This is a genomic window from Massilia sp. YIM B02443, assembly GCF_030411955.1.
In the GTDB taxonomy this organism is placed as follows: Bacteria; Pseudomonadota; Gammaproteobacteria; order Burkholderiales; family Burkholderiaceae_D; genus Telluria.
Genome location: NZ_JASNRA010000028.1, coordinates 12304 through 65045 on the forward strand (window position 1 = coordinate 12304; position 52742 = coordinate 65045).

Annotated in this window: 42 protein-coding genes, 1 tRNA gene and 1 pseudogene; 20 read left to right on the forward strand and 24 right to left on the reverse strand. The window is 67.7% G+C overall.

Annotated features, from left to right (window positions below):
* Nucleotides 1–34: 34 nt before the first annotated feature.
* On the reverse strand, nucleotides 35–514 hold the full coding sequence (locus QPK27_RS21695; protein WP_290420262.1) for a hemerythrin domain-containing protein: 480 nt from the start codon (nucleotides 512–514) through the stop codon (nucleotides 35–37).
* A 193-nt stretch (nucleotides 515–707) separates the two neighbouring features.
* On the opposite strand from QPK27_RS21695, the gene QPK27_RS21700 reads away from it, so the two are divergent.
* Nucleotides 708–1433, forward strand: a complete 726-nt coding sequence (locus tag QPK27_RS21700) for a sensor histidine kinase (protein WP_290420263.1) — start codon at nucleotides 708–710, stop codon at nucleotides 1431–1433.
* Nucleotides 1434–1481: 48 nt separating this feature from the next.
* Here QPK27_RS21700 and QPK27_RS21705 read toward each other — a convergent pair whose 3' ends face one another.
* The 3 genes from QPK27_RS21705 to QPK27_RS21715 all read right to left on the reverse strand — a co-directional run bounded on the left by QPK27_RS21705 (nucleotide 1482) and on the right by QPK27_RS21715 (nucleotide 4977).
* Nucleotides 1482–2783 (reverse strand): NAD(P)/FAD-dependent oxidoreductase, encoded by a 1302-nt coding sequence (locus QPK27_RS21705; protein ID WP_290420264.1) that lies wholly within the window; start codon nucleotides 2781–2783, stop codon nucleotides 1482–1484.
* A 96-nt stretch (nucleotides 2784–2879) separates the two neighbouring features.
* Nucleotides 2880–3674 carry a LytTR family DNA-binding domain-containing protein gene (locus QPK27_RS21710; RefSeq protein ID WP_290420265.1) on the reverse strand — a complete coding sequence of 265 codons (795 nt, stop codon included), beginning with the start codon at nucleotides 3672–3674 and terminating at the stop codon, nucleotides 2880–2882.
* The gene (locus QPK27_RS21715) at nucleotides 3667–4977 is read right to left on the reverse strand and encodes a histidine kinase (protein ID WP_290420266.1); all 1311 of its coding nucleotides are present in this window, start codon (nucleotides 4975–4977) and stop codon (nucleotides 3667–3669) included. The genes QPK27_RS21710 and QPK27_RS21715 overlap by 8 nt, the downstream gene beginning before the upstream one ends.
* Before the next feature lie 207 nt (nucleotides 4978–5184).
* Here QPK27_RS21715 and QPK27_RS21720 point away from each other — a divergent pair, with 207 nt between their 5' ends.
* On the forward strand, nucleotides 5185–5349 hold the full coding sequence (locus QPK27_RS21720) for a hypothetical protein (protein WP_290420267.1): 165 nt from the start codon (nucleotides 5185–5187) through the stop codon (nucleotides 5347–5349).
* A 94-nt stretch (nucleotides 5350–5443) separates the two neighbouring features.
* Nucleotides 5444–6724: a DEAD/DEAH box helicase gene (locus QPK27_RS21725; protein WP_290420268.1), complete on the forward strand. Its 1281-nt coding sequence runs from the start codon at nucleotides 5444–5446 to the stop codon at nucleotides 6722–6724.
* 209 nt (nucleotides 6725–6933) lie between these two features.
* On the opposite strand, the gene QPK27_RS21730 is transcribed toward QPK27_RS21725, so the two are convergent.
* From QPK27_RS21730 to QPK27_RS21740, 3 genes are all read right to left on the reverse strand, one after another.
* Nucleotides 6934–7230, reverse strand: a complete 297-nt coding sequence (locus QPK27_RS21730; RefSeq protein WP_290420269.1) for a hypothetical protein — start codon at nucleotides 7228–7230, stop codon at nucleotides 6934–6936.
* Nucleotides 7231–7359: 129 nt separating this feature from the next.
* A complete protein-coding gene (locus QPK27_RS21735) occupies nucleotides 7360–10038 on the reverse strand; it encodes a bifunctional acetate--CoA ligase family protein/GNAT family N-acetyltransferase (protein ID WP_290420270.1) in 2679 nt (892 codons plus the stop codon).
* Between the two features lie 163 nt (nucleotides 10039–10201).
* Nucleotides 10202–10594 carry a hypothetical protein gene (locus tag QPK27_RS21740; RefSeq protein ID WP_290420271.1) on the reverse strand — a complete coding sequence of 131 codons (393 nt, stop codon included), beginning with the start codon at nucleotides 10592–10594 and terminating at the stop codon, nucleotides 10202–10204.
* Between the two features lie 116 nt (nucleotides 10595–10710).
* Here QPK27_RS21740 and QPK27_RS21745 point away from each other — a divergent pair, with 116 nt between their 5' ends.
* The 4 genes from QPK27_RS21745 to QPK27_RS21760 all read left to right on the forward strand — a co-directional run bounded on the left by QPK27_RS21745 (nucleotide 10711) and on the right by QPK27_RS21760 (nucleotide 14326).
* A complete protein-coding gene (locus QPK27_RS21745) occupies nucleotides 10711–11118 on the forward strand; it encodes a hypothetical protein (RefSeq protein WP_290420272.1) in 408 nt (135 codons plus the stop codon).
* Between the two features lie 63 nt (nucleotides 11119–11181).
* Nucleotides 11182–11523 (forward strand): hypothetical protein, encoded by a 342-nt coding sequence (locus QPK27_RS21750; protein ID WP_290420273.1) that lies wholly within the window; start codon nucleotides 11182–11184, stop codon nucleotides 11521–11523.
* Nucleotides 11523–12947 carry a TolC family protein gene (locus QPK27_RS21755; protein WP_290420274.1) on the forward strand — a complete coding sequence of 475 codons (1425 nt, stop codon included), beginning with the start codon at nucleotides 11523–11525 and terminating at the stop codon, nucleotides 12945–12947. The genes QPK27_RS21750 and QPK27_RS21755 overlap by 1 nt, the downstream gene beginning before the upstream one ends.
* The gene (locus QPK27_RS21760; RefSeq protein WP_290420275.1) at nucleotides 12944–14326 is read left to right on the forward strand and encodes a multicopper oxidase family protein; all 1383 of its coding nucleotides are present in this window, start codon (nucleotides 12944–12946) and stop codon (nucleotides 14324–14326) included. The genes QPK27_RS21755 and QPK27_RS21760 overlap by 4 nt, the downstream gene beginning before the upstream one ends.
* On the opposite strand, the gene QPK27_RS21765 is transcribed toward QPK27_RS21760, so the two are convergent.
* Nucleotides 14323–17118: an ATP-binding protein gene (locus tag QPK27_RS21765; protein WP_290420276.1), complete on the reverse strand. Its 2796-nt coding sequence runs from the start codon at nucleotides 17116–17118 to the stop codon at nucleotides 14323–14325. The genes QPK27_RS21760 and QPK27_RS21765 overlap by 4 nt on opposite strands.
* Before the next feature lie 155 nt (nucleotides 17119–17273).
* The gene (locus QPK27_RS21770) at nucleotides 17274–19745 is read right to left on the reverse strand and encodes a heavy metal translocating P-type ATPase (RefSeq protein ID WP_290420277.1); all 2472 of its coding nucleotides are present in this window, start codon (nucleotides 19743–19745) and stop codon (nucleotides 17274–17276) included.
* Nucleotides 19746–19914: 169 nt separating this feature from the next.
* Here QPK27_RS21770 and QPK27_RS21775 point away from each other — a divergent pair, with 169 nt between their 5' ends.
* Nucleotides 19915–21432, forward strand: a complete 1518-nt coding sequence (locus tag QPK27_RS21775; RefSeq protein ID WP_290420278.1) for an aryl-sulfate sulfotransferase — start codon at nucleotides 19915–19917, stop codon at nucleotides 21430–21432.
* Between the two features lie 45 nt (nucleotides 21433–21477).
* Here the strand turns inward: QPK27_RS21775 and QPK27_RS21780 are convergent, their stop codons facing one another.
* Complete coding sequence (locus QPK27_RS21780; protein WP_290420279.1) at nucleotides 21478–23427, reverse strand: PAS domain S-box protein; 1950 nt, start codon at nucleotides 23425–23427, stop codon at nucleotides 21478–21480.
* Nucleotides 23428–23687: 260 nt separating this feature from the next.
* Here QPK27_RS21780 and QPK27_RS21785 point away from each other — a divergent pair, with 260 nt between their 5' ends.
* The 5 genes from QPK27_RS21785 to QPK27_RS21805 all read left to right on the forward strand — a co-directional run bounded on the left by QPK27_RS21785 (nucleotide 23688) and on the right by QPK27_RS21805 (nucleotide 27522).
* Nucleotides 23688–24209 (forward strand): nuclear transport factor 2 family protein, encoded by a 522-nt coding sequence (locus QPK27_RS21785; protein ID WP_290420280.1) that lies wholly within the window; start codon nucleotides 23688–23690, stop codon nucleotides 24207–24209.
* 198 nt (nucleotides 24210–24407) lie between these two features.
* On the forward strand, nucleotides 24408–24704 hold the full coding sequence (locus QPK27_RS21790) for an iron uptake protein (RefSeq protein ID WP_290420281.1): 297 nt from the start codon (nucleotides 24408–24410) through the stop codon (nucleotides 24702–24704).
* A 9-nt stretch (nucleotides 24705–24713) separates the two neighbouring features.
* Nucleotides 24714–26399 (forward strand): PepSY domain-containing protein, encoded by a 1686-nt coding sequence (locus QPK27_RS21795; protein ID WP_290420282.1) that lies wholly within the window; start codon nucleotides 24714–24716, stop codon nucleotides 26397–26399.
* Nucleotides 26392–26718, forward strand: coding sequence for a DUF3325 family protein (locus tag QPK27_RS21800; RefSeq protein ID WP_290420283.1), 327 nt, complete (start codon nucleotides 26392–26394; stop codon nucleotides 26716–26718). The genes QPK27_RS21795 and QPK27_RS21800 overlap by 8 nt, the downstream gene beginning before the upstream one ends.
* 165 nt (nucleotides 26719–26883) lie before the next feature.
* On the forward strand, nucleotides 26884–27522 hold the full coding sequence (locus QPK27_RS21805; protein WP_290420284.1) for a superoxide dismutase: 639 nt from the start codon (nucleotides 26884–26886) through the stop codon (nucleotides 27520–27522).
* Nucleotides 27523–27603: 81 nt separating this feature from the next.
* Here the strand turns inward: QPK27_RS21805 and QPK27_RS21810 are convergent, their stop codons facing one another.
* The 10 genes from QPK27_RS21810 to cysS form a co-directional block, all read right to left on the reverse strand.
* Complete coding sequence (locus tag QPK27_RS21810; protein ID WP_290420285.1) at nucleotides 27604–28644, reverse strand: LacI family DNA-binding transcriptional regulator; 1041 nt, start codon at nucleotides 28642–28644, stop codon at nucleotides 27604–27606.
* 30 nt (nucleotides 28645–28674) lie between these two features.
* Nucleotides 28675–30153 carry a glycoside hydrolase family 30 protein gene (locus tag QPK27_RS21815; protein ID WP_290420286.1) on the reverse strand — a complete coding sequence of 493 codons (1479 nt, stop codon included), beginning with the start codon at nucleotides 30151–30153 and terminating at the stop codon, nucleotides 28675–28677.
* A gap of 11 nt (nucleotides 30154–30164) precedes the next feature.
* Nucleotides 30165–32900, reverse strand: a complete 2736-nt coding sequence (locus QPK27_RS21820) for a TonB-dependent receptor (RefSeq protein WP_290420287.1) — start codon at nucleotides 32898–32900, stop codon at nucleotides 30165–30167.
* A 284-nt stretch (nucleotides 32901–33184) separates the two neighbouring features.
* Nucleotides 33185–34621 carry a glycoside hydrolase family 30 beta sandwich domain-containing protein gene (locus QPK27_RS21825; protein WP_290420288.1) on the reverse strand — a complete coding sequence of 479 codons (1437 nt, stop codon included), beginning with the start codon at nucleotides 34619–34621 and terminating at the stop codon, nucleotides 33185–33187.
* Between the two features lie 317 nt (nucleotides 34622–34938).
* Nucleotides 34939–35031 (reverse strand) — tRNA-Ser (locus QPK27_RS21830).
* Between the two features lie 103 nt (nucleotides 35032–35134).
* Nucleotides 35135–36382: an aspartate kinase gene (locus tag QPK27_RS21835; RefSeq protein ID WP_290420289.1), complete on the reverse strand. Its 1248-nt coding sequence runs from the start codon at nucleotides 36380–36382 to the stop codon at nucleotides 35135–35137.
* A gap of 168 nt (nucleotides 36383–36550) precedes the next feature.
* Nucleotides 36551–37912 carry a tRNA lysidine(34) synthetase TilS gene (tilS, locus tag QPK27_RS21840; RefSeq protein ID WP_290420302.1) on the reverse strand — a complete coding sequence of 454 codons (1362 nt, stop codon included), beginning with the start codon at nucleotides 37910–37912 and terminating at the stop codon, nucleotides 36551–36553.
* Between the two features lie 56 nt (nucleotides 37913–37968).
* The gene (locus tag QPK27_RS21845) at nucleotides 37969–38946 is read right to left on the reverse strand and encodes an acetyl-CoA carboxylase carboxyltransferase subunit alpha (RefSeq protein WP_290420290.1); all 978 of its coding nucleotides are present in this window, start codon (nucleotides 38944–38946) and stop codon (nucleotides 37969–37971) included.
* A 122-nt stretch (nucleotides 38947–39068) separates the two neighbouring features.
* Entirely contained in the window at nucleotides 39069–39758 is a 690-nt protein-coding gene (locus QPK27_RS21850) for a DNA-3-methyladenine glycosylase (protein ID WP_290420303.1), read from the reverse strand.
* Nucleotides 39758–41152 carry a cysteine--tRNA ligase gene (gene cysS, locus QPK27_RS21855; protein WP_290420291.1) on the reverse strand — a complete coding sequence of 465 codons (1395 nt, stop codon included), beginning with the start codon at nucleotides 41150–41152 and terminating at the stop codon, nucleotides 39758–39760. The genes QPK27_RS21850 and cysS overlap by 1 nt, the downstream gene beginning before the upstream one ends.
* Nucleotides 41153–41460: 308 nt before the next feature.
* Here cysS and QPK27_RS21860 point away from each other — a divergent pair, with 308 nt between their 5' ends.
* The 7 genes from QPK27_RS21860 to QPK27_RS21890 all read left to right on the forward strand — a co-directional run bounded on the left by QPK27_RS21860 (nucleotide 41461) and on the right by QPK27_RS21890 (nucleotide 46719).
* Nucleotides 41461–42090, forward strand: a complete 630-nt coding sequence (locus tag QPK27_RS21860; RefSeq protein WP_290420292.1) for a peptidylprolyl isomerase — start codon at nucleotides 41461–41463, stop codon at nucleotides 42088–42090.
* An 80-nt stretch (nucleotides 42091–42170) separates the two neighbouring features.
* Entirely contained in the window at nucleotides 42171–42662 is a 492-nt protein-coding gene (locus tag QPK27_RS21865; protein ID WP_290420293.1) for a peptidylprolyl isomerase, read from the forward strand.
* Nucleotides 42663–42693: 31 nt separating this feature from the next.
* Nucleotides 42694–43446 (forward strand): UDP-2,3-diacylglucosamine diphosphatase, encoded by a 753-nt coding sequence (locus tag QPK27_RS21870; protein ID WP_290420294.1) that lies wholly within the window; start codon nucleotides 42694–42696, stop codon nucleotides 43444–43446.
* Nucleotides 43447–43683: 237 nt separating this feature from the next.
* A complete protein-coding gene (locus tag QPK27_RS21875) occupies nucleotides 43684–44052 on the forward strand; it encodes a GntR family transcriptional regulator (RefSeq protein WP_290420295.1) in 369 nt (122 codons plus the stop codon).
* Nucleotides 44049–44921 (forward strand): ABC transporter ATP-binding protein, encoded by an 873-nt coding sequence (locus tag QPK27_RS21880; RefSeq protein WP_290420296.1) that lies wholly within the window; start codon nucleotides 44049–44051, stop codon nucleotides 44919–44921. Before QPK27_RS21875 ends, QPK27_RS21880 begins: the two co-directional genes overlap by 4 nt.
* Nucleotides 44918–45922 (forward strand): hypothetical protein, encoded by a 1005-nt coding sequence (locus QPK27_RS21885; protein ID WP_290420297.1) that lies wholly within the window; start codon nucleotides 44918–44920, stop codon nucleotides 45920–45922. The genes QPK27_RS21880 and QPK27_RS21885 overlap by 4 nt, the downstream gene beginning before the upstream one ends.
* A gap of 5 nt (nucleotides 45923–45927) precedes the next feature.
* The gene (locus QPK27_RS21890) at nucleotides 45928–46719 is read left to right on the forward strand and encodes a hypothetical protein (RefSeq protein WP_290420298.1); all 792 of its coding nucleotides are present in this window, start codon (nucleotides 45928–45930) and stop codon (nucleotides 46717–46719) included.
* Here the strand turns inward: QPK27_RS21890 and QPK27_RS21895 are convergent.
* The 4 genes and pseudogenes from QPK27_RS21895 to rnr all read right to left on the reverse strand — a co-directional run.
* A complete protein-coding gene (locus QPK27_RS21895) occupies nucleotides 46679–47368 on the reverse strand; it encodes a YceH family protein (protein WP_290420299.1) in 690 nt (229 codons plus the stop codon). The two genes, QPK27_RS21890 and QPK27_RS21895, sit on opposite strands and share 41 nt — an antisense overlap.
* A gap of 8 nt (nucleotides 47369–47376) precedes the next feature.
* Nucleotides 47377–48117, reverse strand: coding sequence for a serine O-acetyltransferase (gene cysE / locus QPK27_RS21900; RefSeq protein WP_290420300.1), 741 nt, complete (start codon nucleotides 48115–48117; stop codon nucleotides 47377–47379).
* Nucleotides 48118–48280: 163 nt separating this feature from the next.
* On the reverse strand, nucleotides 48281–49024 hold the full coding sequence (gene rlmB / locus QPK27_RS21905; protein WP_290420301.1) for a 23S rRNA (guanosine(2251)-2'-O)-methyltransferase RlmB: 744 nt from the start codon (nucleotides 49022–49024) through the stop codon (nucleotides 48281–48283).
* 1043 nt (nucleotides 49025–50067) lie between these two features.
* Nucleotides 50068–52288 (reverse strand): annotated as a pseudogene (rnr, locus tag QPK27_RS21910) (ribonuclease R); the annotation flags it as partial.
* Nucleotides 52289–52742: the final 454 nt, after the last annotated feature.

Consider the following 52742-nt stretch of genomic DNA (forward strand, 5'->3'; position numbering starts at 1 on the left):
CGCCGCCGCCCGTCAGCACCTTGACCCGAACGACTCAGGCCGAGGCCAGCAACTCGTCGCGGCGCGCCGCCATTTCCTGGCCCAGGGCCTGCAGGTCGAGCTTGAGCTTGCGCACTTTCGGGAACATCTCTTCCTCTTCTTCCTCGACGTGGTGCTCGATCTGTTCGCCCAGCACCTTGACCTTGGCGTCGTACAGTTCGTCGCCCGGATCGGCTTCCTGCAGCTGGGCGATCAGGTCCTTGGCCGATGCGTGCTCGACCACGGCTTCGTCGACCATGTCTTCGGTTTCCTTCGAGGCTTCGCGCACCGCCGGATAGAAGATTTCCTCCTCGATCGCGGTGTGCATGATCAGCTGTTCGCAGATTTTCTCGACCAGCTTCTTCTTGCTGGTGGTGGCACGGTCGCTCATGTTCTCGAATTCGTCGAACATGTCGGCAACTTCCTTGTGCTGTTTGGTCAGCAGCACGATGGCGTCCTGCTCGGCGGCCTGGTCTTTGGTCTTGGTGTTTGGCATGGTAAAACCCCCGTATTTGTCTGTGAATGATGGCTCGCTGGCCACAAATCCAGCTTGCGCCGAAACTGCCGGGCAGACTGTTCGCGAGCGCACGTAGGACCAGCTCATGCGTGGCGGACAGGCCGGACACGGAGCGCGCGCCGTCTCCAAGTCAATTGTTGTATGATTTGGGAAACATTTAACAGAGCCTACGATGACCGAAACGGCCCATCCGCACCCCGACCCGGAGCTCGAACGCCTGGTCGCGGCCCGCACCGCCGAACTGACCGAGATGCTGGCATGGCAAGCCAACTGCTGGGACGACGAACGCCGCCAGCTGGCGCGCCAGCTGCACGACAGCCTCGGCTCGTCGATGACGGCGCTGACCATGCACCTGGCCCTGCTGAGCCAGCACATCCCGGCCGAAAACACCTCGATGCGCGACCGCAGCGCGCAGATGAAAAATCTGCTCAACGGCATCATCGAGACCAACCGCAAGATGCAGCTCGACCTGTGGAACGACAAGCTCGAGTTCCTCGGCATCAAGGCCGCGCTGGCCGAACTGGTGCCGGCCTTTGGCGCCGGGCACGGCCTGGCCGCCAACGCCAGCCTGCCGGAAGACGACAGCCCCTACACGCGCGAAGTGGGCGCCCTGCTGCTGCGCTGCGCCGAGGAAGGCCTGCGCAACGCCGCCGCCCACGCGCAGGCAAAGCGGGTGGACGTGATCCTGGACGACGACGGGGAGATGACCATGCTGACGGTGCGCGACGATGGCGTCGGGCCGGGCGCGGACGCGCTGGCGTCGGGGCCGAAGCGCTGCCACGGGCTGCGCCTGCTGCGTGAGCGCGCCCGCTTTTTGGGTGGGGATCTGGTGTTGAAGGCGGTGGACGGCGGCGGGGCCATGCTGCAGATGACCTTGCCGCGCGAGCAGATCGCTTAATTGCGACTGCAACAAGGCAGGCCGGCCATGTGACCGGCCAGGCATTGTTCAGTGCAGCTTGACCAGCGGGGTACTGCGCCGGATCAGGAAGCGCGCCACCGCCAGCAAGGCCGTGCGCATCGTCCCCATCACCGCCCGGTGATGCATCAGGTGCAGGCTGGTGTACATCACGCGCGCCACCGAGCCCTGCACGAACCAGCTGGCCCCGCGCAGCGAACCCATCAGGCTGCCGACGCTGGTGCTCTGCCCCACCGACACCAGCGAACCGTAGTCGCGGTACTCGTACGGCGTGTCCTGTTGCGGCCGGCCCTTGTCCATGCGCAGGAAGGCGGTGACCAGGTAGTCGGCCTGCTGGTGCGCAGCCTGGGCGCGCGGCGGCACCGGGGCGCCGTTGCCGTCGATGCAGGCGGCGCAGTCGCCCAGCGCGAACACATTGGCCACGCCTTTCACGCGCAGGTGGGCGTCGACCTCGACCTGGCCGCCGCGCGCGGTCGGCAGGCCGAGCGTGCCCAGCAGTTCAGGGGCGCGGATGCCGGCCGCCCACACGCACAGGTCGGCCGGATAGACGTTGCCCTTGGCGTCGACCACCTTGTCGGCCTCGATCGCGGTGACGCGGCAGTCGGCCACCACGCGGATGCCGCGCTTGTCCAGCAGCGCCTGGGCCGCGGCCGAGACACGCTCCGGCAGCGGCGCCAGAATGCGCGGCGCGCCTTCGAGGATCGCGATGCGCACGTCGCGCTTGACGTCCATGCGCGCAAAACCGTAGCGCGCGTAGGCGCCGGAGGCTTCGCGCAGCTCGGCCGCCAGCTCGACGCCGGTGGCGCCGCCGCCGATGATCACCACGTCCAGCCCGGTTTCCTTGCCCTCTTCGCGCTGCTGCTCGACCGCCAGCATCAGGCGCAGCATGCGCAGGCGGAAGCGCTCGGCGTCCTCGGTCGCATTCAGCGAAATCGAATGTTCCTGCGCGCCCGGCACGCCGAAATAGTTCGAGGTGCTGCCGACCGCCAGCACCAGCTTGCCGTAGCCGAGGCGGCGCTCGGGCAGCACTTCGTCATTGTCGGTGGCCGAACGGACGGCGCCGATGTCGACCGTCTGGTTGGCCGCGTCCAGCGCGGTCATCGGTCCCAACACGAAATTGAATCCGTTGTCGTGCGCCAGCATGGCGTACGACAAGCCTTCCTGGTGGATGTCCAGGGTGCCGGCCGCCACTTCATGCAGCGACGGCTTCCAGATATGGTAAAGGCGGCTGTCGACCAGCGTCACCTTGGATGGCCCCAGTTTGCGGCCCAGTTTGCAGGCCAGCTCCAAACCGCCAGCACCGCCACCCACGATCACGATATCGCTACGCAAGCTTGCCTCCCTCATCATGCCCGGCCCGGCAACCGCGCCGGAACATCAAGCAGGGACGGATTTTACTACGGCAAGTCCATTCGCGTTGCATGGTCATTACATGTTGCGGAACAAGCCCATGAACGGCTGGCTGACGGCCAGGGTTTCCGGGCGGTTGCGCAGCCGGATCACGCCCTTGCCGCTGTCGTCGCGCGTCACCGCCGCCACCGCGCGCAGGTTCACCACCGTCGAGCGGTGCACCTGCTTGAACATGGCCGGGTCGAGCACCGCGAGCAGCTCGCGCAAGGGCTTTCTCAGCAGCGCCTCGCCGTCCGCCGTCATCACCACCGTGTATTTGCTGTCGGACTGGAAGTAGGCGACGTCGTCGACCATGATCAGGCGCGTCTCTGCGCCGCGGCTGGCGGTCAGCCAGACCAGCGGCGCCGCCGGATGCGCGCCCGGGGCCGGCGGCGGCATTGCCGGGGCCAGACGGGCCAGCAGCGCCGCCAGTTGGGCCGCGTCGGGCGCCCCGCGTGCAAGGCGCTCGCGCACCCGGCCGATGGTCCCCAAGAGGCGCGCGCGCGCCACGGGTTTCAGCAGGTAGTCGACCGCGCCCCGTTCGAAAGCCTCGATCGCGTACTGATCGTAGGCGGTGACGAACACGATCTCGGTGCGCAGCCCCATCTCGACCACGCCGGTCGCCACTTCCAGCCCGCTCAGGCCGGGCATGCGGATGTCGAGCAGGGCCAGCTGCGGGCGATGGGCGGCGATCGCTTCCAGCGCGCTGCCGCCGTCCTCGCACACGGCCACGATCTCGAGTTCGGGCCATACGTCCTGCAGCTGGGCCACCAGGGCCTCGCGCAACAGCGGCTCGTCCTCGGCCACCACGCATTTCACCACGCTGTCAGCCATGCCGGTCTCCGCTTGCCAGTGCCGGCGCCGCGGCCGCGGCAGATGCAGGCGCTGACGCCACACCGAGCGCCAGCGGCACCGTGATGGTCGCCGCCACCCCGGTCGGGAAATTCGCCACGATCGAGAAGCCGGCCGCGGCGCCGTAGGCCAGGCGCAGGCGTTCGCGCACGTTGCGCAGGCCGATGCCAGTGCCGCCGCCCTGCGCCGTGAAGCCGCGGCCGTCGTCGGCCACCGTCACCGTCAGCGCGCTGTCCAGCGCGCGCGCCAGGATCCATACCGTGCCGCCACCCGGTTTCGGTTCCAGCCCGTGCTTGATCGCGTTCTCGACCAGGGTCTGCAGCATCATCGGCGGAAACGCATGACGCTTGAGTTCCTCCTGCACCTCGATCTGCAGCGCCAGGCGCGGCCCCATGCGGATCGCCAGGATGTCGAGATAGGCGCGCGAGCGCTCCAGCTCCTCGCCCAGGGTCGACGGCGCATCCTCGGTGCGCGGCAGCGAGTGGCGCAGGTACTGGATCAGGTTGCCCAGCATGGCGTCGGCGCGCGCCGGATCGCTGCGCGTGAGCAGCTGGGCGCTGGCCAGTGTGTTGTACAGGAAGTGCGGCTCGACCTGGGCGTGCAGCAGGTTCAACCGCGCAACGGTCAGTTCCTTCTCGGTGGCGCTTTCGCGCACCGCCGCCGCTTCCTGGCGCCGGCGCTCGGCGATACGGCGCGTGACGGCGCGCACCACCGCCTCGGCGTTCTCCAGGTTGGTGCCGTGGTCGACCAGGAACAGGTCGATCCAGGCCGGGCCCTCGGGCTCGCAGATCAGGGTCACGCTGCCGGCAGCGTCGCCGTTCGGCGTCACCGTGGCCAGGATCTGGTTGCGCCGCGTGGACAGGTGCTCCAGCGCCCAGGCATACGACGAGCGGCCGCCATATGGGTCGATGCCGTCGACCCGCGCCCGCACCTGCAGGCTGTCGCGCGCGCTGTCGACGATCTGCGCCCCCGGCAGTTCGCGGATCGCGGCGTCGATCATGTCGAACGCCTCGCCGGCCTCGAACGGAATCTCGATGCGGCGCCGCTGGCGGTTCGACAGCGCGGCGGCGCTCACCGTACCCGCCACCAGCCGCACCCGGCGGATGTGCGAGAACGCCACCGACAGCACCCAGGCGCCCAGCACAAAGCCGGCCAGCGCCGCGTAGCCGCCGATCGGCGCGTCGACATGGCGCAGCCCGGCCTCGCTGGCGAAGATGCACAGCACCAGAAAAATCGCCATCCAGGCCAGCAGCAGCCGGCCCAGGTGAAATATGCTCGAAATCATGTCACGTCCTTTGGTGTGGAAATGCGATCAGCCTAGCCACGCCGGTCCATCTCCGCCCCTATTATGCGACGAAGCCGGGGCTGGGCCGACGAAAGCGGCGGCCGTCGGCACGGATGGTTCGCGTCCGGGGTTGCGCCCCGCTGCCATCCGCGCGCCGCCGGCTGCGCGGGCGACGTAAGATCGGGCCTTCAACCGGAGGATCGCATCATGAACGCCACAAGACACCTGTCGCGCCTCGCAGCCGCCGCGCTCGCCGTGAGCTGCCTGATGCTGGGCGGTTGCCGCGAGCATAACGAGCCGGTCAAGCCGATCGCCGACCTGTCGGCTGCGCCTGCCGCTGCACCCATAGCGATCGCGCCGGCCGCCACCTGACGCAGGCGCCGACTGCAACGACCGCTTCGCAATGCCGGCCGCGGCAGGCTACACTACGGCCTCTCCATAGTTTTGCCGCAAGGTTTCCCAGTCCATGTCGCTGTCTCCACCGTCGCCCCAGCCCTCCGCCAATCCCTTTTCCGCCCTCGGCCTGAACGACCGGATCGTCCAGACCCTCGAGACACTCCAGTACCAGACCCCGACCGCGGTCCAGCAGCAGGCGATTCCGGCCGTGCTGGCCGGGCGCGACGTGATGGCCGCGGCCCAGACCGGCACCGGCAAGACCGCCGGCTTCACCCTGCCGATCCTGCAGCGGCTCAGCAAGAGCGGCACGGTCGGCGCCAACGCCGCGCGCGCCCTGATCCTGGTGCCGACGCGCGAACTGGCCGAGCAGGTGCACGACAGCGTGCGCGCCTATGCCGCCGGGCTGCCGCTGCGCAGCCTGGCGGCGTATGGCGGCGTCAGCATCAACCCGCAGATGATGGCGCTGCGCAAGGGCGTCGACGTACTGGTGGCGACGCCGGGGCGCCTGCTCGACCTGCACCGCCAGAACGCGGTGCGCTTCAACGAGGTCAAGACGCTGGTGCTGGACGAGGCCGACCGCATGCTCGATCTCGGCTTCGCGCGCGAACTGGACGGCCTGATCAAGGTACTGCCCAAGAAGCGCCAGACGCTGCTGTTCTCGGCCACCTTCTCGGACCAGATCCGCGCGCTGGCCAACCAGATGCTGCGCGATCCGGTGCGCATCGAAGCCACGCCGCGCAACACCACGGTGGCGGCGATCAGGCAGTGGCTGGTCCCGGTCGACAAGAAGCGCAAGCCGGAGCTGTTCGTCCACCTGCTCAAGAAGCACGACTGGACCCAGGTGCTGGCCTTTGCCCGCACCCGCAAGGGCGTCGACGAACTGGTCGATCTCCTGGCGGCCAAGCGCATCAGCGCCGACTCGATCCACGGCGACAAGCCGCAGCCGGCGCGCCTGCGCGCGCTGGAGCGCTTCCGCGCCGGCGAGGTGCGGGTGCTGGTGGCCACCGACGTCGCCGCGCGCGGCATCGACATCGACGACCTGCCGGCAGTGATCAACGTCGACCTGCCGATCGTGGCCGAGGACTACGTGCACCGCACCGGGCGTACGGGCCGCAAGGGCGCGTCGGGCGAGGCGGTGTCGCTGGTGTGCGCGGACGAGGTCGAGCAGCTGGCGGCGATCGAGGTGCTGACGCGGCAGACGCTGGAGCGGATCGAGGAGCCGGGCTTCGCGCCGGATCATCGGGTGCCGATGACCGATGCCAAGGGTCAGATCGTCAAGAAGCCGAAGAAGCCGAAGAAACCGAAGGGGGATGCGCCGGTGGTGAGCGAAGACGTGCGGTTCCGGCGCTGAGGCCTGCCGCAGCGCACTGAAAACGCGCGCTGACTACGTCATCGCTCCCCAGTACGACACGCGCGCGATCGCTGCTGTGCCCGCCCGTCATTGCTGCTATCGGCAGCGATGACGGGGCGCCGCGCCGACTTGCCGCGCCTTGTTGGTTAGTTACTTTTTTTGAGTAGCCAGCCCGGCCGTATTTGACCGCGCCGCCAACCGCCGATGCGTTAGCCGTGGTCCAGCGGCACACGGCGCCGCGCGATCGCCCTTTCGATCCACGCCCCGCTCGCATACAGCAGCAGGAACGCCGGCGTCATGAACAGCCCCCACGCATCCGGCCACGGGATATCGTGCAGCAGCCGATCCAGTCCCAGCACGTGCAGCAGCTCCAGCTGCGCCGCCACCGGCAATTGCAGGAACGCGAACTGCCCGTCATAACCGACCTCGCCCAGCGTCACGTAGGCGAGACAGGCGGCGATGAACAGGGCGTAGGGAGCGCAGAAGAACAGACCGAGACGGGACATCGACGACGGAAGCAGGTTTGGAAAGCGCGGACGAGGCACGGGCGAAAGCGGCTACGATACCATTTTTGCATTGTTCAAAATCCACCGAATGTCACAGCGGCGCAGCCCCGCGCCACGCCGCCGCTGAACCTAGCGCAGCGCCAGCCGCATCTCGCGCACGCCTTCCTCGCCGACCTTCACCTCGAACCCCAGCTTCCTGACCATGCCCACGATGCGCGCATTCTGCGGCAGCGCCTCACCCACGATCTCGCGCGTGCCGCGCGCGCGGCAATAGTCGATCAGTTTCTGCATCATGATCCTGCCCAGCCCCATGCCCTTCAGGTCGGAGCGCACCGTGACCGCGAACTCGGCGCTGATGTTGTCCGGGTCGGCCACCACCCGCCCCACCGCCAGCGTCTCGGCCACGCCCTCGGCATTCCTGCGGGTGGCGATGAAGGCCATCTCGCGGTCGTAGTCGATCTGGGTGAAGCGCGCCAGCTGCGACGGCTGCAGTTCGCGGATGCGCACGAACATGCGGTAGCGGATGTCGTCCGGCGTCAGCGCGGCGAAGAACGCCATGTGGGCCGGGCCGTCCTCGGGCCGGATCGGGCGCAACAGCAGCGGCGCGCCCTGCCACTCGATGGTCTGCTCCAGCTCGCGCGGATAGGGGCGGATCGCCAGCCGGTCGAGCGTGCTGCCCGAGCGGTCGGCCAGCGCCAGGCGCATGCGCGCATCGAGCACGGTGGCGCCTTGGGCGTCGGCCAGCAACGGGTTGATGTCGAGTTCCACGATCTCGGGGATGTCCGAGATCAGGCGCGACACCTGCACCAGCACCGCGGTGATCGCGTCCATGTTGGCGGGCGGACGGTTGCGGTAGCCGGCCAGCAGGCGCGCCACGCGGGTGCGCTCGACCAGCGCGCGCGCCAGCGTCAGGTTCAGGGGCGGCAGGCCGACCGAATGGTCGCCGGTGACTTCCACCGCCACCCCGCCCTGCCCGAACACCAGCACCGGCCCGAACACCGGATCGGTGGCGGCGCCGACGATCAGTTCGTGCGCATGGGCGCGCCGGCACATGGCCTGCACCGAGAAGCCGTCGAAGCGCGCCTGCGGGAACAGTTCGGCCAGCCGCCGGCGCATGCGTCCGGCGGCGGCGCGCACCGCTTCCTCGCTGTCCAGGTCGAGCGTCACGCCGCCAAAGTCGGACTTGTGCATCACGTCCGGCGTCAGGATCTTGACCGCCACCGGGAAGCCGATCGCGCGCGCCGCCGCCACCGCCGCATCGACGTCGGGCGCGGCGCGGGTCTCGACCAGGTCGAGGCCATACGCGCGCAGGATGGCCTTGGTCTCGGGATCGGACAGCAGCAGGCGTCCGGCGCGGATCGCCTCCTGCACCAGCGCGCGCGCGCCGGCGCGGTCGGGCGCCATGGCGCCGCTCATCGACGGCGGCACTTCCATCAACAGGTTCTGGTTGCGGCGGTAGTTCACCAGCTGCAGGAAGCCGGCCACGCCGTCTTCCGGCGTGCGGTAGGTCGGCAGGCGCGCGCCGGCGACGATCGCACGCGCCTCCTGCACCGAGGCCCCGCCCAGCCAGCACGACAGCAGCGGACGCGAGGCGCTGCCGGCCAGCGACGCCACGGCGTTGGCCACTTCGGAGCTATCGACATTCGCGGTGGGCGAATGCACCACCAGCATCGCGTCCACCTGCGGGTCCTTCAGCACCACCTCCAGCGCCGCGTGGTAGCGCTCGGGCGGCGAGCCGCCGTACAGGTTGACGGTGCCGACCGCGTTCCAGCCCGGCGCCAGCAGCGCGTCCAGGCGCGCGATCGATTCCTCGCCCAGCTGCGCCGGCTTGCCGCCGGCCAGCAACAGCGCGTCGCGCGCCAGCACGCCGGGGCCGGCGCCGTTGCTGACGATGGCCAGCCGTTCGCCGTGCAGCGGACGCGCGTAGGCGAGCGTCTCGACCGCCGCGAACAGGTCTTCGGTGGTGGCCACGCGCAGCATGCCGGCGCGCCGGATGGCGGCGTCGAACACGTCGTCCTGGCTGGCCAGCGCCCCGCTTTCGCTGGCCACCGCGCGCACCGCATCTAGCTCGCGCTGGGCCTTCAGCACCAGCACCGGCTTGCTGCGCGCCGCCGCGCGCGCCGCCGACATGAACTTGCGCGCGTAGCGCAGCTGCTCGACGTACAGCAGGATGGCGCCGGTGTGGCCGTCGCTGGCCAGGTAGTCCAGCACGTCGCCCAGGTCGACGTCGCTCGAGTCGCCCAGCGAAATGAAGTGCGAGAAGCCGATGCCGCGCGTGCGCGCCCAGTCCAGCACCCCGGTCATCAGCGAGCCCGATTGCGACACGAAGGCGATCCGCCCGGGCAGCGCGCCGGCATGCGCCACGCTGGCGTTCAGGCCCAGGCCGGGGGCCAGCAGGCCGGCGCTGTTCGGGCCGAGCAGGCGCAATAGATAAGGATGGGCCGCGTCCAGCGCCGCCTGGCGCAGGCTGCGGCCACGCGCGTCGCGGGCGCGCGCCATGCTGGACGTGAGCACGATCGCGGCGCGCGTGCCGCGCTCGCCCAGCTGGCGCACGATCTGCGGCACGGTCGCGGGCGGGGTGCAGATCACGGCCAGGTCGGGCGCTTCGGGCAGGTCGGCCACGCTGGCGTAACAATCGAGGTCGCCCAGGCGCTCATGGCGCGGATTGACCGCGTACAGCTTGCCCTTGAAGCCGCCCTGCAGCAGGTTGTCGAGCAGCGTGGTGCCGAGGCTGTCCGGGCGGTCGGAGGCGCCGACCAGGGCCACCGAGCGCGGGGCGAACAGGCGTTGCAGGTTACGGACGCTCATGATGTCGTCACGCGGGCAGCCGGGTCGGACGTTGAGCGGACGGCGTCATGCATGGAGCGACCTTTCGACGGAAGATGGGCGGATACCTCAAGCATAGCGCCGCCGGCGGCCATGGTGCGCACAAGAGCGGCTGGTGTCGCCTGCGTCGCTCAATCGCCCCGGCTCATGCAGGCTGCGCCTGCTCGACGCGGCGTGCCGGCAAGGCGCGCAGCTCCGGCGAGCAGGCCAGCATCTCGCGCATCAGGGCGTCGCTCAGACTGCGCGCATGGCGCGCCGCCGCGGCCGCATCGAGCGCGGCACCGCGCACGCAGGCGCGCAGCAGCTGCGCCTCGGCCAGGTCGCGCACGGCGATGGTCGCCACGACGTCGTTCCGGGTGCCGGGCGGCACGGCAAAGAACCGCAGCCGGAACTGGCGGTCGAGCAGCATGCTGCCGTTCAGGAAGCGGTCGATCCCGACGTCGAACAGCACCTGCGCGATCACTTCGGCGGCGCGCCCTGCGACCTCTTCCTGGTTCTTCCTGCGGCGTGGCGCGAACAGGCGCGAGAACAAAAGCATCGTATCCACTTGTCTTTAAGCTAACGCGGCATGCTAGCAGCGTCGGCGCATCCTCGCAATGGCGAACGGCGGCCGATTGCCGCGGTGTTGTGCCGGCGCCATGCTAGAATCGGCGCGTGAAGAATCTCGTCCGTTCCCTGCTCGTGTGGCTGATGCTGCTGGCGCTCCCGTTCCAGGGAATCGCGTCGGCCGCCATGCTGTCGTGCGCGCACGGGACGATGCAGGCTGCGGCGCCGGCCATGCCCGCGATGCAGCATGATGCCGTCGCCGCTGAAGGACATTGCCATTCGGACGAGACGCAGGCCGCGACCGCCGCCCCCCATCACGACCCCGACACGCATGACCATGATGGCCGCTGCAGCGCCTGCGCCGACTGCTGCGTCGGCGCCCTGCTGGCGCCCGCGCCGGCGCTGCTCGCCACGCCGCCGGATACCCCGGCCCTCACTCATCACGCCGCCGCCGGCCACCTGGCCGCGGTCGACCTCGCCCTACCCGAACGACCTCCCCGCTTCCCGCTCGCCTGATTCGCCCGGCAGCCGCCTGCTGTTGCAGCGCGGCGTCCCTGCAATTCATCCGAACGAGGAATCATGTTCACGCAATTCAACTTGCGCGGCGCCGTCGCCGCCGCTGTCGCCTGCGCACTCGCGCTGCCGTTGCATGCGCAGCAGCGCAGCGTCGACGACCCGCAGGCCGCCGTGCCTGCGACCCGCTACCAGCCGGCCTGGACGCAACCTGCGTCACAGACCGATACTGTCACGCCCGACCGCAACTGGCAGGCGCTGAACCGCACCGTGGCCGGCAACGCCGCGTCCGATCCGCACGCCGGCCATGCACACCATGGCCATCATGCCGCGTCCGCGAAAAAACCAGAGCAAGAACAAAAGACGCCGCCCGACCCGCATGCGCACCACCACGGGGAGCATCGGTGATGAATGCCTTCCCCCTGTTGCACCGCCCGCTGGCCGCAGCCGCTGCCTTGCTGCTGGCCGGTTGCGCGGGCGTCGCGCCGCACGACACCTTCAAGACCAGCGCCGACCTGGCGCGCACCGGCGCGGGCGCCGAGGCGCGCCTGGCCTATACCGACGACGAGCGCCGCGCACTGGCGGCCGAAGTCGAAGCGATGCTGAAAACGCCGCTCGACATCGACGCCGCCGTGCGCCTGGCCCTGCTCAACCACCCCGGCCTGCAGGCCACCTACCACGAGGCCGGCATCGCCCAGGCCGACCTGGTGCAGGCCACGCGCCTGCGCAATCCCTCGTTCGGCTTTGCGCGCATGGCGGGCGACGGCGAGCGCGAGATCGAGCGCGGCGTCGGCGTCGACCTGGCCGGCCTGCTGACCATGCCGCTGCGCCAGCGCATGGCCGCGCGCCGGCACGAGGAAGCCACGCTGCGCATCGCCGCCGCCATCGAGCGCCACGCGCACGACACGCGCCGCGCCTGGATCGAGGCGGTGGCCGCGCGCCAGGCGCTGGACTATGCGCGCCAGGTCGCGGCCGCGGCCGACGCATCGAGCGCACTGACCACGCGCATGCGCCAGGCCGGCAATGCCAGCGCGCTCGACCTGGCACGCGAACAGGCCTTCCATGCGGAAGCCGGCGCCGCCGTGCTGCGCGCCGGGCGCGAGCTGGACAGCGCGCGCGAACGGCTGACGCGTCAGCTCGGCCTGTGGGGCGCGCAGGCCGGCTACGCGCTGCCGGAACGTTTGCCCGACCTGCCCGCCCAGCCGTCCGAAGGGGCTGACATCGAACGCCTGGCGCTCGAACGGCGCCTGGACGTACGCACGGCGCGCGCGGCCGCCGCCGGCACCGCGTCCGACCTCGGCCTGACGCGTACCACGCGCCTGGTCAACGTGTTCGATCTCGGCTACGCCAGCAAGAGCGAGACCGGTAAAGCGCGCAGCGAAGGCTACGACGTGGCGCTCGAACTGCCGCTGTTCGACTGGGGCGGCGCCCGCGTGGCGCGCGCCGAGAGCCTGTACCTGCAGGCGCTCGGCCACGTCGCGCAAACGGCGGTCGACGCGCGCAGCCAGGCGCGCGCCGCCTATCTCGGCTACCGCGCCAGCTACGACGTGGCGCGCCACTACCGCGAGCACGTGCTCCCGCTGCGCAAGAAGATCGCCGACGAGACGCTGCTGCGCTACAACGGCATGCTGGCCAGCCCGTTCGAGCTGCTGCTCGATGCGCGCGAACAGGCCGCCGCCGTGCACGCCGCGATCCAGGCCCAGCGCGACTTCTGGCTGGCCGACACCGAGCTGCGCGCCGCCCTGGGCGGGCCGCTGCCGGCGCCCGCCGCCTCTGAACACGATCAGCATCACCACCATTCCACGCACGACCAGAAGGAGCCGACCCCATGACCAACCGCAGATCGTTCCTGACCGGGGCCGGCGCCACCATGCTCGGCGCCTCGCTGGTCAGCAAGGCCGGCGCCGCCGCGCTGCCGGAAGCGCCAGTCCACACCTCGAGCGCCACCGCCGCGCCGCTGGCGCCCACGGGCGGCCGCCCCTACAACCCGGTGGTCACGCTCAACGGCTGGACCCTGCCCTGGCGCATGAAGGACGGCGTCAAGGAATTCCATCTCGTGGCCGAACCCGTGGTGCGCGAACTCGCGCCCGGCATGCAGGCCAACCTGTGGGGCTACAACGGCCAGAGCCCGGGCCCGACCATCGAGGTGGTCGAGGGCGACCGGGTGCGCATTTTTGTGACCAACAAGCTGCCCGAGCACACCAGCGTGCACTGGCACGGCCAGCTGCTGCCGTGCGGGATGGACGGCGTCACCGGCCTGACCCAGCCAGGTATCCAGCCCGGCAAGACCTTCGTCTACGAATTCGTGGCGCGCCACGCCGGCACCTTCATGTACCACCCGCACGCCGACGAGATGCAGCAGATGGCGATGGGGATGATGGGGTTCTGGGTGACCCACCCCAGGGATCCGCGCCAGCATGCTGTTGCTCGAGATTATGTCATGCTGCTGCAGTCCTACGACATCGACCCGGGCAGCTACACGCCGCGCACCAACACCATGCTCGACTTCAACCTGTGGGCCATCAACAGCCGCGTGTTCCCGGGGCTCGATCCGATGGTGGCGCGCTTGAACGAGAAGGTCCGCATCCGGGTCGGCAACCTGACCATGACCAACCACCCGATCCACCTGCACGGCCACCGCTTCGAGGTCGCCGGCACCGACGGCGGCTGGGTGCCGAAGTCGGCGCGCTGGCCCGAAGTCACCACCGACGTCGCCGTGGGCCAGATGCGCGCCATCGAGTTCGTCGCCGACGCGCCGGGCGACTGGGCCTTCCATTGCCACAAATCGCACCACACCATGAACGCGATGGGGCACGAGGTGCCCAACCTGATCGGGGTCGACCACCGTGGCGTGGCGGAGAGAATCAACCGCCTGGTGCCGGGCTATATGGTGATGGGCGACAAAGGCGGCTCGATGGGCGACATGAAGATGGCGCTGCCGGAAAACACGCTGCCGATGATGAGCGGCGACGGACCGTTCGGCAATCTGGAAATGGGCGGCATGTTCACCGTGCTGAAGGTGCGCGAAGACCTGGCGCGCGGCGATTATCGCGATCCCGGCTGGTACCGGCATCCGGCGGGAACCGTGGCGCGCGAGTGGACCGGGGACGTGCCGCAGACGCATGCTGCCCCGAACGCCCCGGCGAAACAGGCCGGCGACGCCGTGAAGGTGCGCAAGCCGGGGGCAAGCGCCGGCGGCCACGAACACTAGTCCGCCGGCCCGTCCACCAGCTGGCGCAGCAAGGCGATCAGCTGCTGCGGCGCCACCGGCTTGGTCAGGTGCTCGTCGAACCCCGCCGCCAGCGACGCCGCGCGGTCTTCCTGGCGCCCGCGCCCGGTGACCGCGACCATATAAGGCCGCGGTGCCTTGCGCGCCAGGATCGCCGCCACTTCCAGCCCGTCCATCCCGGGCATGCCCAGGTCGAGCAGCGCGATCCTGGCCGGCTGCTGGTTGTACAGCCGCAGCGCCTGCGCGCCGTCGTGCGCCACCGTCACCGAGGCGCCTTCGGCGCGCAGCAGCCAGGCCAGCGATTCGGCCGCATCGACATTGTCGTCGGCGACCAGGATATGCTGCCCCAGCGCGGCCGCGCCGGCCTGCGCCGCCTCGCCCGGGTCGGGCGCTTCCGGCGCCGCCCCCAGCGGCAGGCGCACGGTAAACAGCGCGCCCTGCCCGGCGCCGGCGCTGGCCGCCGCGATCGACCCGCCGTGCAGCTCGACCAGTCCCTTGGCCAGCGACAGCCCGATCCCCAGCCCGCCCTGCGCCATGTGGCTGGCGCTGCTCACCTGCACGAAGGGATCGAACACGCGCTCGATCATGGCCGGATCGAGCCCGACGCCGTTGTCGCGCACCGTCACGCACGCGCGGCCGTCGTCCAGCCGCAGGCCGATCTCGATGATGCCGCCGGGCGGCGTGTACTTGGCCGCGTTGTTGATCAGGTTGGCCAGCACCTGGGTCAGGCGCAGCGGATCGGCGTCGACCCACAGCGGTTCGCCATGCAGGTCGAGCGCCACCTGGTGGCGGCCGGCCTCGATCAGCGGCATGCTGGTCTGCAGCGTGTCGCGGATCAGGCGTCCCAGCTCGACCCGCGTGCGGCGCAGCGTGATCTTGCCGCGCCCGATGCGCGACACGTCCAGCAGATCGTCCAGCAGGCGCGCCATCTGCGCCGCCTGGCGCGCGACCATGGACCCGATCCATTCGATCCGTTCCGGCGCCAGGCTGCTGCCGCGCAGGAGCGAGGCGGCGTTGGCGATCGGCGCCAGCGGGTTGCGCAATTCGTGCGCCAGGGTGGCGATATACACGTCCTTGCGGCGGTCGGCGTCGCGCAAGCCTTCCATCGCCTGCACCCGCTCGGTCACGTCGAGCACCAGCGAGAACACGGTCAGGATCTCGCCGCGCTCGTCGTACAGCATCGAGTTGTACCATTCGCAGCACAGCGAGCGGCCGTCGCGCGTGCGGTTGCGGTTGCTCGACTTGGCGTAGCGCGTGCCCGATTCGACCAGGCGCGCGATCATCTGCGCGATCTGGGTCGCGTCCTCGTCGTCGATGATCGGCAGCCGGTCCACGCGCCGGCCCAGCACCTCGGCGGCGCGCCAGCCGAACAGCTCTTCGGCGCGCCGGTTCCACAGCGTCACCTGGAAGTCGCGGTCCCATTCGATCACCGCCAGCGGCGTGTTCTCGATCAGGTAGCGGGTCTGGTCGAGCGCGCGCGCCAGCGCCGCCGCGGCCTCGGTGCGTTCGGTGATGTCGTCCAGCACCACCACCGCCGCCGCCAGTTCGGCGGCACCGCCGCGCAGCGGCTCGCCGCTGACCGCATACACGCGCCGGGTAGCGTCGAACGCGCTTTCCAGCAGCGCATCGCGAAAGCCCTCGCCTTTCACCACCCGCGCCACCGGTTCGCCGATCAGTTCCAGCATCGCCGCCACACCGCCTGCACCCCCGCCCGCGCCTGCAACATCGGGACCGCTGCCGTTGCCGGCATGGCTGAAACGCTCGGCCATGCGCGCCGCCTCGTCGTTGGCCATCACGCAGCGCCCGGCATGGTCGACGATCAGCACCCCGCCCGGCAACTGGCGCAGCACGGTGCCGAGCAGGCTTTGCCAGTGCGCGCGGGCGCGCGTCTCGACCATCTCCTGGAAAGTGGCGTGCAGCCGCACGTGCAGGCCGATGTTGTCGACCGCCAGCACGCCCAGCACGCACAGCGAGGCCGCCAGGCCGTACAGGGCGCCGGCATGGAAGCCCAGGTCGTCGCGCGCCGCATTGAGCACGCACGACAGCGCGGCTTCACCGGCCCAGGCGGACAGCGCCACCGCCAGCCACAGGTCGAGCGCGCTGCGCGGGCGCTTGCGCACCACCGTCAGCAGCGCCCATAAGGTGAGCACCAGCAGCGCGCCGCCGATCCAGCGGTAGGCCGGCAGCGTGCGCGTGCCGTGCAGCAGCGGCGGCAACGCGTCGACGCTTGAGACCAGCGCCAGCACCAGCAGCGCCACGCCGAGCAGCGCCAGCAGCGCGCCGCCGCGCATGAAGTAGTCGGGCGGGCGCACGTCGCGCCGTGCGTAGCCGAGCGCGAACAGGGGCAACAGGGCGTGCCAGGCCAGGTACAGCCACGGCATCAGTTGCAGGTTGGCGCCGCCCGGTCCGTCGTCGATGAACAGCCCGGCCAGCATGTGGGCGCTGGCCACCAGGGCCGTGGTGAAGTAGCCCAGCGCCAGGATGCCAAGCGCGCGCGATTCGCCGGCGTGTACGTGGCCCAGCAGCAGGATCGCGATCAGGAGGTTGGCGGCAATCAGCGACGACTGCACCACCAGCAAAAATGGCGGCGCGCTCGGCAGGTCGGGCAGCGGCACCGCGGCCAGCGGCGCCACCAGCGCGAACGGCAGCGCCAGGCACACCAGTGCCCCGGCCACGCCGCGCGACAGGGCGCCGCTGGGCGGATGCCGCACCAGGCCGGACGGTTGTGCGGCCTGGTCTGATGAAACGCCTGCTGCTGAAACACCCTTTGGCATGCGGTTTCCCCGTGAGGTCCGGCTCGATGATCGGGAGCTGCTGGTGGGACGACTTATGACGCTGGCACGAGGCGACTGCAGGTGACGTTGTCTCTTCTACAAAATATAGCTCAGTTGTACATACCGTGGGGAATTTTTGTTGCCAAAACGCCTCTTCAGGCGGCAGCCTGGGCCGTGACGGGATAGCCGGCAGCGTCGATGGCAGCCACGATGCGGCCCAGGTCGGCCTGGCTGTCGATGCGCACCTTGCTGGTCGGCAGGTCGATCGCGACCCTGGCGTCGGCGTCGACCGCCTGTACGGATTTGGTAACACGGCCTACGCAGTGCTGGCAACTCATGCCTTCGACGGTGAGTTCATACATGGGAGTTTCTCCTGTTGCGTGGGACGCAGGCGTCCCGTTGGTTGACATCGGATCGATCAATTGTCGAGCGAGCGGCGCGGCCTCGACGTCAGACGCCGCGCTGCGCCAGCGCCGCAACAGCAGCGCATTGGCGACCACGCTGACCGAGCTGAGCGCCATCGCGGCGCCGGCCAGCACCGGATTGAGCAGGCCGAGCGCGGCCAGCGGCAGGCCGACCACGTTATAGATGAATGCCCAGCCCAGATTCTGGCGGATCTTGCGGTAGGTGCGGCGCGAGATGTCGAGCGCGTCGGACGCCAGGCCTGGGTCGCCGCGCATCAGGGTGATGCCGGCGCTGTGCATGGCCAGGTCGGCGCCGCCCGCCATCGCCATGCCGACGTCGGCCGCCGCCAGCGCCGGCGCATCGTTGATGCCGTCGCCGATCATGGCCACGCGCCGGCCTTCGGCACGCAGCGCCTGGACCACGTCCGCCTTGTCGGCCGGCAGCACCTCGGCATGCACGCGTTGGATGCCGAGCGCCATCGCCACCGCCCCTGCCGCGGCCCGGTTGTCGCCGCTGAGCAGCACCGGCGTCACGCCCTGCGCCTTCAGGCGCGCGATGGCGCTGGCGGCGCCCGGCTTGAGGCGGTCGCCGAAGGCCAGCAGGCCGAGGATGCGCGCCGTGCCGCCGCGGCGTTCGGCCAGCCAGGACACGGTGTGCCCGCGCGCCTGGTGTCCGGCGCCGCCCTCGGCCGCCAGGCCGAGTTCGTCCATCAGGCGCCGGTTGCCGAGCACGATCGTGGCGCCATCGATCTCGGCCTGCACGCCGCGTCCGGGCAAGGCGCGCGCAGCGGTGGCCGACGGCGGCGCCAGGCCCTGCGCGCGCGCCGCGTCGAGCACGGCGCGCGCCAGCGGATGCACGCTGTAGGCCTGCAGCGCCGCCGCCAGCGCCAGCACGCGGCGCGGGTCGTCGCCTTCGACGGCCGTCAGTTGCGGCCGGCCTTCGGTCAGGGTGCCGGTCTTGTCGAACACGACGACGTCGACCGCGTGCGCCGTCTCCAGCGCTTCGGCGTCCTTGATCAGGATGCCGTGGCGCGCCGCCGCGCCGGTGCCGACCATGATCGCGGCCGGCGTCGCCAGCCCCAGCGCGCATGGACAAGCGATCACCAGCACCGCCACCGCGTTGAGCAGCGCCGCCTGCCAGTCGCCGTCAAAGAGGCCCCAGCCGAGCAGCGTGGCCAGGGCCAGCACCAGCACCGCCGGCACGAACACGGCGCTGACCCGGTCCACCAGGCGCTGGATCGGCGCCTTGACCGCCTGCGCGTCCTCGACCATGCGGATGATCTGCGCCAGGGTGGCCGCCGCCCCCACTGCCGTCGCTTCGGCCAGCAGCACGCCGTCGGCGTTCAGCGCGCCGCCGGTGACGCGCGCGCCCGGTTCCTTGGCCACCGGCAGGCTTTCGCCGGTGAGCAGCGATTCGTCGAGGTGGCTGGCGCCCTCGCGCACCACGCCGTCGGCCGGTACCCGGGCGCCGGGCAGGATCACCATCAGGTCGCCCACGCGCAAGGCGTCGAGCGCGATGCGCCGGTCGCTGCCATCGCGCCGCACCAGCGCCTCGGCCGGACGCAATCCTTCCAGCGCCGCCAGCGCCTGCACCGTCTGGCGCTTGGCGCGCCCTTCCAGCCATTTGCCGAGCAGGACCAGCGTGATCACCATCGCCGACGATTCGAAATACAGGTGAGCTTCGCCGTGGCTGCGGTTGCCCGCCAGCAGCAGGTACAAAGACAAGCCATAAGCCGCGCTGGTGCCGAGCGCGACCAGCAGATCCATGTTGCCGCTGCCGGCGCGAACCGCCTTCCAGCCGGCACGGTAGAAACGCGCGCCGAGCCAGAACTGCACCGGCGTCGCCAGCAGCAGTTGCAGCCAGCCGGGCAGCATCAGGTCGAGGCCGAACGGCTGGCCCAGCATCGGCAGCACCAGCGGCAGGCTCAGCAGCATGGCGGCGGCCACCGGCCACCACGCCGGCCGGCCGCCGGCGGTGGGTGGCGTCGTCGCGGCAGCCTGCGGCGCGCGGGCTTCGTAGCCGGCGGCGCGCACCGCCGCAATCAGCGCCTCGAGCGAGGCGGCGCCGCTCACGGTCGCCTTCTCGGTGGCCAGGTTGACGCTGGCCGCGTTCACGCCCGGCGCCGCCTGCAGCGCGCGTTCGACCCGCGCCACGCACGAGGCGCAGGTCATGCCGTCGATGACCAGGACGATGTTGTCAGTTTGCTCGTTCTTTTGATTCATATCGTCAGATTAGCCCTTCCCACGATGGCAAGGTCAAGCGATTTTGCCACAGCGGGGCGCCGGGGTTGCCGCGGTATTGCGCCGGTCGCAGGCGCGGCGCCGCGCGGCGGGCTACAAACCCAGGTGCGCCCGACCATTCCACGCCATCCAATTCAACGCGGGAGGACCGATGAAAGCCCACTTCAAGCTGTTCCTGTGCGCGCTCGCCTGCAGCCTGTTCGCCGCCTGCGGCGGCAAGGACGACGACGACAAGCATGCGACCCAGGCCGAACGCGCCGGCATCGGCGCCGTGGCGCACAGCGCCGGCGCGACCCCGTTCGTGGCCCGGCTCAGCTACGCGCTGCGCAATTTCGACCACGTCGCCAGCATCCAGTACCGCATCGCGCCCCGTCCCGGCGCCCATTCGCGGGCAGCCGACGTCACCTACGAGCATGACTGGCTGGCGCGGCGCGCGGCCTGGACTGCGGCGGCCGGCAACATCGCCTTTCCCGTGTTCGGCCTGTACGCCAACCACCGCAACGAACTGACCGTCACCACCGTGTTTCGCGACGGCTCGAAACACGTGGCCCAGGTCGCGGTGCCGACCGGCGCCTACAGCGGCCCGGCCGCGGTGTACGCCGCGCCCGACATCCGGCGCGCGCGCGGCGCCGCCTCGCCCGGCTTCGACTACATGCTGATCCGCAACGGCCTGAGTTCGCCGGTGATCGTCGACACCGACGGCCAGCTGCGCTGGGCCGGCGTCGGCCTGGCCGATTCGGTCTCGTCGCTGTTCGGCGGCGACGCCTTCTATGTCGGCGACGCCAGCACCCCGCTGTTGCACCGCATGGATGTGGACGGCACCTTCCGCAGCAGCATCCTCAGCGACAATCGCCTGAGCAACTTCCACCACGAGCTAGCGCCCGGCAAGACCGGATTCCTGGGCCAGTTCGACGTGCGCGAGAACAACATACTGCGGCTCGAGTCCACGCTGGCCGAGATCGACAGCGCCGGCCGCGTCATCAAGCAGTGGGACCTGAGCCAGATCTTTCGCGACACCATGCGTGCCGGCGGCGACGATCCGGCCAACTTCGTGCGCGACGGCATCGACTGGTTCCACTCGAACTCGGCGATCTATGACCGCGTGGACAATGCCCTGCTGGTATCGAGCCGCGAGAATTTCGTCGTCAAGCTCGACTACGACACCGGCGCCATCCGCTGGATCCTGGGCGACCCCGCCAAGCACTGGTACGTGAACTACCCGTCGCTGCGCGCGCTGGCGCTACGCGTGACCGAAGGCAAGGTGCCGGTCGGCCAGCATACCTTGTCGGTGCTGGCCAACCGCGAGCTGCTGCTGTTCAATAACGGCCTGGCCAGCCTGAACCAGCCGGCCGGCGCCCCGCGCGGCCTGAACCGCACCTTCAGCACGCCGTCGCGCTACGCGATCGACGAAACGACACGCACCGCGCGCGAAGTCTGGACCTGGGAAGGCGAGCGCCGGCTGTATTCCGACATCTGCTCGTCCACCTACGAAGCGGCGCCGAACCAGTACCTGGTGGCGTACTCGGTGCTGGCCGAACGCACCCAGGCGCGCCTGATTGCGGTCGACGCCGCCGGCGCCGTCGCCTTCGACTTCGCCTACCCGAGCACGGTGTGCGATACGGTGTTCATCGCCCAGCCGTTCGGGCTCAACGGGCTCAAGCTGCAATGAAGCGCGCCCCGGCGCGCGCCTCGCCCTTGCGCCGCGTCCTTGCGCCTAACCTTTGCGCATGGCGTGCGCCGGCGCCGTCGCGCCGGCCGCATCCGGCTGCCGCCCTGGTTCCGGCTCCACCTCCGGCGCCGGCAGGATGCGTCCGCGCCCCGCCTTCTTGGCCTGGTACATCCAGCCGTCGGCCTCCTTGATCAGCTGCTCCGGCGTGCGGCGCTGGCGCGGCGCCTGGATCGCCATCCCGATGCTGGCGCCGATCCGCACCTGCACCGGCATGCGCGCGCACTGCAGCGGCACCGGTTCGCTCAGGACCTCGACCAGCTTGCGCCCGACGGTATGGGCGTCGCGCAGGGCATCCTTGAGGTCTTCCAGCAGCACCGTGAATTCGTCGCCGGCCAGCCGGAACACGCTGTCGGTGCGGCGCACCGCCCGGCGCAGGCGCTCGGCCACGATCCGCAGCAGTTCGTCGCCGGCCTCGTGGCCGTAGGCGTCGTTGACCGCCTTGAAGCCGTCCAGGTCGATGAACAGCAATCCCAGGCTGCTCTGGCGCCGCTCGGCGCGCGCCTGCGCCAGCGGCAGCGCTTCCATCAGCGCGCGCCGGTTGGCCAGGCCGGTCAGCACATCGTGCCGGCTCTCGTATTCGCGCCGCGCATCCTGCTGCTTGCGCAGCGTGACGTCGTGCAGGAAAGCGCTGAAGGTCGGTTCGCCGCGCACCTCCATGCGGCGGATGCGCACCTCGACCGTCAGCCGGCTGCCGTCGCGCCGCAGCGCCGGCAGTTCGACGCGGCGGTCGATCAGGCGCCCGCCGCCGCAGCGCAGCGCGTGGCGCATGCCTTCGCGGTGGGCGCCGGCCAGCTCGGCCGGAATGATCAGTTCTTCCAGCGGCCGTCCCAGCGCCTCGCGCTCGCCCCAGCCGAAGGTGTGCTCGGCCTGGCGGTTCCAGGCCAGCACGCGGCCGTCGGCGCCGAGCCGGATATAGGCGTCGTTGGCGTTCTCGATCACGCTGCGCAGCTCGGCCTCGCGCTCGGCCAGCTCGGCGGTGCGCTCGGCCACCCGCCGCTCCAGGTCGGCATTCAGCGCGGCGAGCGCGTCCTCGGCCAGCTTCTGGGCGTGGATGTCCTTGACCACCGTGACGTTGTATTCGTACTGGCCGGCGGCATTGAACTTGCGCTTCATGTCGAACTCGATCCAGATCAGCGAGCCGTCCTTGCGCACGTAGCGTTTCTGGCGCCGCAGGAAGTCGATCTCGCCCGCCATCAGGCGCCGGAATTCGATCAGGTCGAAGGCACGGTCCGGTTCATAGGTCACTTCGGCGAAGGTGCGCCCGCGCAATTCCTCCTCGCTATACCCGAGGATCTGGCACATGGCCGGGTTGACGCTGATGAAGCGCCCTTCCCGGGTAGTGAGCGAAATGCCGACGCTGGCGATGTCGTACACGGCGCGAAAGCGCGCCTCGCTGGCGCCCAGCGCCACGTCGCTGTCCTGCAGGCGCTCGCGCGCCATCGCCAGGCGCTCGCGGTACTGCACCTCGCGCATGATCACCGCCGCCAGGTCGACCATCACCGCCCGCTCCTCGGCGCTCAGCGTGCGCGGCTGGGTGTCGATCGCGCACAGGGTGCCGAGCGCCAGGCCGTTGCTGGAACGCACCGGCACCCCGGCATAGAAGCGGATGTCCGGGGCGCCGGTGACCAGCGGGTTGTGCTGGAAGCGAGCGTCGGCGGCTGCGTCCGGCACCACCAGCGGCTCGTCCTGGGCGATGGCGTGGGCGCAGAAGGCGTGCTCGCGCGGCGTCTCGCTGACCGCCAGCCCCACCTTGGCCTTGAACCATTGCCGGTCTGCATCGACCAATGAAAACGCCGCCACCGGCACCCCGAGCAGGCGGCTGGCCAGCCGCACCACGCGGTCGAACACCGGCTCGGCCGGGGTATCGAGCAGCTCGAGGGTGTGCAGCAGGGCCAGGCGTTCCTGTTCGTTGGAGGGCAAGGGGGCGGCGGGCATACGGTCGGTTCGCGCTCTACGTGAAATGATGCGTGTCATCTGGTGGGAACGGCGGCGCCATTCGCTTGGCATGACTGTACCAGAGGCGCGCGGGGTCGCGTCACGCGCACGAATGGAAGAGCTCGCGTTACTGCCCTGCCGCCCTGTCCCATCCTTGTCCCGCCCTCATCCAATCGTCACGCCGCACCGGAGAGACTTCGTTACAAATGGGCGCCGGGAAATTTATATACTGTGCAGCAGGTTCGTGTTCTGTGACGATCATGCGACTCCTGCCTGCCCTGCTACTCTGCCTCGGCGCCGGCTTCCCGGCCGCCTCGATCTCCGGCTCCGGATCCGGATCAATATCCGCTGCCACCGCAGGCGCGCGAACGGCCCCGGCGCTCAACCCGATCGCCGCCGTCAAGGCTGCCGAAGCCAGGCGCGCCGACGCGGTCGCCAGGCGCGACGTCGACACCCTGCGCTGCCTGATCGGGGGCGACTACTATCACGTCGAGACCAACGGCCGGGTTCGCTCCAAGACCGAATTCCTGCAGCAACTGGCGCGCGACGAGTACGAATTCGATTCCTACGTGGTCGACGACATCGAGGTCAGGCTGGCCGACGGCGGCCGCACCGCCGTCGTCACCGGCCGCCAGCTGGCGCGCACCCGCGCCGGCCGCCCGCAGCAATGGCGTGGCCGCTACCTGCGGATCTGGGTGCTGCACGGGGACGGCTGGCGCAACACGCTGCACCAGGGCACCGAAATTCGCAGCACTGCGCTGGCGTCGAACGACACGCCTTGAAGCCCCAGGACTAGCGCAGCCCCGACGCCGGGGCCTGGCGCACATTGCCAATGTCATTGCCGGCGCGTGGTGCGAGTGCGGCCCTCCCACCTGCCTGTTGCTTCCACGCCCCATATAACCGCTTGTCAAGTTCGCCGCACCCCACTATCATGAGAATGATTATCATTCTCTGACGTTGTTTGCCGGCCGTCACCATCCATGACCTCCTCTACCCTGAGTCGCAGCCACATCGCCTGGCGCACCGCGGTCGCCCTCCTCGGCGGCTACGTTTTCACCTGGGGCGTGGTCGCCGCCGGCGTGACCGTGCTGTTTGGCGCCGGCATGGAATTCCATGACGCCGAACACCTGTCCTACATCGTCGGCATCCTGGTATTCCTGGGCGCCTTCCTGGCCGCCTTCGCCGCGCGCGACCTGCGCCGCAGCGCCGCCACGCTGGTGGGCGGCGGCGCGCTGCTGACGGTGATGGCCTGGCTGCTGCAACAACGACTGGTCTGAGGAGAACCCATGTTCCAGCAATGGCGCCACACGATGGCATGGCTGCACACCTGGTTCGGCCTGGCCCTGGGCCTGGTGCTGATGGTGGTGTTCTTCTTCGGTTCCCTGTCCGTGTTCGACCGCGAGATCGACCGCTGGGCGATTCCGGAAACCCGCTACGAACCGCAGCCGATGCCGTCGTTCGACAAGATGCTCAAACCGATCTTCGAGAACATCCAGCCGAACGCGGTCGAGCGCGCCGCCGTGGCCGGCCTGGTGGACGGTCCGCTGCCGGCGCGCTTCGACACCCCGCGCAGCTGGGGCGCCTACACCACCCACCGCGATCCGGTGCTGAGCCTGTTCATCGGCTATGAAGTGCCGAACGCCAAGGATCATGAAACGGCGGTGTGGGCCAACCGCACCATCGACCCGCGCAGCGGCGTCGCCCTGCCCGACGACCGCCTCAAGGTCGGCAGCGGCTTCTTCTACCCGCTGCACTACAGCCTGACCATCGAATGGAAGCAGGTCGGCTACTGGATCGTCGGCTTCGCCGCCCTGATGATGCTGATGGCGCTGGTCACCGGCGTCATCATGCACCGCAAGATCTTCCGCGAACTGTTCACCTTCCGCACGAAGAAGAGCACCCAGCGCAGCATGCTCGACCTGCACAACCTGACCGGCGTCGCCGCGCTGCCGTTCCACTTCTTCTTTGCCTTTACCGGCCTGGTGATCTTCGCCTACATCTATTTCCCGGTGACGCACACCCAGCTGGCGCCGCTGCACGACCAGCACGAGCAGGTCGAAGCCAGGGAAACCGGGCTGCCGCACGACCGCGCCGGCGTGCCGGCGCGCATGGCCTCGGTCGACGCGATGGTGGCCGAAGCCCAGCGCCGCTGGGCCGCCAAGGGCATGGCCGGCGACGTCGGCTACCTGAACGTGCAGCACGTGGGCGACGCCAACGGCTACGTCAGCATCTACCGCGCCGGCACCGACCGCGTGCAGCTGGCCGGCGAAGGCATCCATTTCAAGGCCTCGACCGGCGAAGTGCTGCGCGAGGATCCGCCGCCGACCCTGGTCGCGCGCATCAACGAATTCCTGACCGGCCTGCACCTGCAGCATTTCCGCCACTGGCTGCTGCGCTGGCTGTACGTGCTGGGCGGCCTGGCCGGCTGCGCCTGCATCGCCACCGGCCTGTTCTTCTTCGTCGAGAAGCGCAAGCGCCAGCACGCCAGGGCCGGCACCGGCGGCGCGCGCATCGTCGACGCGCTGGCGGTGACGGTGGTCACCGGCATGCTGGTCGCCACCCTGTCGATGCTGATCGCCAACCGCCTGCTGCCCGACACCCTGCCGGCCGGCTGGCCATGGCGCGGCGACCTGGAGAAATACTGCTTCTGGGGCGCCTGGCTGCTGGCCGCAGCCCACGGCTACTGGCGCACCGCCGCCGTGGCGGCCGGTCAACTCGCGCCGGCGTGGCGCGAGCAATGCCTGGCGATCGCGGCGCTGGCCATCGTCGCCCCGGTGCTGAACTGGATCACCACCGGCGACCACCTGCTGCGCACGATCGGCTCCGGTTACTGGCCGGTGGCCGGCGCCGACCTGTTCATGCTGGCCAGTGCCGCGCTGGCGCTGCTTGCGGCGCGCCGGCTGCAACGGCGCGAAGCCGTCCGCGCCAGCGCCGCGGCGCAGGCCCCGATCATGGAGGCCGGCCATGCCTGATGCGCTGCTGCTCCTGATCGCCCTGCTCGCCTGCCTGGCCGGCATGGGCTGGCTGGCGCTGTCGATGGACGTGCACTGGGCGCAAGTGCGCGGCGCCGCGGCGCAGCCGGCGCGCCTGGTCACGACCCTGCGCATGCTGGGTGCGGCCGCCCTGGCCGCCTCGCTGGCGTTGTGCCTGGCGGTCGATTCGCCGTCGATCGCGGTGCTGGTCTGGTTCATGGCGCTGGCCGGCAGCACCCTCACCGTCGCGTTCACGCTCACCTGGCGCGCCAGCGTTCTCGGGATGCTGGTATTCTGGACACGTCAGGGCGTTCGGTAAGCGCCGCGCTGCCCTTTGCGGCTGCGGGGCCATTGTCGGCCGCCTTTGCGCAACAGTAAAACATCATCGGACGGCGCCGCTGCGCCCGCTCCGGGAACGGCAAGGCCGCTCCCGGACAGTCCTTCTCTCAGCAACAGTCATCAACCCACTGAACGGAGAACGATCATGCCTTATGCACTGCCGCCTTTACCTTATGCCTACAATGCCCTCGAACCGCATTTCGATGCGCAGACGATGGAAATCCACCATACCAGGCACCACCAGACCTACATCACCAACGTCAACAACGCTCTGGCCGAAAGCAATGTCGCCGAAGTGCCTGTCGAACAGCTGATCAGCGACATCGGTTCGCTGCCGCAGAACGTCCAGAACGTGGTGCGCAACAACGGTGGCGGCCACGCCAACCATGCCCTGTTCTGGACCGTGCTGAGCCCGGACGGCGGCAAGCCTTCGGGCCAGCTGGCGCAAGCCATCGAGACCGACCTGGGCGGCTACGACAGCTTCAAGGACGCCTTCACCAAGGCCGCCCAGACCCGCTTCGGTAGCGGCTGGGCCTGGCTGACCGTGGGCAAGGACGGCAAGCTGCTGGTGGAAAGTAGCGCCAACCAGGACAACCCGCTGATGGGCCAGTTCGCCGGCATGTCGGGCGGCACCCCGATCCTGGGCCTGGACGTGTGGGAGCACGCGTATTACCTGAAGTACCAGAACAAGCGTCCGGACTATATCGCGGCGTTCTTCAACATCATCAACTGGGGCGAGGTCGAGCGGCGCTACCAGGAAGCACTGGGCAGCCAGGCCGGCTGATCCACGTGGCGGACGCCGCAGCCGGCGTCCGCCATTCCCGCGAGTTGCAACAGCCCGGCGATACGCAAGGCGCCGGCGCCCTCACGCTCGGCGCGCAGGGGCTTGCGCGACACCGGCGCCCGGCGGCGCGACCGAGGCGCGCAGCGCCAGGCTGGCGCGAAAGCGCCGCGTCACGCGGCGCCGTCCTCCGTCGCACAGGTTGAGCAGTTCGGCCACGCCGCTGGCCGTCATTTCGCGCCACGGGATGCGCACCGAGGATAGCGGCGGCGCGGCGTAGGCGGCGCTGGGAGCGTCGTCGTAGCCAATCACGGACACGTCGCGCGGCACGTGGATGCCGGCTTCATAGAAGCGCGAGATCGCACCGAGCGCCATTTCGTCGTTGGCGCAGAACAGCGCGGTAAAGCGGGTTCCGGAGGCCAGCAATTCCTGGGCGCCGGCCCATCCCGCGCCGGACGAGAAATCGTGCTCGCTCACCCACATGGCGCCGGTGTCGATGCCGGCGGCTTCGAGTTCGCACATGAAGCCCTCGATGCGGTCGACGTTGTCCTGCACCGCCCACGGCCCGCCGAGCACCGCGATCTGGCGGTGGCCCTGGTCGAGCAGAGCGCGCGCCGCCAGGCGACCGCCCTGCACGTGGTCCACCGTGAAGCACTGCTCCGGGATACTCGCGAGGGCGTAATTCAGCGCCACCAGCCGCTTGCCCTGCTCGCCGAACAGCGCCAGGTCTTGTTCCTGCAAGGGACTGGTGAGCACGATCACGCCGTCGCAGCCGCGCGCGAACAGCAGGTTGACGCCGTCGACGGCTTCCAGCCGGGGCTGGCCCTGGTTGGTGCCGAAGCCCATCATCATGTGCAGCCCGGCGGCGCGCAGCTCAGTGTCGATGATCTGCAGGATGGCGGTATAGAAGGTCCCCGCCAGCATCGGGATATATACCCCGATCATGCGCGAGCGGCCGTAGAGGAGCGACCGCGCCGTGTGCGAGGGCCGGTAGCCCAGCGCGTCGATCGCCTGCCTGACGCGTTCCAGCTTGTCGGGCGAGACCGAGCCGGTGCCGCGCACCACGCGCGACACGGTCCCGGTCCCCACCCCGGCCATGCGGGCCACCTCCTTGATTGTCGCCACTTCCCTCCCCGATGCTGTTTCGACCGAGAGTTAACGTAGCACAGTCTGGATCGCCCGGGCCGGAATCTCGACCGTGGTCTCGGCGCCGTCGATCATCAGGCGATAGCGCTGCGCCGCGTCGCTGCGGTTCATCACCACCACGGCCAGCTTGCCGTCCGTGTTGCGGAAGGCCACCGTGTCCAGCGTGCTGCGGCTGGTGGTCGCGCTCACGCGCCGCGCACCCGGCTTGATGTAGCGGGTGAAGTGACCCATGTAGGCATAGCTCGGCGTGTAGACCAGCTGGCCGTCGTCGCCCGCATGCAGCAGCGCGAAGCAGTAGTTGCCGACGTGGTTGGGCCCGCCCTGCATGTCGAGCAGCATGTTCCAGTCGATCCAGCCGGATGCGCCAGCGTTCAGGTCGGCCATGATCTCGCTGCCATAGCGTTCGCCGTTAGCCCAGTCCTGCAGGCGCGCGCGGTCGTACTTCTCGACGCTGGCCTCGGTCATCAGGAGCGGGGTGTCCGGGTAAGCCGCGTGCACGGCCGCCACGTTGCGGTGCATCGGCTGGCCCTTGGCCCAGGTCTCGTACCAGTGAAAGCCGATGCCCCAGACGTAGGGGCGCGCCTTCGGGTCCGACATGATGTGGGCGGCGCGCTGCGGCAGCAGGTCGCGGTTGTGGTCCCAGACGACGATCTTCTTGTCCTGCAGGCCGGCCCTGGCCAGCGCCGGCCCCAGATGGTCGCCCAGGTAGCGCGTTTCGTCCTCGGCGCGGTAGATCATCGATTCCCAGGTCTGCCTGGCCATCGGTTCGTTCTGCACCGTCATCCCGAATATCGGGATGCCCGCCTTCTCGTAGGCCTGCACGAACTTCACGATGTAGCTGGCCCACAGGTCGCGGTACTCGGGCAGCAGGCTGCCGCCCTGCAGCATGCTTTTATTCGACTTCATCCACGCCGGCGCGCTCCATGGGCTGGCGAACACGCGCATCTCGGTGCCATGCGCGCGGGCCGCGGCCAGCGACTGGCGCAGCAGCGGGATGCGGTGGCGCAGGTCGTGCTCGATGCTGAACGAGCCCAGGGTCTTGTCGCCCTCCTTGACGTAGGTGTAGCTGGCGCTGCTGAAGTCCGAGCTGTGGATCGTGGTGCGCAGCACACTGTAGCCCAGGCCTTCGCGCGGGTCGAAGTAGGCCTTCAGGAAGGCTTCGCGCGCGCCCGGCGTGAGCCGGGCATACACCTCGGCCGTCGCGTCGGTCACGGCGCCACCGAAGCCGAACAGCGCCTGGTACTGCTGGCGCGTGTCGACGAACACCGCGGTCTCGGTTTCCATCGGCTGCCCGGCCGGCTGCGGCGCGCCCAGCGTCTGCACCGCGAAGCGCTGCGCGCCGCCCTGCGCCGTGGTCACCAGCTGCCAGCCGCTGCCCGCCACTTCTGCTCCTGTCGCCGCCCCCGTCGTCGTCGTCGCCCCCATCATCGTCAAGGCCAGCGCGCAGGCCGCGCGCATCGCATATCGTTTCGTCGTCCGTGTCGTCATCGGGTCTCCCTTTACAGTTTGTAGTTCAGGCCAAACAGCACCTGGCGGCCATAGGTCGTGTAGCGCTCGGGCGCATAGGCGCCGCTGGCGAACGGGCTGCCCTGCCTGGTCTGGTATGGCTCGTTGCCGAGGTTGTTCACCTGTAGCAGCAGGCCCAGGTTCTTGAGCGGCCCGTCCTGGAATTCGTAGCCCAGCTGGATGTCGACCTGGTCTTCGGCCAGGATCTCGCTGAACGCGCGCTGGGCGAACAGGCCCGTGACTTCGCCGCGGAAGGCCGAGCGGTAGCGTTGGGCCACGCGTGCCGAGAAGCCGTATTTTTCGTAGAACAGCGTGATGTTGCGCACCACGCCGGACAGGCCCGGCAGCTTCTCGGTGGTGCCCGGGCCGTTCGGGCTGATCGAGCTCTCGGTGCCCGACACGCTGGCCTGCACGCCGAATCCGTCCAGCGGCTGCCACAGGGCGCCGAACTGAAGCGACGCGCTCAGCTCGACGCCGCGCACGAAGCCGCCCTGGCCGTTGGCCGGCTGGTTGATGGTGCCGATATTGGTCAGCGGGATCACGGTGCTGGAGTTCGGGAAGGCGCTGAAGTCGAATTCACGCTGCTGGTTGTAGATGTAGCTCTTCAGGTCCTTGAAGAAGTAGGCGGCCGACACATAGCTGCCCTTGCCCATGTAATGCTCGAGCGAGAGGTCGAAGGAGTTGGCGCGCCACGGCTCCAGCTTGGGATTGCCGCCGCCGCCGTTCCACATGCGGGTGGTCGGGTCGACGCCGGCCGATACGCCGGCGCGCATGTCCGACATGCGCGGCCGCGCCACGGTCTTGGCCAGGCCAAGGCGCAGGTAGGTGTCGTGCAGGTAGTTGCCGAAGTCGAAGTTCAGGTTCACGCTCGGCAGCACGTCGTTGTAAGAATGTTCGTCGCGCAGCGCCGTGATCACGTTGCCGCTGACCGCCTTGCCCTGCCCTTCCTGGTTCACGTGGACGTATTGCACGCCCAGGTTGCCGCGCAGCGGTACCGTACCGAGGTCGGTGTCGATGCCGAGGCGCAGGTAGCCGATGGCCTGCTTTTCGCTCACTTCCCAGTCCTGCTGGGCGACGTCGGTGTCGACCGGACGCTTGTCGTAGAACCGGTCGAGCGCCGCGCGCGGGTCGAACGTCAGCACGCCGGGAATCCCGGCCCAGGACAGCGAGGTGGTCGGCTGAATGATGTCAGCGGGGACCGTGGTCAGGGCGCGCCCGTTCTTCAGCCAGTAGGTCTGCGAGACGTCTTCGTGCGACTTGTCGCGCTTGGAGAAACTCAGTCCGGCCTGCACGTTGCTGAACCAGCCGTCGAGCTCGCCACGCAGGTTCAGCTTGGCCGCGCCGAGGCGGTCTTCGACGCGCGGGTGGTGCATGGTGGCGTCGTGGCCCCAGCCGCCGACGTCGGTCAGGCGGATGTTGGCGGGATCGGCAAAGTCGAAGCCCGGCGCGAATTGCGGCATGCCGGCGCCGACCGGGATGCGAAAGCCGAAGTTGTCGTCGGTGGCGCCCGAACCCGCCGGCCCCAGGCCGGCATAGGTCTCGGAGGTGGTCTCGAAGCGCTTGGCCGTGGAATACGACAGGTCGCCGTCGACCGACCAGCGCTCGTTCAGGCGCAGCCGCGTATTCCAGCCGAGCGCGCCCATCTCGTCGCGCCGCTCGTTGTAGTCGTTGCGCACGATCGGCTCCAGGCCGACCAGGGTGCCGCCGGTGAGCATGCGCCCGCCGCCGATGGTCTCGATCTGCGGATCGCGGTAGGTGACGGTGTCGGCCGAGTTCCACATCATGCCGCGCATGGTTTCTTCCTGGTCGAACTCGGAATAGTACAGGTCGAGCGTGGAACGCAGGTCGCGGCTCGGCTTCCAGTCGAGCACGGCCATCAGGCCGTCGCGCACCTGCTTGCGCGAGGTCGAGGTGACCTCGGCGCCCTTCAGGCCGATCACGTCCTCGTTCCCCGGCCCCAGGTTGTTGTTGGCGCCCCACCACCAGGACTTGTATTCCTTCTGCTGGCCGGGCGTATCCAGGTGGGCGTAGCCGATCGCCAGGCCGAGGGTGTTGTCCAGGTACTGGTCGATGTAGGACAGCGACAGGCGCTTGCCCCGGTTCGACCAGCCGCTGTTGAGCTCGCCATTGCTGTTGTGTTCGCCGCGCAGGTTGAAGGCGACCGTCCGGCCCTTGCGGTCGAGCGGACGCACGGTACGCAGGTCGATGGTGCCGGACAGGCCGGACGCCGTCATGTTGGCGTCCGGCGTCTTGTAGACCACGACGCCGCTGAGCAGTTCCGACGGGTACTGGTCGAATTCCGCGCTGCGGTCATTGCTGGTGCTGGTCTGTTCGCGGCCATTGAGCAGGGTCACGCCGAAGTCCGGCGCCAGGCCGCGCAGCGAGATCACCTGGGCGCGGCCGGCGACGCGCTGGGCGGACAGGCCCGGCAGGCGCGCGATGGATTCGGCGATCGACTGGTCGGGCAGCTTGCCGATGTCTTCGGCCGTGATCGATTCCACGATCGAGTCCGATTCCTTCTTGATCGCGATCGAGCTTTCGATACTGCCGCGGATGCCGGTCACCTTGACCTGGGTGGGCGCGCTGTCCGCTGCCTGCAAGTCGGATTGCGACTGGGCCTGTACCGACGCACTCCACAGGCACAGCGCGCAGGCGGCCGCGATGGGAGTCAAGGACATTGCGTGGCGGCGGGACGCAGGGGCGCCCGGCGTGATGCCAAAACGGGTCATGAAAGTCTCCTGATGTTTTTATCGTTGTACGTCGTGATTGGAAACGTTGCCAAACCAGTCTGGCGCTCGGCGCCGTTTCCTTTGTCTGCTGCATCTGCCACTACTCGCGCTTCACCCTGCCTGGTCCGCTTCGTTCAGCCGGACACGCAAATGGAAACGTTGCCAATTTAGTCCGCAAGAATTGGAAACGTTGCCAAATTGGGCAATGCATTATTGCCCTGTGTGGAATTTGCTGTCAATGCAATTGCACCGGCGAGTGTTGCGTATTGGCTAATCAGGTGCGATCACGGCTTGCCGTCCCAGGCGAAGGTAGCGACGCTCATGCCCGGCAACGTATAGCGGAAGCTCTGCCCTTTGAGGCGTACCGAAAACGTCCGTGCCGCTTGCGCGCCATTGGCCACGACCAGCGCCAGCGAGCCGTCCGGGTTACGGAAGGCGACGTTGGACAGCTCCCCCGCCGCTTCGCTCGACTGGATGCGGCGCGCCCCTGGCAGGACGAAGCGGCTGGTATGGGCCAGCGCGTAATACTCGACGTTGCGCGTGACTTCGCCGGTGCGCGAATCGATCGTCACCACGCCGCGGCAATCCTTGCAGCCGCCCAGGTGCGGTCCACTGTTCTCGTCCAGCGCCAGGTTCCACAACAGGACGCCGCGCGCCCATCCGCGCGTGGTGTCGATGCTCAGGGTCCTGGTGAAGAACATCAGGTTCTTTGCCCAGTCGGTCGCCCAGGCGCCGCCCGAGCACTCGGTGAACCAGGTGTCCTTGCCGGGAAACTGCGCATGGACCTGTGCCTGGACCGCCACGTTGCCCGCGTAGCAGTGCCACGCCACGCCACTCACGTACCTGGCGGCGACCGGATCCTTGAGGACGGTCGTGGGCGAATCCGGCTCGTCCCAGTTGTGGTCCCAGTCGAACAGCGTGGTGCCGGGGTGTTCGCGCGCCAGCAAGGGGCCCAGGTGGCCGCCGATGAAGGCGGCGCGGCTGGCCGGATCGACGCGCATGCCCGGATAATCGTCCGGCTCGAAATGCGGCTCGTTCTGCAGTGTCAGGGCGAAGATCGGGACCCCTTCGCTCTGCATCGCGCTCAGGTAGCGGCCCAGGTAGCGGGCGAAGGCGTCATAGGCCTCGGGCTTGAGCGCACCCTTGACCAGACTGTCGCTGCTCTTCATCCAGCCCGGTGCGCTCCAGGGCGAGGCCATGACCTTCAGTTGCGGATTGATCGCCAGCGCGCGTTGAATGGTCGGCAACACCGTGGCGCGATGCGGATCGATGGAAAAGCGTGCCAGCGCCGGATCGCTTTCGCCACGCGGCATGTCATTGAAGCTGTAGTGGCTTTGCGAAAAGTCCGAGGCGCCGATGGTCAGGCGCGTGAAGGACATGCCAAGTCCGGGATTGCGGCCGAACAGCTCGCGCAGCAGGCTTTCGCGCTGCGCCGGATTCATGCGTTGCTGGATCAGAAAGGCAGAAGCATCGGTGATCGAGGCGCCGAAGCCCTGGATTTCCTGGAAGCGGGTGGCGGGGTCGATGTCGATGACGCTGTCAGCCGGCTTGGCGCGGCTGAAATGAAGGTCGGGACTGCGCGCCATCAGTTTGCTCCGGTCGCCTGTCGTCAGCCAGGCCTGGACGGCGCCGCTGCCGCCCTGGGCCGCTGCTTGCGCAATATTCGCCATCAGCAGGGCCGCGAGGACGGCGCCGCGCAGCATGGTAGGTGCTTTATGCATGTTATCTGGTCTCCTCCTGTTATCACGCCGCCAAAAAATGGAAACGTTGCCAAATTAATATAGCATGCTCGGCTTTGATATCGGCACAGATATTTGTCCAGCTCCAGGAACAAAAATAGCCAAGGAGCCGCTTCGTGCGCACCTCGTGTACGCCAGCTTTTCAATGGTATTCAGGCAGCGCTGGGCAGACCGCAGGCTTGCGTTTCAAGGGTTTGAGGCGCGAGATAAGGTTCCGGAATACCCTATCGGAGCACAGACGCCGTACTGGTCTTCCGGAATGAAAAAAGCCACCTTGCGGTGGCTTTTCTCATCAATCTTGGCGGAGACGGTGGGATTCGAACCCACGATACGGGTATAAGCCGTATGCATCCTTAGCAGGGATGTGCCTTCGGCCACTCGGCCACGTCTCCAATCAGTGCTGCCAAACTTGCTTGTCAGTCAGCGCTGAGTGCACGCATCTTAAGGGCTGGTGCCCGTGGCGTCAAGGACGCACACCGAAAAAGTTTGAAATTGTTAACCTTGCTCGAGGTTAAATGCCTTGTGAAGGGCGCGCACGGCCAGTTCCATGTACTTCTCGTCGATCAGCACCGAGATCTTGATCTCCGAGGTCGAGATCATCTGGATGTTGATGCCCTCTTCCGACAGCGTGCGGAACATCTGCGACGCGACGCCGACGTGGCTGCGCATGCCCACGCCCACCGCCGACACCTTCGACACCTTGGCGTCGCCCAGCACCTTGGTGGCGCCCAGCTGTTCCTTGTTGCCTTCCAGGACGGTCATGGCGCGCACGTAGTCGCCGCGCGGCACGGTGAAGGTGAAATCGGTCTTGCCGTCCACCGACTGGTTCTGGATGATCATGTCGACTTCGATGTTGGCGTCGGCGATCGGGCCCAGGATGTGGAAGGCCACGCCCGGCTTGTCCGGCACGCCCAGGACGGTGATCTTTGCTTCGTCGCGATTGAACGCGATGCCGGAGATGACGGCTTGTTCCATGTTGCTTTCTTCCTCAAACGAGATCAGGGTGCCGGACTTGGCCTCGTCGGCCAGCGGCATCAGTGGGTCGGTCAGGGACGACAGCACGCGCGTCGGCACCTGGTAGTTGCCTGCGAACTCGACCGACCGCGTCTGCAGTACTTTCGAGCCCAGCGAGGCCAGTTCGAGCATTTCCTCGAAGGTGATCTTGGACAGGCGGCGCGCCTCGTCGACCACGCGCGGGTCGGTGGTGTAGACGCCGTCGACGTCGGTGTAGATCAGGCATTCGTCGGCCTTCAGCGCGGCCGCGATCGCCACCGCCGAGGTGTCCGAGCCGCCGCGGCCCAGGGTGGAGATATTGCCATCGTCGTCCATGCCCTGGAAGCCGGTGATGATCACGATCTTGCCGTTGGCTAGGTCGCCGCGCACGCGGGTGTCGTCGATCGACTGGATGCGCGCCTTGGTGAACGAGGAGTCGGTGCGGATGCCCGCCTGCCAGCCGGTGTAGGACACCGCATCCTTGCCGATCGCCAGCAGCGCCATCGCCAGCAGGCCCACCGACACCTGCTCGCCGGTCGAGGCAATCATGTCCAGTTCACGCGGGTCCGGTTGCGCCATGATTTCCTTGGCAAGGCCAATCAGGCGGTTCGTCTCGCCCGACATCGCGGACGGGACGACAACGATTTGGTGACCTGCGTCATGCCACTTGGCCACGCGGGCCGCGACATTCTTGATGCGTTCCGTCGATCCCATCGACGTTCCGCCATATTTGTGGACAATTAAAGCCATATCGGGAAGGGTTCCTACTGGTGAGAAGGATGTGAATGTGTTCTAGGGGACCCTTACTCTAGCATGTTGCAATGCGCCATCACAAGCAGCGATGGACGGAAAAGCTATATGAAAAGAAAATAAAGTAATACCTGAAAAGGTATGACCGGGCCGCCGATGCAGCCCCGTTCAGGCCGGGTCCGGCACCCAGCGCAGAGCGATGAGTTCGCTCCCCGGCGCGCCGAAATGGCGGCAATCCATGCCGATCCCGGCCGCGAACAGCAGGTCGAGCGCCTGGCTCACCACCGGCAGGCGCTCGCGCTCCCAGGCCGGCACGCCCAGCGCCTGATAGTGCGCCTTGAGGCCGCGCGTGGGCCGATTGGCGGCCGGCTTGAGGCGTTCGCCGCCCTTGCGGAAGTCGATGGTCAGCAGCTGCGAGCGCAGCCAGTCGGCGTCGAAGCCCTGCTCTGCCGGCTCGAAATGCAGCGTGCCACCGTAATCGGGGAACGCGATCGACGCTTCGCCCTGCCAGCGGAAATCCTGGCCGAACTTGTCGAGCACGCCGGCATCGTCCGGATCGCGCATGCCGGCCAGGTCGGCCAGGCGCGGCGTCAAGTAGAGCTTGCCGCGATGGCGCCGGATCACGCAGCCCGGATGGGTCACTTTCAGCTGCGCGTCTTCGCGCGCCGAAAACAGTTGCGCCACCATCTGGCTCAGCCACGCGGTCGACGGCATCGCCAGGCCGCGCACCGTGAACAGGTGGCGCAGCAGGTTGTCGATGCGGTCGGCGCTCAACTGCCCGAGCCGGCCGAGATCGACGGCGTCGCCATCAAGACATACGGCCAGATCCTGCGCCGCCAGTTCGTCCAGCATGCGCTGGGCCGCCGCGACGTGCGCCGCGCCGCGCGCGACGCGCGCCTGGAAGCCGGGGAAATGTTCAGCCAGCGCCGGCATCACCTGGTGGCGCAGCATATTGCGGGTGTAGCGCGGGTCAAGGTTCGATTCGTCCTCGACCCAGTCCAGGCCACGCTCGCGCGCAGTGGCCTCGAGCGCGGCGCGCGACTGGCTCAACAGCGGGCGCGCCATGACCAGCGTATCGTCACCCAGCAAGCTTGGCGCGTGGTTGTCCGCATCCATGCCCGACAAGCCGGCCGGACCCGAGCCGCGCAGCAATTGTAGCAGCACGGTTTCGGCCTGGTCGTCGAGATGGTGGGCAGTCAGCAGCAGGCTCGCGCCGTGTACGCGGCTCATTTCGCCCAGCGCGGCATAACGCAGCTTGCGCGCGGCGGCTTCGATGCCGGAGCCGTCGTTCGGCACCGTCACGCGCCGATGGTCGCAGGCGATGCCGAGTTCGGCCGCAGCACGCTCGACGTGCGCCATCCAGGCATCGGCATTCGGACTGAGACCGTGATGCACGTGCAGCGCCACCAGCTTGACGCCCTGCTCCCGGCACCAGGCATGCGCCAACCGCAGCAGGACCATCGAATCGAGGCCGCCGCTGCAAGCCAGTGCAATGCAGGTGGGGGAATGGCTGGCGCGCAAGCCGTGCATGGCTTGCGCGAAGGTGCTTGCTAACTTTGCCGGCAGATCGCCGGCCTTGGAACGGCTCACTCTTCGCGCGGCGCCGTTTCCTTGAACTTGCCGTAGGCCATCAGCTTCTCGTGACGGGCTTCGAGCAGGTCCTTGGTCTTCATGCCCTGGAACTGGCGCAGGGTGTCGGCCAGCGCGCGCTTGAGCAGTTGCGCCATCTGGGCCGGGTCGCGGTGGGCGCCGCCCAGCGGTTCGTTGACGATCTTGTCGATCAGGCCGATTGCCTTGAGGCGGTGCGCGGTCAGGCCCAGCGCTTCGGCGGCGTCGCTCGCGCGCTCCGAGGTCTTCCACAGGATCGAGGCGCAGCCTTCCGGCGAGATCACCGAATAGGTCGCGTATTGCAGCATCAGCACGGCGTCGCCGACGGCGATCGCCAGCGCGCCGCCCGAACCGCCTTCGCCGATGATGGTGGCGATCAGCGGGACTTTCAGTTCCGCCATGACGTACAGGTTATGGCCGATCGCTTCCGACTGGCCGCGCTCTTCGGCGTCGATGCCCGGGAACGCACCCGGGGTGTCGACGAAGGTGAAGATCGGCAGGCCGAATTTTTCCGCCAGCTTCATCAGGCGCATCGCCTTGCGGTAGCCTTCCGGCTTGGGCATGCCGAAGTTGCGCATCGCGCGCTCTTTGGTGTCGCGGCCCTTCTGGTGGCCGATCACCATGCATGGCTGGCCGTTGAAACGGGCCAGGCCACCCATGATCGACTGGTCGTCGGCGAAGGTGCGGTCGCCGTGCAGTTCATGGAAATCGGTGAAGATCGCGTTCACGTAGTCCATCGTGTACGGACGCTGCGGATGGCGCGCGATCTGGGACACTTGCCACGGAGTCAGCTTGGCGTAGATGTCCTTGGTCAGTTGCTGGCTCTTCTTGGCCAGGCGGTCGATCTCTTCGGAGATGTCGACGGCGGAATCGTCCTGCACGAACCGCAGCTCTTCAATCTTGGATTCCAGTTCGGCGACCGGCTGTTCAAAATTGAGGAAAGTTGTTTTAGTCATTGTACCTCCGGGGTAATGTCGTGGCCGCGCAGGCTTGTCATTCTGTTCATGCGCGGCGGATCAGGGCGCTATTCTACCGTACCTGCCGCCTCCAGCGGGGCCGGCGCCGGCCTCGCAATGGCTCAGCCGGCCGCCGTCACCGGGTCCAGGCTGCGCCACAAATACCAGGTCGCCACCGTGCGCCAGGGCTCCCAGTTGGCCGAGACTTCGCGCGCATCGCTGCGCGAGACCGGCTCGCCCGAGAAATAATTCTGGCTGATGCCCTGGATCAGGCCGGGATCGTCCAGGGGCAGGACGTTCGGTCGCAGCAGATTAAATATCAAAAACATCTCGGCTGTCCAGCGGCTGATGCCGCGGATTTGCACCAGCTCGGCGATGACGGCCTCGTCATCCATTTCCGACCACAGGTCGGCATGCACGCGCTTGGCCTTGAAATGGTCGGCCAGGTCGAGGATGTATTCGGTCTTGCGCTTGGACAGGCCGCACGACGACAGCTGCGCCGCGCCGGCCTTGATCACGCAGGATGGCGACAGCTTGGGGCAGACCGCCAGCAGCTTGCCCCAGGCCAGGTCGGCCGCCTTGGGCGTGACCTGCTGGCCGACGATCGAGCGCGCCAGCGTGGTGAACGGATCCGGCTGGCCGCGCAGGTGCAGGTCGCCGAACTGCGGGATCAGCTTGTTCATGATGCGGTCGCGCTGCATCAGCTCGAGCTTGGCCTCGGCCCAGTAGGCCGGCACCGCCGGCGCGTCGGCCGCGCCGCCGGCGACAGCGGCAGCGCCGGCGGCGCCGGACTTGTCCTTGTTCGCTGCCATCATGCGCGGCGCCAGGTCGTTCCGTCCGGCTTGTCTTCCAGGATGATCCCGGCGGCGGTGAGTTCTTTGCGGATAGCGTCGGCCTGGGCGAAATCGCGCGCGCCCTTGGCCGCGGCGCGGCGCGCGATGGCGTCCAGGATCGCGGCTTCGTCGAGCGCGCCTTCTTGCGCCACGCCGGCTTGCAGGAATTGCTGCGCCGGGCGCTCCAGCAGGCCCAGCACGCCGGCCAGCGCCTTCAGCTGGCGCGCGCTGGCCACCGACTTGGTGCGGTTGACTTCGCTGGCCAGGTCGAACAGCGCGGCTACCGCCAGCGCGGTGTTGAAATCGTCGTCCATCGCTTCGCGGAAGCGCACGGCGTGGCCTTCGTCCCAATCGACACTTGGCTTGTCGCCGCCGAGGTCGATATCGCTCAGCGCCGTATACAGGCGCGTCAACGCCCCCTTGGCGTCGTCGATGTGCACGTCCGAATAGTTCAGCGGGCTGCGGTAATGGGCGCGCAGGATGAAGAAGCGCACCACCTCGGCGTCGTACTTCTTGAGCACGTCGCGGATAGTGAAGAAGTTGCCCAGCGATTTGGACATCTTTTCGTTATCGACGCGCACGAAACCGTTGTGGATCCAGTAGTTGACCATCGGTGCGCCGAACGCGCCTTCCGATTGCGCGATCTCGTTCTCGTGGTGCGGGAACTGCAGGTCGGCGCCGCCGCCGTGGATGTCGAAATGCTCGCCCAGCGTCGCACACGACATCGCCGAGCACTCGATGTGCCAGCCCGGACGGCCCTGGCCCCATTGCGAATCCCACTTGGCTTCGCTTGGCTCGGATTCCTTGGCCGCTTTCCACAGCACGAAGTCGAGCGGATCGCGCTTGCCCGTGTTGACGTCGACACGCTCGCCGGCGCGCAGGTCGTCCAGCGACTTGCCGGACAGCTTGCCGTAGCCCTCGAAGCCGCGCACGGCGTAATTGACGTCGCCGTCGTCGCTCTTATAGGCCAGGCCCTTCTGCTCGAGCTTCCTGATGATGTCCAGCATCTGCGGCACGTATTCGGTGGCGCGTGGCACCACGGTCGGCGCCAGGATGCCGAGCGCGGCCGTGTCTTCGTCCATGTATTTCTCGAAGCGCGAAGTCAGCGAACCGATGGTCTCGCCGTTTTCCACCGCGCGGCGGATGATCTTGTCGTCGATGTCGGTGATGTTGCGCACGTACTCGACTTCGTAGCCGGATGCCATCAGCCAGCGGTACACGACATCGAAAGCCATCATCATTCGCGCGTGGCCGATATGGCAGTAATCGTAGATGGTCATGCCGCATACGTACATGCCGACCTTGCCGGCGACCTTCGGGACGAATACCTGCTTGTCACGCGCGAGCGTGTTGTAAATCTTTAGTTGGCTCATTGGATACCGCTTTGAATTCCGAGTGTTGATTGCTTCGGGAGGAAGACGAACCGCAATAGCCATCCGGGCGCTGCAATCGATAGCTCGATGGCGCGCCGGACAGCGTGATCGGCACAGGGGTTCGCCGTGGTCCTCGTTGTTGTTCTTATTTGATAGAATGGGGCGCTCTGCTGCGAACGCCCCGTCGTCGCAGTATAGCATTGATAAAAACCCGGCTGGCCGCCTACGGTCCAGCTTTATTTTTCCGGACAACCCTTGACAGCGCCCGGCCACCGCTCCAGCGCCAGCCCTACCTGAGGATCGCCTTCATGTCATCGTTCACGCCAGTTCGCCGTTCCCTGCTCGCCGCCATTGCCGCCGGCGCCCTGCTGCTGCCTGGCGCCGCCTTCGCTTATCAAGACGCGCCGGCCGCACCAGCAACACCGATGCCGCAAGTCTCGATCAAGACCACGATGGGCGAGATCGTCGTCGAGCTCGACAAGGAAGCGGCGCCGAAGAACGTGGCCAACTTCCTGGCCTACGTGAAGTCGGGCTTTTACAAGGGCACCATCTTCCACCGTGTGATCGACGGCTTCATGATCCAGGCCGGCGGCATGAACGCCAAGTTCGAGGGCCGCAAGACCCGTCCCGCGGTCAAGAACGAATCGAACAACGGCCTGTCGAACCTGCCGTACACGATCGCCATGGCGCGCGAGGACAACCCGGACAGCGCTACCTCGCAATTCTTCATCAACGTGGCCGACAATTCCGGCATCGATTATCCGCACGTGGGCGGCTCCGGCTACACCGTGTTCGGGCGCGTGGTGAAAGGCCAGGAAACCGTCGACAAGATCAAGGGCGTGGTGGTGGACGACGTGCGCAATATGCAGAACGTGCCGGTGGTGCCGATCACGATTACATCGACCACCCTCCTCAAGGGCGACAAGCTTGTAAAATAGCGAGTCTGCAACTCGCGCAAGCGCCGCTTCCGGCGGCGACTGCGCGCCGATCCGAACAACAACTCACCGACAGGAACATCATGACGAACGTACTGATCACCACCAACCAGGGCAACATCACCGTCGAGCTGGACGATGCCAAAGCGCCGAAGACCGTCGCCAACTTCCTGGAATACGTGAACAAGGGCCACTTCAGCAACACCATCTTCCACCGCGTGATCAAGGACTTCATGATCCAGGGCGGCGGTTTCGAGCCGGGCATGAAGCAAAAGCCGACCGACGCGACCGTCGAGAACGAAGCCAAGAACGGCCTGAAGAACGACAAGTACACCATCGCCATGGCCCGTACCTCGGCGCCGCACTCGGCATCGGCCCAGTTCTTCATCAACACCAAGAACAACGCCTTCCTCGACTATCCGGGCCAGGACGGCTGGGGCTACGCCGTGTTCGGCAAAGTCACCGCCGGCCAGGACGTCGTCGACGCGCTGAACGGCGTCAAGACCAGCCGCAGCGGCATGCACTCGGACGTGCCGGTCGAAGACGTGATCATCGAGAAGATCGAAGTCATCTGATGAGCGGCGCGCACCAGCACCTGTCTGTCCGATGACGCTGTCTGCGCGCCCGTTCGCGCTGTTCATTTCTGATCTGCACCTGCAGGTCTCGCACCCGCGTACGGTGGAAGCGTTCCTGCGCTTTCTCGCCGAGCGCGCAGCGCATGCCGAGCGGCTGTATCTGCTCGGCGACATCTTCGAATACTGGGCCGGCGACGATGACATCGCCGATCCGTTCAATGCCGGCATCGTCGCCGCGCTGCGTGCGCTGTCCGACGCCGGCACCGCCGTCTACTGGCTGGCCGGCAACCGCGACTTCCTGGTCGGCCCGGCCTTTGCCGAAGCTGCCGGCCTCACGCTACTGCAAGAACCCACGCTGATCGAGAGCGGCGGGCGCCGCATCGCCCTGGTGCACGGCGACGCCCAGTGCACGCACGACCTCAAGTACATGGCCTTCCGCGCCCAGGTGCGCGAGCCAGGCTGGCAGGCGCAGTTCCTCGGCATGCCGCTGGCGCAGCGCAAGGCGATCATCGCCGGCCTGCGCGAAGGCAGCCGCGAGGCGCAGTCGGGCCAGGACTACCAGATCATGGACGTCACGCCCGACGCGGTGGACGCAGTGTTCGCCGCGCTCGATGCCACCGTCATCATCCACGGCCACACCCACCGTCCCGCCGTGCACGAGCATGACGGCCGGCTGCGCTACGTGCTGCCGGACTGGGAGCTCGATGAAGCGCCGCTGCGCGGCGGCTGGATCGCGCTGCACCGCGACGGCAGCATCGTTCGTCACGATATCAACGTCGCGTAGGGTTGGCGGCTCCGCCGCCGACGCGTCCAACCTGCGTCCGCATCCCTGCACTGCCCGCTTCATCGTGAGCTGAACGCGTCGGCAGCATAGCTGCCAACCCTACGCACCCTGAGTAATCGCACGTCTGTATGTTTACATCTGCGCTCATGGTGTTATAGTTCACTACAACACCACTTCAACACATCACCAAGGAGGCAGGCATGCGCACCCCATCCCGAATCAGCAAGGAGGTCAACCATGAGCGTCGGCTGGAACGATAACACCCCGATCTACCGCCAGCTCAAGGAGCGGGTGGTCAGCATGATGCTCGACGGCGCGCTGAAGCCCGGCGACGCCCTGCCCTCGGTGCGCCAGATCGCCGCCGAGTATCAACTCAATCCGATCACCGTGTCCAAGGCGTACCAGGAACTGGTGGACGACAACCTGGTGGAAAAACGAAGGGGAATTGGCATGTATGTCACCGAAGGCGCCAACGAAAAACTGCTGGCCAGCGAGCGCGAACGTTTCGTCCGCGACGAGTGGCCGGCGATGATGGAACGCATCCGCCGCCTGGGGCTCGACGTCGAGCAGCTCCTGAAGGCCGGCGAGCACGGAGGCCGGCAATGAGCGCCGTCCTGTCCGCACGCGGCCTGACCAAGCGCTACGGCAAGCGGGTAGCGGTCGACGGCATCGACTTCGAGATCCCGGCCGGGCGCATCGTCGGCCTGATCGGCCCCAATGGTTCGGGCAAGACCACCACGCTGAAGGCGGCGCTGGGCCTGATCCCGTTCGAGGGCGAGCTGTCGGTGCTGGGCTACGACCCGCGCACCCAGCGCGATGCGCTGATGCAGGAAGTCTGCTTCATCGCCGACGTCGCCATCCTGCCGCGCTGGCTGCGCGTCAAGGATGCGATCGACTTCGTGGCCGGCGTGCATCCGCGGTTCGACCGCAGCAAGGCCGAACGCTACATCGCGAATACCAAGCTGCAGCCGACCATGAAGGTCAAGCAAATGTCCAAGGGCATGATCGTGCAGCTGCACCTGGCGCTGGTGATGGCGATCGACGCCAGGCTGCTGGTGCTGGACGAGCCCACGCTCGGCCTCGACATCATCTATCGCAAGACCTTCTACCAGAACCTGCTCGAGGACTATTTTGACGAGGGCAAGACCATCGTCATCACCACCCACCAGGTGGAAGAAGTCGAGCACATCCTGACCGACCTGCTGTTCATCCGCGACGGCAAGATCGCGCTCTCGGCCACGATGGACGAGATCGGCGAGCGCTATGTCGAGGTGATGGTCAACAACGACAAGGTGGCGGCGGCGAATGCGCTGCAGCCGATCGACCAGCGCACCGTGTTCGGCAAGTCGGTGATGCTGTTCGACGCCATGCGCGCCGGCGGTCTGTCGCGGGATCAATTGACGGCGCTCGGCGACGTCCGCAACCCGAGTGTGGCCGATTTGTTCGTCGCCACCATGAAAGGAACCTACGCATGAGCACGCCTATGACGACGCGTCTGCATTCGCCGATGAATACCATTCAATGGCTGGTCCGGCGCGAGCTGTGGGAGCACAAGGGAGCATTGATCTGGGCGCCGCTGCTAGTGGCCGCGATCCTGGTGCTGCTGTTCGGCGGCGGCGGCCTGTACGCCAGCCTTACGACCGGCAACTTCCAGTTCCAGGTGGGCGAGCATCAGGTGGTGGCGATCCACGGCATCCCGCCGGCGCTGCGCGCCCAACTGGCCAGCGTCGCCGCATCGAGCTACCTGGCGCTGTCGGCGCCGCTGTTCCTGGTGCTGCCGGTGGTGGCGTTCTTCTACTGTCTGGCGGCGCTGCACGACGACCGGCGCGACCGCAGCATCCTGTTCTGGAAGTCGCTGCCGCTGTCGGACCGCGACACCGTGCTGTCCAAGGTCGTGGTCGCGCTGCTGGTAGCGCCGCTGGTGGTGATCGGGGTCGGGATCGTCGCCTCGCTGGTCCTGCTGGTGCTGGGCTTGACAGCCGCGGCCGCCAACAACATCAACCTGTTCGTGCCGGTGCTGTCCGACTACCGCCTGTACCTGTCGCCGCTGTACCTGCTCGCCTTTTTGCCGCTGTACATCCTGTGGGCGCTGCCGACAGTCGGCTGGCTGCTGCTGGTGTCGAGCTGGGCCCGCTCCAAGGTATTCCTGTGGGCGGTCGGCCTGCCGCTGGTGGCGCTGGCGGTGCTGTCCTGGTTCGATTTCGTGGTCGGACGCGTCTCGGGCATCTCGCTGCACGCCAAGTGGTTCGGCGAAGAAGTGGTAGCGCGTTTCCTGGGCGGGCTGATGCCGGGGATCTGGTTCGGCGAACTCGAGACCGAGACCATGCGCCAGATGCAGGGCGGGCTGGATGCCGGCATGCTGTTGCGCCTGTCCTACTCGACGCTGGCCTCGCCCGCGGTCTGGGTCGCTGCCATCGCCGGTTGCGCCATGATCGCCGGCGCCATGCGCCTGCGCCGCTGGCGCGACGAGGGCTGATCGCCATGCGCCGCCTTCACGCCATCGCCATCGCCGCCCTGCTCGGCTGCGGCCTGCCGGTTGCCGGCATGGCCGCCGACAGCAAGCCGGACAGCCCGGAGGAAATCAAGGTCAACGCCCTGCGCAACCCGGAAGTGCGCAAGTACGAGGCCATTGTCGCCGGGCTGGACGCCTTCGACCAGCACCACGCCATGGCGCCCAAGGTCGAAACCCTGCGCTTCCGGGTGTCGCCGCGCAACGGCGCCGACAAGGCGACGCTGCCGACGGCGCGCCTGGGCGGCGAGGACGGCTTCAACCTGCCGCTGGCGGTCGACCTTGATGGCATGTTCACGGTGCCGCGCAGCGAGGCGGCGCTCGCGGCGCGCAGCGAACTGGTGCTGAACCAGAAACGGCGCGACTTCCGCGTCAAGCCGATCGTGCGCACGCCCGGCCTGCCCGACAACGTGCGGCGCCTGGGCGACCTGCGCCTGGAGTGCCGGGTCGAAGTGGCGATCATCAAGGAAGAGATTCCGCTGTGGGTGGTGCTGGCGGCGAACACGCTGCTGCGCACGCGTGACTGGTGCGGCTTCACGTTCGAAGGCCAGAGCGGATTCACGTTCAGGCATGAGCGCACGCTGCATGGCGCCGTGCTGGTCGATGGCAACCGCAGCGCCCTGCTGGAAACCGAAGGCAAGGGTTTCCGGGTGCCGCTCGGGAACACCAGCTGGAGCGACGATGCCTTGATCGAGCTCCAGCTGGAACCGTCGCCCGAGCCTGTTACTGGAACTGCTGGCGAAACGCCTCGAACTGCACCTTGAGCTCTTCCAGTTCGCCGCGCAGGGAGGCGACTTCCTGCTCCAGCTGCTGCACGCGGGCGCCCTGGGTCAGGCCGCCGCTGGCGCCGGAGGCGTTTTGTTCGCTGCCGGCGACGATCGTGATCTCGCCGCCCAGCAGCTGGCCGTAGCGCGATTCCTTGGCGCCCGGCGCACGGTCCAGCTTGGCGACCAGCGGCGGGTATTTGTCGATCAGGAACTGCAGCGCGTTCTCGACGTCCTGCACCGTCTTGAATTCGTGCAGGCGGCCGGTGCGGGTGCGGATCTCGCCGGCGGTCTGCAGGCCGCGCAGCATCAGGATCGTCAGCACGGCCAGCTTGTCCTGTTCCAGCGTCCACTTGATGCGCATGCGGTGCTCGTACTTCACCACGCGCGCGCCGGCCTGCGAGATGGCGTTCACCAGCTTGCGTTCCGTCAGGCGCTGCAGCGTGTCGAGCACGGTGTCCTCGCCCAGCTGCATCACCGGATCGCGGCTCGACAGCTGGTTGCAGCCGTTCACGATCGCGTTCAGCGACATCGGATAGTTGTCGGGCGTCAGCGCTTCCTTTTCGGCCAGCACGGCCAGTACGCGCAGCTCGACCGGGTCCAGCACGGCTGCGGTGTCGTGTGCGCCGCCAGTCGTTTCATTCGTCATGCGATTCCTTAATCCACCAAGCGGTTGAGTTGTTCCGAGTCGAGTTTATCACCCTCCTGCATGCTCGGGCAGCACAGGCCGGCCGCCTTGACGACGGCGGTGAGGCGTTCGATCTGCTCGTCCTGGCGCGCGGCGTGGTCGATCAGGCCGCGCAGGGCTTTCGACAGCGGGTCGTCGCCGTTCGGCGTGACGCCATAGGCGGCGAACATGCGCGCGCTGCGCGACTGGTCTTCCTTGCGGATCATGTGGGCCGGATTGCCGACCGCGGTGGCGCCGGCCGGGACCGGTTTGACGACCACGGCGTTGGAGCCGATCTTGGCGTATTCGCCGACCGTGAACGCACCCAGCACCTGGGCGCCGGCGCCGACGATCACGCCGCGCTCGAGCGTCGGGTGGCGCTTGGTGCCGGCCACCAGCGTGGTGCCGCCCAGGGTCACGCCCTGGTAGATGGTGCAATCGTCGCCGATCACGGCGGTTTCACCGATCACCACGCCGAAACCGTGGTCGATGAAGACGCGCCGGCCGATGGTGGCGCCAGGGTGGATTTCGATGCCGGTCAACACGCGCGCCAGCATCGAGATGAAGCGGCCGAGCCACTTCAGGTTGAGGCGCCAGCAGGCGTGCGCCCAGCCGTGCATGATGACCGCGTGCAGTCCGGGGTAGCAGGTCAGCACTTCCCAGCCATTGCGGGCGGCGGGGTCGCGCTCGATGATGCTGCGGATGTCTTCGCGGAGTCGGGAGAAAAACATGGTGGTACTCAATGTAGAACGGCGTTCATGGTAGCCGATCCGGGGCAGGATTGCTTGCGAAAGCGATAAAACGGGAGGACCGCCCGGCGGGCGCCGGGACGGTTGCTGCAGCGCCGCGGACGCGGCGCTGCGGATAACGACGACCAACTACAGCAACAACAAATCAGCCTTCGCGCGCGATGCGCTGGCGGCGCGCTTCGTACAGGCACACGCCCGACGCCACCGACACGTTCAGGCTCTCGACCGAACCGAACATCGGAATGCTGACCAGCACGTCGCAGGTCTCGCGCGTCAGGCGGCGCATGCCCTCGCCTTCCGAGCCCATCACCAGCGCCGCCGGGCCGGTGAAGTCGGCTTCGTACAGGCCGCGGTCGGCGTCGTCCGAGGTGCCGATCAGGAGGATGTCGCGTTCCTTCAGCTCGCGCATGGTGCGCGCCAGGTTGGTGACGGTGATGTAAGGGACGGTCTCGGCCGCGCCGCTGGCGACCTTGGCGGCGGTGGCGTTCAGGCCGACCGCGCGGTCTTTCGGCACGATCACCGCGTGCGCGCCGACGCCGTCGGCCACGCGCAGGCAGGCGCCCAGGTTGTGCGGATCGGTGATGCCGTCCAGGATCAAGAGCAGCGGCGGGCCCTCGATCGCATCGAGCAGCTCGTCCAGGTTGCGCGCCAGCGCCAGCTGGCTGGCGAAGGCGATCACGCCCTGGTGGCGGCGGGTGCCGGTGATCTTGTCGAGGCGCGCGGCATCGACCGGCATCACGCGCACGCCAGCCGACTTGGCGTTGGCGATCAGGTCCTGCATACGGCGGTCGTTGCGCTCGGCGTCGACAAAGATCTCTTCCACCGATTGGGCTTCGTGGCGCAGTCGCGAGGTGACCGCGTGGAAGCCGAAAATCATTTTATTCTTCATGCTGTACTTCTTCTCTTACTTCTTCTTGCTGGTTTTGGACGCGGTTTTGGCCGCGATGGGTGCGTCTTCTTTGGCGACGTCTTTCTTGGCCGCTGCCTTGCGTGGCGCGGCTGCTTTTTTGGCTGGAGCCTTGGCCGCTACTTTGGCCGGGTTGTCCACGGCGAACATGACCGGCTCCGGCGCGACCGGCTTGGCTGCAGCTTTCGCAGCCGCCTTCTTGGCTGCGGTCTTGGCAGGCGCTTTCGCTGCCGCCTTGGCTGCAGTCTTGGCCGGTGCTTTGGCTGGTGCCTCGACAGGTGCTTCGACCGGCGCTTCCGCTGCCGGTTTGGCTGCCCGCTTCGCTGCCGGCTTTGCTGCTGCCTTGGTTGCCACTTTCGCTGCCGGCTTGGCTGCTGGTTCCGCTACCGGTTCGGCCACGGCTTTCGCTGCACGCTTGGCGGCCGGCCTGGCCGCCGCCTTGACGGCGACTGGCTCGACCACCGGCGCTGCGACCGGTGCCGCAACTGGCGCCTCGATCGCGCTGGCGACCGGCTTCTTGGCGGCGCGCGGCTTGCGTGCCGGCTTCACCGGAGCCTCGTTTGGCGCCGCCTCGACAACGACTGGCGCTGGTGCCGGTGCTGGCGCCGGCGCAGCAACCGGCGCCGGCGCTGCAGCCGGAGCCTGCACCTGCGCCGCATTCGCACGCTCTTCAGCCCGCGCCTTGGCACGTGCTTTACGCGACTTCGGCTTGGCAGCCTGGGTCGGTTCCAGGGTGTCTTGCACCACCTGACGCGCACGCTCGATCGGCGACGGCACCGCAGCCAGCGTGGTCGGTGCCGCTACCGGCACCGGCGAGCTGCCGAAGCGGGCGCCATTGTCCTGGCCGTTCTTGTTGCGCTTGCCGCCGCGACGGTTGCGCTTCGATTCGCGCTTTTCTTCACGCTTGTCGTCACGTTTTTCGAAACGTGGCTCATCGCGCTTCTGGCCGTTCTTCTGGCCATTCGCACGCGCGCCATTGCGGCCGGCGCCATTGCGCTCCTCGCCAACAGCGGCGCTGTCGCTGGAAGCCAGCACCAGGTCGATCTTGCGCGCCTCCAGGTCGACCTTGGCCACCTTGACGGTGACGCGGTCGGTCAGGCCGTAGCGCTGGCCGGTGCGTTCGCCGCGCAGCTCGTGGCGCGCTTCGTCGTACTGGAAGTAATCCTGGCCCAGCTCGGTGATGTGCACCAAGCCCTCGACGAACAGCTCGTCGAGCTGCACGAAGATGCCGAAGGTGGTCACGCCGGCCACGGTGCCAGTGAATTCCTCGCCCAGTTTATCTTGCATGAAGAAGCACTTGAGCCAGTTCTCGACGTCACGCGAGGCTTCGTCGGCGCGGCGCTCGTTCGCCGAGCAGTGCACGCCGAGCGCGTCCCAGATGGTCAGGTCCTTCTCGCTCTTCTGCGGCTTGCCGTCCGCGCGGTCCTTGGCGGCCTGCTTGCGCGCCGAATTCGATTGGGTCGTGTTGAGCTTGCCCAGCTCGATGCCCTTCGGCTCGTAGCGCTTGCCCTGCAGGATCGCCTTGATCGCACGGTGGGTCAGAAGATCAGGATAGCGGCGGATCGGGCTGGTGAAGTGGGCATAGGCCTCGTACGCCAGGCCGAAGTGGCCGACGTTGTCCGGGCTGTACACCGCCTGCTGCATCGAACGCAGCAGCATGGTCTGCAGCAGCGTCGCGTCCGGACGCTCGCGGATCTCTTTCATGACCGCAGCATAGTCGCGCGCAGTCGGCTTGTTGCCGCCGCCCAGGTTCAAGCCCACCAGTTTCAGGAAGGTGCGCAGCTGGTTCAGCTTTTCTTCGGTCGGCGTGGCGTGCACGCGGAAGGTGCCCGGATGCTTGTGACGCAGCAGGAAGTCCGCCGCGCACACGTTGGCGGCCAGCATGCATTCTTCGATCAGGCGGTGCGCATCGTTGCGGGTGCGCGGGATGATCTTTTCGATCTTGCCGAGAGGATTGCAGACGATATACGTTTCGGTGGTCTCGAAGTCGATCGCACCGCGCTCCTGGCGCGCCTTGAGCAGCGAACGGAACGCTTCGTTCAGGTTCAGCAGGTGCGGCACGATGCCCGGACGCTGCGCGGCTTCTTCGCCATCGGTGTCGGCCAGGATGTCGGCTACCTGGTTGTAGGTCAGGCGCGCGGCCGAGTGCATCACGGCCGGATAGAACTGGTAGGCCACCACTTCGCCGTCGCTTGTTACGACCATGTCGCACACCAGGCAGCAGCGGTCCACCGCCGGGTTCAGCGAGCACAGGCCGTTGGACAGCTTCTCGGGCAGCATCGGGATCACGCGGCGCGGGAAGTACACAGAGGTGCTGCGCTCGATCGCATCGGTGTCGAGCGCATCGTTCGGTTTCACGTAGTGGCTGACGTCGGCGATCGCCACCAGCAGGCGGTAGCCGCGGCCAGTGTCGAGCTCGACCGGTTCGCAGTAGACCGCATCGTCGAAGTCGCGCGCGTCTTCGCCGTCGATGGTGACCAGCGGCACGTCGCGCAGGTCGACGCGGTCCGCCAGGTCGGCGTCGATCACTTCGTTGGGCAGGCGCCCGGCCTGCTTGAGTGCCGGCGGCGAGAACACGTGCGGCACGCCGAACTTGCGCACCGCGATTTCGATTTCCATGCCCGGGTCGTCCAGCTCGCCAAGCACTTCGACGATGCGGCCGGTCGGCTGCTGGAAGCGGCCGGGCTGTTCGATCAGCTCGACGCTGACCACCTGCCCCGCGCGCGCCTTGCCGGGCGAGCCGACCACCAGGATGTCCTGGCTGATGCGCTGGTCTTCCGGCGACACGATCCACACCCCGCCTTCATTGAGCAGGCGGCCGATGATGTGGGTGTTGGCGCGCTCGACCACTTCGACGATCGAGCCTTCGAGGCGGCCGCGGCGGTCGGTACCGGTGACGCGCGCCATCACGCGGTCGCCGTTGAGCACTTTCTGCATCTCGCGGTCGGACAGGAACAGGTCGGGGCTGGCGTCGTCCGGGATCACGAACCCAAAACCGTCGCGATGCGCGCTGACGCGCCCGGCGATGAAGCCGGAATGGTCGGCCAGCTGGTAGGTGCCGCTGCGGTCGGAACGGATCTGCCCGTCACGCTCCATGGCGTTCAGGCGACGGCCGAGTACTTCCTGCGCGGCAGGCTTGACCTTCAGGGCACGCGCCACGGCGGCCGCATCGAGCGGGCTGCTGGCATCGCGGAAGACGGCGAGGATTTCCTCGCGGCTTGGAATGGTATGAGTAGGTTGCTTCAAATCGATTCTTTTTTCTTGTGGCCGTTAATTCGGCTGCGTTAAGTCGCAGCACTAAATGGCTGCGGTTCCATGTTCATGAATGGCGGTCGGCTTGCTCGCCATACATGAGGGAGCGCCTGCGCCAGGCTTGATTGACACCTTGACAGGCGTAGTGTAACGGAGGTCTATCAGATTCGCCTAACGTGGCGTGCTCGCGGTCGTACAGCGCGTCGCCGACCCGTTCCCGTCATGAACTTCACGTTGGGTCTTTGACTATTGAAAATCATCCGCTATAATCTCGGTCTCTTCAGCAACGGTGGCAACATCGAAGCGAGGAAAACTGCAGTAACAGGCAGTGCGTTGACCGCGATGAGCGACGAATGTTGATCTAGCGGAAAATGTCAAAGCCTGATATTTTAGCAGAGTTGATACGGCAGTGCCCACGTGGCGGAATTGGTAGACGCGCATGGTTCAG

What these genes read in the sequence shown, in the direction of transcription:
- tilS (WP_290420302.1), bottom strand. Translation starts at nt 37,912, where the DNA reads ATGCACGGCTTGCGCGCCAGCCATTCCCCCACCTGCATTGCACTGGCT.
- QPK27_RS21845 (WP_290420290.1), bottom strand. Translation starts at nt 38,946, where the DNA reads ATGACTAAAACAACTTTCCTCAATTTTGAACAGCCGGTCGCCGAACTG.
- QPK27_RS21825 (WP_290420288.1), bottom strand. Translation starts at nt 34,621, where the DNA reads ATGCATAAAGCACCTACCATGCTGCGCGGCGCCGTCCTCGCGGCCCTG.
- QPK27_RS21875 (WP_290420295.1), top strand. Translation starts at nt 43,684, where the DNA reads ATGAGCGTCGGCTGGAACGATAACACCCCGATCTACCGCCAGCTCAAG.
- QPK27_RS21750 (WP_290420273.1), top strand. Translation starts at nt 11,182, where the DNA reads ATGTTCACGCAATTCAACTTGCGCGGCGCCGTCGCCGCCGCTGTCGCC.
- rlmB (WP_290420301.1), bottom strand. Translation starts at nt 49,024, where the DNA reads ATGAAGAATAAAATGATTTTCGGCTTCCACGCGGTCACCTCGCGACTG.
- cysE (WP_290420300.1), bottom strand. Translation starts at nt 48,117, where the DNA reads ATGTTTTTCTCCCGACTCCGCGAAGACATCCGCAGCATCATCGAGCGC.
- QPK27_RS21765 (WP_290420276.1), bottom strand. Translation starts at nt 17,118, where the DNA reads ATGCCAAAGGGTGTTTCAGCAGCAGGCGTTTCATCAGACCAGGCCGCA.
- QPK27_RS21710 (WP_290420265.1), bottom strand. Translation starts at nt 3,674, where the DNA reads ATGGCTGACAGCGTGGTGAAATGCGTGGTGGCCGAGGACGAGCCGCTG.
- QPK27_RS21700 (WP_290420263.1), top strand. Translation starts at nt 708, where the DNA reads ATGACCGAAACGGCCCATCCGCACCCCGACCCGGAGCTCGAACGCCTG.
- QPK27_RS21770 (WP_290420277.1), bottom strand. Translation starts at nt 19,745, where the DNA reads ATGAATCAAAAGAACGAGCAAACTGACAACATCGTCCTGGTCATCGAC.
- QPK27_RS21755 (WP_290420274.1), top strand. Translation starts at nt 11,523, where the DNA reads ATGAATGCCTTCCCCCTGTTGCACCGCCCGCTGGCCGCAGCCGCTGCC.
- QPK27_RS21740 (WP_290420271.1), bottom strand. Translation starts at nt 10,594, where the DNA reads ATGCTTTTGTTCTCGCGCCTGTTCGCGCCACGCCGCAGGAAGAACCAG.
- QPK27_RS21780 (WP_290420279.1), bottom strand. Translation starts at nt 23,427, where the DNA reads ATGCCCGCCGCCCCCTTGCCCTCCAACGAACAGGAACGCCTGGCCCTG.
- QPK27_RS21860 (WP_290420292.1), top strand. Translation starts at nt 41,461, where the DNA reads ATGTCATCGTTCACGCCAGTTCGCCGTTCCCTGCTCGCCGCCATTGCC.
- QPK27_RS21715 (WP_290420266.1), bottom strand. Translation starts at nt 4,977, where the DNA reads ATGATTTCGAGCATATTTCACCTGGGCCGGCTGCTGCTGGCCTGGATG.
- QPK27_RS21695 (WP_290420262.1), bottom strand. Translation starts at nt 514, where the DNA reads ATGCCAAACACCAAGACCAAAGACCAGGCCGCCGAGCAGGACGCCATC.
- QPK27_RS21720 (WP_290420267.1), top strand. Translation starts at nt 5,185, where the DNA reads ATGAACGCCACAAGACACCTGTCGCGCCTCGCAGCCGCCGCGCTCGCC.
- cysS (WP_290420291.1), bottom strand. Translation starts at nt 41,152, where the DNA reads ATGAGCCAACTAAAGATTTACAACACGCTCGCGCGTGACAAGCAGGTA.
- QPK27_RS21880 (WP_290420296.1), top strand. Translation starts at nt 44,049, where the DNA reads ATGAGCGCCGTCCTGTCCGCACGCGGCCTGACCAAGCGCTACGGCAAG.
- QPK27_RS21865 (WP_290420293.1), top strand. Translation starts at nt 42,171, where the DNA reads ATGACGAACGTACTGATCACCACCAACCAGGGCAACATCACCGTCGAG.
- QPK27_RS21820 (WP_290420287.1), bottom strand. Translation starts at nt 32,900, where the DNA reads ATGACCCGTTTTGGCATCACGCCGGGCGCCCCTGCGTCCCGCCGCCAC.
- QPK27_RS21805 (WP_290420284.1), top strand. Translation starts at nt 26,884, where the DNA reads ATGCCTTATGCACTGCCGCCTTTACCTTATGCCTACAATGCCCTCGAA.
- QPK27_RS21850 (WP_290420303.1), bottom strand. Translation starts at nt 39,758, where the DNA reads ATGGCAGCGAACAAGGACAAGTCCGGCGCCGCCGGCGCTGCCGCTGTC.
- QPK27_RS21735 (WP_290420270.1), bottom strand. Translation starts at nt 10,038, where the DNA reads ATGAGCGTCCGTAACCTGCAACGCCTGTTCGCCCCGCGCTCGGTGGCC.
- QPK27_RS21760 (WP_290420275.1), top strand. Translation starts at nt 12,944, where the DNA reads ATGACCAACCGCAGATCGTTCCTGACCGGGGCCGGCGCCACCATGCTC.
- QPK27_RS21870 (WP_290420294.1), top strand. Translation starts at nt 42,694, where the DNA reads ATGACGCTGTCTGCGCGCCCGTTCGCGCTGTTCATTTCTGATCTGCAC.
- QPK27_RS21730 (WP_290420269.1), bottom strand. Translation starts at nt 7,230, where the DNA reads ATGTCCCGTCTCGGTCTGTTCTTCTGCGCTCCCTACGCCCTGTTCATC.
- QPK27_RS21790 (WP_290420281.1), top strand. Translation starts at nt 24,408, where the DNA reads ATGACCTCCTCTACCCTGAGTCGCAGCCACATCGCCTGGCGCACCGCG.
- QPK27_RS21885 (WP_290420297.1), top strand. Translation starts at nt 44,918, where the DNA reads ATGAGCACGCCTATGACGACGCGTCTGCATTCGCCGATGAATACCATT.
- QPK27_RS21835 (WP_290420289.1), bottom strand. Translation starts at nt 36,382, where the DNA reads ATGGCTTTAATTGTCCACAAATATGGCGGAACGTCGATGGGATCGACG.
- QPK27_RS21775 (WP_290420278.1), top strand. Translation starts at nt 19,915, where the DNA reads ATGAAAGCCCACTTCAAGCTGTTCCTGTGCGCGCTCGCCTGCAGCCTG.
- QPK27_RS21795 (WP_290420282.1), top strand. Translation starts at nt 24,714, where the DNA reads ATGTTCCAGCAATGGCGCCACACGATGGCATGGCTGCACACCTGGTTC.
- QPK27_RS21785 (WP_290420280.1), top strand. Translation starts at nt 23,688, where the DNA reads ATGCGACTCCTGCCTGCCCTGCTACTCTGCCTCGGCGCCGGCTTCCCG.
- QPK27_RS21890 (WP_290420298.1), top strand. Translation starts at nt 45,928, where the DNA reads ATGCGCCGCCTTCACGCCATCGCCATCGCCGCCCTGCTCGGCTGCGGC.
- QPK27_RS21800 (WP_290420283.1), top strand. Translation starts at nt 26,392, where the DNA reads ATGCCTGATGCGCTGCTGCTCCTGATCGCCCTGCTCGCCTGCCTGGCC.
- QPK27_RS21725 (WP_290420268.1), top strand. Translation starts at nt 5,444, where the DNA reads ATGTCGCTGTCTCCACCGTCGCCCCAGCCCTCCGCCAATCCCTTTTCC.
- QPK27_RS21815 (WP_290420286.1), bottom strand. Translation starts at nt 30,153, where the DNA reads ATGACGACACGGACGACGAAACGATATGCGATGCGCGCGGCCTGCGCG.
- QPK27_RS21895 (WP_290420299.1), bottom strand. Translation starts at nt 47,368, where the DNA reads ATGACGAATGAAACGACTGGCGGCGCACACGACACCGCAGCCGTGCTG.